The organism is Salinisphaera sp. G21_0 (assembly GCF_017744115.1).
In the GTDB taxonomy this organism is placed as follows: domain Bacteria; phylum Pseudomonadota; class Gammaproteobacteria; order Pseudomonadales; family Endozoicomonadaceae; genus Endozoicomonas.
Window position 1 is genome coordinate 57672 of sequence record NZ_JAGHQW010000003.1, and the last position, 57671, is coordinate 115342.

Sequence of the window (57671 nt, forward strand, 5' to 3'; positions counted from 1 at the left end):
CACTAAAGTGGGTGTGCTTGATACGGTGATGGTGTTAAGTGAATCCGATGCAGGCAAACAATACGCCAAAAAGTCTGAAGCCAAGTTCAAGCCTCAGTTAGTGGCTCTGCAGAAGCTGGAGAGTGAAGTTCGTAATATGCAGGAAAAACTGCAAAAAGATGGCCCGACTTTGAGCGCCGAGCAATTGAAAGTTCGCCAGCTGGAGTTGCAGCGCAAGTATGAAGATTTGCAACTGAAAGGACGCCAGTATCAGACTGACAAAGCAGAAGCGGATAATGCTGAGCGTGAAAAGCTACGGCCAAAACTGCAGACTGCCATCGATACCGTTATTAGTGAATTAAAGCTGGATCTGGTCATTGATCGTCAGATGGCCATCTATGGCAGCCCTGGTATTGATATCACTCGCAAGGTCATCGAAAGCCTCAACCAGATGAAATAATGAATCATGACTGATGTTTATACTTTGTCCCAACTGGCAGAACAGTGTGGTGCCCGACTGCAGGGAAATGGGGATAAGCAGGTCTCAGGTCTGAATACCCTTCAGGATGCCCGGGGGCATGAGTTAAGCTTTCTGGCCAATCCGGCCTATGCCCGATATCTGGAAACCACTCAGGCCGGTGCGGTTATTCTCTGCCCGGATTCCGCCAATGGGTTTGCCGGAAATGCCCTGGTTCTTGATAACCCATACCTGGGTTATGCCCGGCTCTCCTCCCTGTTCGATACTGACCGTGGTGGCAATGCAGGTATCCACCCAAGTGCCGTGGTTGATGAGACAGCGATTGTTGATGCGACCGCTGCCATTGGTGCCAACGTTGTTATTGAGGCAGGCGTTCAGATTGCCGCCGGTGTTCGCATTGATGCCGGTACTGTGGTGGGGCACGACTCCGTGCTTGGTGCCGATGTCCACCTGCATCGCAATGTTACGGTCTGCCATGGTGTCACCATCGGTGATCGAACCATCATCCACTCCGGAGCGGTGATCGGTGGTGATGGTTTCGGTAATGCACACGCAGATGGCCGCTGGTACAAAATCGCCCAGATCGGTGGTGTGGTGATCGGCAGTGATGTCGAAATTGGCAACAACACCTGTATTGACCGTGGTGCCCTGGGTAATACGGAAATACACAGTGGTGTCCGTCTCGATAACCTGATTCAGATTGCTCATAATGTGGTAATCGGCGAGAACACAGCTATTGCCGCGGGTGTCGGTATTTCCGGAAGTACAAAGATTGGTAAAAACTGTACTATTGCCGGAGCCGCCGGTTTTGCCGGTCATCTGACCATTGCTGATGGGACGTTTATCAGTGGCATGGCCATGATTACGCGCTCAATTACCAGGGCTGGTTCCTACTCTTCCGGTACTGGTTTTATGGAGAGTCGTGAGTGGCGGAAAAACGTGGTTCGTTTCCGGCAACTGGATGATCTGGCCAGGCGGGTTAAACAGCTGGAGAAACAGTGAGACTGATATAAGTCCACTGAAACCTGGCTGCTACCAGGGTAAGAATTTTTACGGTAAAGGAAAGGCTGGTTGTCCAGCCTTTTTCTGTTTTAGAGTTTAAGGTGAATGAGACGAATTGAGGTCATTAAGGAGATCCTGCCCCATCGGTATCCTTTTCTGCTGGTGGACCGGGTTCTTCATGTGGATACAGAAAATGGCACCATCGAATGTCTTAAAAATGTGTCCAGTAATGAGCCGCATTTTAATGGTCATTTCCCACAGCATCCGGTGATGCCAGGGGTGTTGATTATTGAAGCGATGGCTCAGTCGGCAGGTATTCTCGGTTACCACATTCGCAAGACGGATGGCGACACGATCTATTTTTTTGCCGGAGCGGATAAGGTCCGTTTTCGCAAACCGGTGGTTCCCGGTGATCAGCTGATTCTCCGGGCAACACTGTTGGCACTGAAACGGGATATCTGGAAATTTGCCTGTGAGGCGGTGGTTGATGGTAATATTGTCTGCAATGCAGAAGTTACGTGTGCAAGAAAGGAAATAAAATCTTGAGCGACACACTCTCCGTTACTGATTCTGAAGCTGCCGGGGCGGTTGAAACCATTAGCCCGTTGCAAGCCGATATTCATCCAACCGCCAAAGTGCATCCGTCGGCCATTGTCGAACCGGGTGCCCGTATTGGTGTAGATGTTGAAGTTGGGCCATGGACTTATATTGGGCCGGGTGTTGAAGTGGGTATGGGTAGCCGTATTCACTCTCATGTAGTGATCAAGGGCCCGACGGTGATCGGGAAAAATAACCGTATTTTTCAGTTTTCCAGTGTTGGTGAAGAGTGTCAGGATAAAAAATACGCTGGTGAACCCACTCGCCTGGTGATTGGCGATAACAATATTATCCGTGAAGGTTGTACCATCCATCGTGGCACCATTCAGGATCAATGGCTGACTGCTATTGGCAGTAACAATTTGCTGATGGCCTATGTGCATGTGGCCCATGACTGTGTTATAGGCGACAACTGTGTTATTGCCAACAATGTGGCACTTGCCGGTCATGTGATGGTTGGTGATAGCGCCATCCTGGGTGGTTACACGACGGTGCATCAGTTCTGCAAGATTGGTGCTTTCAGTATGAGCGCTGCCCATACGGCACTGTTCAAGGATGTGCCGGCATTTATCATGTCCAGCGGTAATCCGGCTGAAGCCCATGGTATGAACTTTGAAGGCATGCGTCGCCGGGGATATGCGCCTGAACTGATCAGCAAACTGAGACAGTGCTACAAGATCATTTACCGTCAGGGGCTGAGAACGGCTGAAGCGATTGATCGTCTCGAGAGTATGGAGCCGTTACCGGAAATTCAACTGCTGATTGACTCTCTGAAATCATCAAGCCGTGGTATTACCCGGTGATGCAGTCGGCTGTTTCTTCCCCGGGGTTATCATTACGTGTGGCATTGGTTGCAGGAGAAGCCTCAGGGGATATTCTCGGGGCCGGGCTGATCCGGGAAATCAAACGACATTACCCAGATGCTTACTGCTATGGTATTGGCGGTCCCCTGATGCAGTCAGAGGGTTTTGACAGCTTGTTCCCCATGGAGCGGTTATCGGTGATGGGGCTGGTTGAGGTCCTGGGTCGTTTGCGAGAACTGCTGGGTATTCGCAAACAGTTGCGGGAGCGGCTGATTGCCGACCAGCCCGATGTATTTATTGGTATTGATGCCCCTGATTTTAATCTGGCCCTTGAGCGCAGGCTGAAAGCTGCCGGTATTCCAACCGTGCATTATGTCAGCCCCCAGGTGTGGGCCTGGCGTGAAGGCCGTCTGAAAAAAATCCGGCACTCCGTAGACCATATGCTGGCACTGCTCCCGTTTGAAGCGGACTATTACAGGGATCATGGTGTACCTGTGACCTTCGTTGGCCACCCCCTGGCTGACCAGATTTCCATGCATCCGGATCAGGACGCAGCCAGACATACCCTGGGTGTCAGTCGTGGCGGTGGGCCGGTAATCGGGCTCTTGCCAGGCAGCCGAAAACCAGAGATAGCCAAACTTGGTCAACTATTTCTCGAGACCGCCCGCCTGCTCAGAAAAGATTTCCCGGATGCCCGCTTTTTAATTCCCTGTGCCAATGAGCGACGAAAAAAGCAACTTCTACCCATTGTCAGTGAGTTTCCAGACCTGGACGTAACGGTCTATGATGGTCAGGCGCAATCGGTTATGGCCGCCTCGGATGCGATTCTGATCGCCTCGGGAACCGCTGTTCTTGAAGCTGCACTGCATAAAAAGCCGCTGGTTGTCAGTTATAAAATGGCACCGCTCAGTTTTGCCATAGTCAGCCGTATGGTTAAGGTCAAATATGTCTCACTGCCCAATCTTCTGGCGGACAAAGCGCTGGTGCCTGAAGTGTTACAGGACGATGCTACTCCTGAAAATCTCCGGGTTTTGATCAGGAAGGCCATTGAGGATCAGGCGTACAGAGGGGCTCTGGAACAGTCTTTTAAGGAGATTCACCATCAACTGAAGCAGGATGCCAGCAGGCTGGCCTATGAAGCGGTGATATCAGTTATTCAGCAGACCAGGCGGCGGGTAGAGAGTCAATGAAGCAAAATCAATTTGGCTGGTGTGACATCAGTGACACAGGAATCATTGTTGCCGGTGTTGACGAAGTGGGCAGAGGTCCGCTGTGTGGCCCGGTGATTGCTGCTGCTGTCATCCTGGATCCTGCCCGCCCGATTGAAGGTTTGAATGATTCCAAAAAACTGTCGGAGAAAAAGCGGGATGCACTTTTTGACGTTATTTGTCATAACGCCCTGGCTTGGTCACTGGGCAGGGCTGAAGTAGCAGAAATTGATCAGCTGAATATTCTCCATGCCACCATGCTGGCAATGCAGCGTGCCGTTGAGGGATTATCGGTCAGGCCCGAACTGGCTTATATCGATGGTAACCGCTGTCCAACGCTTTCCTGTCGTGCTGAAGCCATTGTAAAAGGCGATAGCCGTGTTCCTGAGATTGCTGCCGCTTCCATTATTGCCAAGGTGACCCGCGACCGGGAAATGTTGATTATGGACAGGGAGTGGCCGGGTTATGGCATCGCAGGGCATAAAGGTTATCCTACTAAAGTCCACCTTGAAGCATTAAGAAAGTTGGGGCCAGCTCCCGTCCATCGTCGTTCCTTCAAGCCGGTTCGTGAGCTCCTGGCTGACGTGGTCAGTTGAAATAAAAAGCAACCGGCGCAACAAGCCCTGCCAGGCTTGGCCTGTGCAGGTCTTTGGGGCGCAATAATACAGTCATTTCAATGTGGGCGTTGTCAGGTCAGATTTACAGTGTCTGTGAGGAGCTGGTACTTTTACGAGAGACATTGCGTAGCGCAGGAGGGCAGTTAACCGGCATGCCTGCTGTGACCAAATGGTGATAATTCTGAAGGAACTTTTGCTTAATAACTCACTCTAATAACAAGCTCACTAACACTGAGTATTTCAAGCCTTTCTGAAAACAAGAAAGAATCTGGAACTTTGTTGTGTCAGCAACAGAAAATTTGAGTTTATAAGAATGAATTTCAATATGAATGGTATGAATCCATATAAGCCTTTTCCGCCCGTGACCACGCAGCCACAACCTGAGAAATATCGTATATCAGATTATACCCTTAATTGTAACGCCACTGTTAAAAGAGATGCTGTCACGACTGTTGGCCTTATCGCGGGGAGTACCGGTTTAGCCTCTCTTATTGGTGGTGCTCTTTCCAGCTGGAAAACAGCTGCAGTTATCGGTACCGGCCTACCTGTTTGTGCTGCTGCTACTTGTGGTACTGCTGTCGTCTGTATCTGCATAGATGACTGCCCGTGCTTTAAGCCGCTTCCGGAGCGACAGGTCGAGCACGCCAAGGCGGGTTACCTGACCGTTGAGGAGCAGTAGTACATAACTCCTGGTGCAGAAAAGCGTTAATATTCGTATACCTCGCTCAACCTGCAGCGGAGTACCGCACTTCGACTCCGCTTCAGGCTCCGATTATGAACTGCCTTTTAGCCACAAATCCTCGCCTGAACAACTCCAATTGTGTTCTAAACTACCTGACAACTTTCAGTTTTAAATCAGTATTTCTTGATAGGTGTCATTTCTGATACCGGGTGTTTTTTTCTGCAAAGAATAGTTCAGCAGTCTGTAATCCAAAAAGAACCTTATGGATAATGGAGTAGCGGGATCTATGAACATTCAAAATAGTGGCAACAATGTACGATTGGAATCAGAGCGTAACTTGTTGGCCAAAAAGGCAAAATTGAAGCAACCGTTAAAGCCAGTGGATATGTGCGATGAAGTACAATCCAGGCTGCATTTAACGTCACCCCGGATTCCGCTGTCTGACAATGCGAGAACTGTATGCTTACAGGTTTCACCAGACCTGAGGTCTTCCCATTCCTTTGATTTTCGTTTTGTCGCTAATAATAATCAGGTTCGACATCTTTTATCTGCTCAAACCCATGAGCAAGACGTAGTCATTCTTTCGCATCCGGATGATCTTTCGCAGGGGAACCTGCTCAGCCGCTTGAGTATTGCCGGGACCGGTCATCACTCTTTGAAACCGGGCAAGCTATTTGAAAATAACGAGCCTTTGACCCTGGTTATCGATATCCGAACGCTCACCAGTGAAGAGCTGCCAAAACTTAATGATTTGCTGGATCCGGATAATCCTTGTCTGTTTGACAAAGTCACTCAGAAAAAACGTGCTCTGGGTAAACATGTTTCGCTGCTGGTATTGGCCAGTCATGGGCAGTTGGCAATGGCGGGGAAAAGTGACGAAGCACCGGGTGCGGATTTCTGGCGACGAATTAATCGACCGGGCAATACCTGGCAGTTTGACGCAGACAATGGCAATGACCAGACAATGGATATCGGTGATGTGCCACCGGTATTGGCTGAACTCCCCCCGGACAGTGCTATGGATGATGGCAATACCGTTATTATCCACTGTCATTTGCACAGTAATTGGCGACAGCTGTTTTTTGGTGGACCCGCGGTGGATAAGCAGGGGCGTATCCGGCATCTGTCTGGCAAATTTGAGCAATTGCAAGTCGGGCAACGGGTGATTCTCAAAGGAGCCGACTGGAATAATCTGGCATTTGAACAGACCATTCGCCAACTGCTGGCGCAAAAGCGTTATGAGAGCAACGGGGCTGTCTGTACTCTGCCAGAAGATATTCAGTTTTACCGGATGCCGGTGGGAGATGACGAGCTGCTATCGCTGTTTCAAACCATGGCTAACTGGGGGGATGCAAGACTTGCCTGTAACGAGCCACAAAACCTGTTGATCATTAACCATAGCAATATTACGGAATGGTTGGGGCCAATCAGTATCGGGCAGGAGGGTTTTGCGTTTCCTAACACCAGCTTGCTGGACCAGGTTAAGGCCGGTGACGTGGTGACCGTCACTTCACCTCTCAGTGAAGCGCTCTGGTTTCTTTTGCTGGGTGCACTGCAGAATATCCACCAGACCACAGGGGTAAAACCGAAGCTTCAGGTCGATCATTCACAGCGGCAACCGCAATCACTTGGGCTGACAGAAAAAGCCGGGCAACCGGAACTGGCCAGCTACATTGGCTGTAAAGATAATACCGGGGGGCACGCTCCCGTTAACACAGTGACTTATCAGCACAGTGCCCAGGCAAATCACTGGATTAATGGTCATCAGGGAACGCCCCTGGTGATACAGATCAATAACCAGACCGGCTTCAGCCAGTTGTTTGACAATATCTTTATCACCTCGGAGCAAAAGGCGCATTTTGGCCGCTGTCAGAGCGGCTTGCAGGCAGCTTTGAGCACGGGAAAGCCCGTTGTATTCCGCGGGCTGGAGAGCAATCCAAAGCTTCAGCAGCTGCTTGAGCCCCTGGTATATGGACAACCTCTGCTGGTTAACGGCACATTACAGGCTTACCCGAAAGCTTGTATTACCGTACTCTGGCCCGGGCTTGCACAAAGCCCATCCCCGGTATGGAGCGCAATGATCGCCGCCGCAGAGTCATGTCCACCGGTAGATATCTGGAATATCACCGCCGAACATCATGGTATGTCCCGGAGTGAACTCCCGGAACAGGTGCTCAGGCAACTCTGCGAAGCTTTTAAAACCGTACCTGCCACCCTTTGTCATCCATTGCCTGAAATCACAGAAGGGATGTTGAATAACCTGATATTGGCTGCCCGGCGGGCACAGCAGGTTGACCATGCACCACAGCTGCAACCCTGCCATTGGCGCAAAGCCATCAATAGCGTATTCAGTCATGGCACCCGGCAGAATCCGTCAGTTCGTGATTTTATGAAGGTGGCTTGCAGGCAGTTATTACCGGATGCAGCGCAAACTGCCTGGGTGGATCCTGAGCGGTTGAATGCTGTCATTAGCAGCGCCCAGCCGTTAGACAGGAGTTTTGTCAGGCTCAATGTGTGGCAACTGGCCAGGGCTTTTGGCCCGACTGTATTTGCCAATACTGTTTTTGAACAACCACAACTGTTCTATGAAAGTCCATTTCGAGCCTACATGTCCGACGAATGTATGGATTGCCTCTGCGCCTTGATTGTCGCACAAACGCCCCGGATGCTGCGAAGTTCGGTGGCTTTTCAGCTGCAGGTTGATCCACTGCTGGCAGAGCAGTACCAACAGTTAACAATCAGGCCACAAAATCAGATCAGGCGGTTGGAAGATGCGCTGGCTTCTGGCTGGCAGTTACGTCCATATTCAGTACAGACCCGATCGGATGCCATTCATACTCTGGCGACGGATTGTTATCGTATTAGCCAGGAGAGAGTAGCCAGAAAAAATGAACCGGAGCGCATTGCGCGGCTGGAGCACCTGCTGGCGCAATCACTTGAATGGCAAGGTTGCGCTCAGGCTCCGCTTCAGGCGCTGGCCCATGATCTTTATTACGGCTCGGTTAACCAGAAGGATCGGGAACTTCGTCGTTTATCCAGGCTCTATGACCGGCTTGAGGATTCTCCCGTCATTTTCCTGCAGGGAGAAACCGGGACTGGCAAAAGTTATTTTGCCGCCAAAACTGCCGAGGCGTCTGGATTGGCTTCGCTGATTTCTCTTGGCCCCTGCGACAGCGAACAGACCCTGATGAAACGCTGGCAATGGCGGGAAAATACCGGCACCGGTGGTGATCGTTATATGGCATTACAAGAGAGGGCATTACTGGAATGGGCCAATACTCAACCTGCCGCTGACGGTCATTATGTCACAGTGGTTCTGGATGAGGCCAATCTGGCCAATACCGGATTGCAGGCTTCACTGAATGGTTTATGGGAGCCGACACCGTGCATCTATGTTAACGGTCACCCGGTTAAGGTGACTGCTCAGCACAGAGTGATTTTGACCGGGAACCCGGTCCATTACGCCGGACGCCAATTAGACCCCGTGCTGAAGGAGAAACTGCCCGGGGCATACTACCTTCCCTTAAATCGGGCTTATCTCAGGGACCGGGTGGTTGAACCTGCTCTGCTAAGGCAGTTACAACGGTATTTGCCAGAACCGCAAACAGACGACATTGTACGAAGCGCCAGTGACCGTATGATGGTGCTTTGGCAATACTATCCGGAATTGCTGCCGGAACATGAGTTTACTCCCAGGGATTTGACCGATATCTGCAGCTGGGTGGGTTGGTATCTGGATCGTGCATTATCCAATGGGCACAGACAGGGCAGCGTTACCCGTGAACGGGTGGATGGGTTGATCTTGCAGAGTTTTCAGGATGTACTGGGCTCAGAAATTCCCGGGGTGAGTCAGGATGCCAGGACAGCACTGGAACTCTGGTTTTCTGCCCATGACCGGGTAGACAACACGTTGAGAGACCTGGTACATACTCAGGTCCTGGAGGGTATACGAAACACTTTTATCCGGGCGACGTTACAAACCCGGCCGGAGTTTGATACCTCCGGATCAGCGGTCAGTGAATTGGTGCAACGGCTTGGTCAGGATTTAAGCCGATGTCAGCAAGCGCATCATCACGTCAGCAAACATCATGGTCGTCAGGCTACCCTGATTGAAGGCCCTGCCGGGCGGGGTAAGGATGTCACCCTGAACCTGTTGATTGAAAGCTTCAAACAGCAGGTTGCACAGCGGGGAGAATCCATGCCGGAGGTATTTTATTGCAATGCCGGGGATTGTCCCTGGGACAGAGTGTGCGAAGCCATCCAGCGGGCGAAAGTCAACGGTGGCATCGTAGTCATTTCTGAATTGAATCTGATTGATAGCCAGCACCTGGAAGGGGAACTCAATGATATTCTGGCCGGTGACGCTCATCCGGGGTTCCACCTGTTTGCCACCACCAATCCTCCCCGGTACAGTGGACGAAAACCGTTATCACCGGCGTTGAAAGGACGTTTCCGCCATTTGCCTATCCGACAATATAATCCGGCGGAACTGCAGGCCATTGTTGAAAAAGTGTTGCCACAAACGCCAAAGGGCAAGTCCGCTGCTGAATTGTTGACACAGTGGCACTGTCAACTGAGGGCCTGTTTGCAACAGCAAGGCCTGCCCTTGCAGCCCACCGGCCTGGATTTACAAAATCTGGCCAGGGCCGTCATTAAAGAAGGAGACTTTACCGAAAATACGCTCCGTCAACACATCAATCATCACTATCACCTTTATTTTATAGCGGTCAGAGCAACCCTGGAGAAATTGCCGGAATTATCGGCTGTGCCCATTGGCCAGTGGGGGATTGATCCTATACTTTGCAATTGGTTTCACCACACGAAGCTTGGCTCTGATCGCCCCTGGTTGATACGTCGCAGCAATCTCAACCATATTGATGAACAGCACCATGAAATACAAATCAAGGCTGACCTGGGTGATGCAGAGGCCCGAACGGAAATCATCAAGCGTGTGGCTCAGGCCCAATGGCTGGCTTCGGATCTCTCCCCGAAACCGAAAGATGCGGATGATACTCTGACCCAGACTCTTTATCGATACTGGCAGCACTGTTGGTTTGATCACAGGTTTAATCACACTGGGGTGGAGGCAAATACAGTCTTTACCCTGACGGATGCCCAAAAGCAAACACTGAAAATATCCACTAACCAGCCATACTTCCGGGAAGCTGACAAACAGATAAGTGCATGGGATGCCAACAAGGTTTTTTTGTGGCCTGCCTTTTGGCAGAAAATCTCACGGATAGTCTCAAACCCCGTCAGACACTATTCCTGCAGTGGCAATAGGCAGGGTACTCGAAAAAGGTCAGATTTTCACAGTTCCGGCGCAGAAGCGATAGACCAGAAACGGGCAAAAAAAGAGGAAGTTATTGATGGACAATATCCTGGTGCTGTTTCAGTAAAAAGTGGCGATACATACAACTCTCCGGGAAAGCCACTCTCTGACCATTCAGCTGCTCAATCTGCACCACGGGAAAATGGCGAAACAGAGGCTTCCACTATTTCCGCAAACTATACCCTGCCTCTTGATAAACAGGCAGAGTTACCCGCCAAAACGATTCTGCATTTGGATGTTGATACCGCTTATGAACACAGAGAGTTACCTCAGTTGGTGGAGAGAAAGATTTTTTCCTCTCGTGAAAGCCCCAGGATGTATCGCCTGGAGGTCTTTGATGTGGCTTTGAATAATAAGGGTAATGTTGAACTACGAAGTTTCAGCCCCGGGGCGCTCGGTTTTGAGGTGGTGCTTCCCTCCGCTCTGCCTGATGGAGAAGTAACCCTGGGCAGTGGGCAGAGCCTGGGTGTTCATTGCCTGTGGGTAGACAAGGATAAGTATTTTTACCTGCCAGGTCTGAACCCGGATGAAACTATCCAGGCTTGGCGAATAAAACCGTCTCTGGATTACCGGTTGATAAAAGACAGGTATACAGGCCTTCACATGGTGCGTTTTCCAAATGTCGGGGATGATCAGGAAATAACAGTTAACTACGTTGTAGAAAAAAGAGTGACAAAAAGTTCGTGTAAAAAACTATCGGTCGAAACGTTGGATTTATTGCAGCAATCTGGCGATGCGAGGTTAGACTGCACTGTTTCTGATCCCATGAAGTTACAATTAACTGAATTCTTTAACGGCTTTGCAGCAGCTGATATGCCAGAGAATCAAAAGAAACAGATTCATTGTATTCAGTCGGCAAAGACCCTGAAAGATCGTATTGCTGCAATAGCAGAGTATTGCGAAAATTTTAAAGGCTCAGAGAAATATGAAGGTGGTGAAGGTTTTTTTCGCTTTCTGCTGTGGCGTCAACAGGGCAGTTGTCAACACAGAACGCCCATATTTGTGGCGCTCTGCCGCTATTTTGGAATTCCTGCTCGCGCAGTAAGAGCTAAATACCACCTGTATCCGGAGTATTCACTGGATGGCGGCATGAGCTGGAAGCCAGAGGATCTCGGAGGCGCTCCTGTAAAACATGTAAAACGAATCGAACCTGACTTTCAGCCTTTCAGGCAGGGAGGTGGTTCCAGCACCGAGTCAAAGAAGATTAAGGCGTTTCTGGAAAGTACTGATCCAGAGCAACAGCAGCGCCTTGCCAAAGCTTATAATTGGAGTATCAAAGATCTGCACAAAGCCCTTGAGGCAGGCTGTGCATTACCAAGTAAAGTGCCAAGTACCAGCGAGGTGGTAAGAAGGCTTTGGGAAAAAAAAGACTTAACCGGTTTTTCTCTGGGCGTCTCAATCCTGGAAAAGAAAGAGACACTGAACGTTGATGAATCTGGGTTGATTGGCAGGGTGTTTTGTAGGAATTCCTGTACCTACTATAAACCGATGTCTGAGGCGGTGAGTCAAATATTGTCCAGCAGTAGTGAAGATCAGGTGAGCGGGCTGCTCAAGGCGCTCTACTCAAAAGCGATTGTTCACAACCGTTATAATGATCATGATCATTGGTTGGGTTCAATTGTGGATATACTGACAGAGAGTAATTCAGCCCACCCCCCAGTCATTCAGTTTGCCGTTGAAGCATTCAAGGCGGGTTGGCTAAGACCCCCGCAAAGATGCTATACCGATATTATTCCAGCTCGTAAGTATCATGACCTGATGGTACGTCTGGAAACTGTAAAGGAATTGAAGGCTCAGGCCGTCAATTACTTGGGACAGTGGTATAAAGCATTGCTGACTCCGGGAATGAATAGCCAGAAGTGGCTGAGTTATTACGATTGGGAACTGAAAGGAGACAATCATTTTTTTGTAACCCAAAGCTTTAATGGGGTTTCGCCATTCCTGGTAGAAAAAATCGACTGTTCGTCTTTACAGTTGTCCTGGACGGACAACCCTGAGGGCATTCCGGACATTGAGCGAATGTTGGTGAGAAAGCCCGCTTTTCCACAGTTTAACGCCAGTAAGACTGGCATTCGCCCGGTTATTATACTGGGTAAGCCTGATTGGGCCTACACAGTTATCGCGGATGAAGTTGAAGCCCATTATCCATCAGAACCATGGCAGGTTATGGAAACAAACTTCAGGCATAGTCTGACATATACTCAATATTTCGCTGAAGTTCGTAAAGTACCCAGAAGAGATACCAATAAAACTCACAGGTCTGCCCGTCTTCCAGCGAAGCGAGAAGGCAGTCGAAATCAAAAAGAGTCTGAAGAGTATAATAAAAAAACCAAGGAAATCTGGACAAGGTACAAGCCAATTATAAATTCCCTCCATGTGCCGGGTAATGGCAATTCAAGTGTCCCTAACGCTATGGTTAAACAGGCTATTTACCAGGCATTCACTTATTACCTGTATCATATGACAAAAACCAGGGGCGGTCGTTTAACTTATTGTTTTCTTGAGGCTTCTGTCGGACGCAGGTATTCCAACAGATATGGTGCCCATGAAGTATCCTCACCGGAAGAGCTGTATGCCATGATGACGAAAACACAGAATAATTCTGCTCTTGAAAAATCTGTTAAGGCCCGTTATTTGAGTCAGGCACACAACACGGACAATGCGCTGGTGCTTAAATCTGAGGAATTAACCACCATTGCCAGGGAATTCCTGAATACGGTGAATTTTAAGTCGATTTATGAGTTACTACTAAATAGAGACTGTCGGACTTAAGCATCCGTAGCGAGGATTGCGAGAAATTGAGGTTAAAGAATTCCCTGTTTTTTTGAATGTACTTTTTTGATGTTGGAATTTAACACTTGTTTTTTAATTGGCATTAAATATTGCATTAAATATTAATTTGTTAGGTGCATCCCTTCATTGTTATCATTACCCGATTGCCATTCAGGACCTCCTTCTCCCATGACTGCACGATTTATCCACTTACGGGTGCATACCGAGTTTTCCCTCAGCGACGGTTTGGTGCGAATAAAACCGTTGATCAGCTCGATTTCCGGTTCTGGCACACCGGCGGTGGCGGTGACCGACCAGTCCAACCTCTGTGCGCTGGTGAAGTTTTATTCCGGGGCCATGGGGGCGGGTATCAAACCTGTTTGTGGTGCTGACCTCTGGGTGGAAAATCCGACGGACAAGTATGCACCGTCTCGTCTGGTGCTGCTGTGTATGGATGAGCAGGGTTATCACAACCTGACCGAGCTGATCTCCCGGGCGTTTATGGAAAATCAACACCATGAAAAAGCACTGGTTAAACGGGAGTGGATCATGGCTCAGTCAGAGGGCCTGATTGCGCTCTCCGGTGCCAGGGAAGGTGAGATTGGCCGGGCACTGTTATCGGGCAAAAAGCCACTGGCGGGTGAGATATTGCAGGAGTGGATGGAGGCGTTTCCTGATCGCTTCTACCTGGAGCTGCACCGCACCAACCGGGCAGGGGATGAAGAGTGCGTTCATGGTTCCGTGGCTCTGGCGGCAGAATTCAACTGTCCGGTGGTGGCCACCAATGATGTGATGTTTATGACCCGGGATGATTTCGAAGCCCATGAGTCCAGGGTCTGCATCGGCGAAAGTGTGGTTCTGGATGATCCCCGCCGGGAACATCGCTACAGCGAAGAGCAGTACCTGAAGTCTGAAGATGAGATGGTCGAGCTGTTTGCGGATATTCCCGAGGCCCTGGCCAACTCCGTGGCCATTGCCCAGCGCTGTTCCATTAATGTCAAACTGGGTGAGTACTTTCTGCCGGAATATCCCGTGCCAGAAGGGAAAACCATGGATCAGTTTTTCCGTGAATTTTCCCATGACGGCCTGACGGAGCGTCTGGCGTTTCTGTTTGATACCTCGGCACCGGACTTTCCGGAAACCGAAAAAATCTACCGGGAGCGACTGGACTTTGAGCTGAACACCATTTTGCAGATGGGATTCCCCGGGTACTTCCTGATCGTAATGGACTTTATCCAGTGGTCTAAAAATAACGGTATTCCTGTGGGGCCGGGGCGTGGTTCCGGTGCCGGGTCCCTGGTGGCCTATGCCCAGAAAATCACCGATCTGGACCCGATCAAATACGACCTGCTGTTTGAGCGATTCCTGAACCCTGAGCGGGTGTCGATGCCCGACTTTGACGTTGACTTCTGTATGGAAGGGCGGGACCGGGTGATTGATTATGTGGCCCGAACCTATGGACGCAATGCGGTTTCCCAGATCATCACCTTCGGTACCATGGCTGCCAAAGCGGTGGTGCGGGATGTGGCCCGGGTTCAGGGTAAGTCTTATGGTCTGGCGGATCGTCTTTCCAAAATGATCCCCTTTGAAATCGGCATGACCCTCAGTAAGGCCTTTGAACAGGAAGAAGCCATTCGGGAGTTTCTGGAGTCCGATGAAGAGGCGGCGGAAATCTGGGAGATGGCGCTGAAGCTGGAAGGGATCACCCGAAATGTCGGCAAGCACGCCGGTGGTGTGGTGATTGCCCCCACCAAGTTGACGGACTTTGCTCCGCTCTACTGTGATGAGCACGGTAAAGGGGTGGTCACCCAGTATGACAAGAATGATGTGGAATACGCTGGTCTGGTGAAGTTCGACTTTCTGGGCCTGAGAACGCTGACCATTATTGACTGGGCCCTGAAACTGATTAACCCCCGCCGGGCGCAGCGGGGTGAAGAGCCTCTGGCCATTGAAGCCATCGATCTTGAAGATAAAAGCTCCTACGACATGCTGAAGCGGGCGGAAACGACGGCAGTCTTCCAGCTGGAATCCCGTGGGATGAAAGATCTGATCAAGCGTCTCCAGCCCGATTGCTTTGAAGATATTATCGCTTTGGTGGCCCTGTTCCGTCCTGGTCCGCTGCAGTCCGGGATGGTGGACAACTTTATTAACCGTAAGCATGGCCGGGAGGAACTCTCGTTCCCGGATGCCCAGTATCAGCACGAGTGGCTTCAGCCTATTTTGCAGCCCACTTACGGCATTATTCTGTATCAGGAACAGGTGATGCAGATTGCCCAGGTGTTGGCCGGTTATACCCTGGGTGGTGCGGATATGCTGCGCCGGGCCATGGGTAAGAAAAAGCCGGAAGAAATGGCCAAGCAGCGGGCAGTCTTTGAAGAGGGCGCTATCAGCCAGGGGATTGATGGTGAGCTGGCCATGAAGATCTTTGACCTGGTGGAGAAGTTCGCGGGTTACGGCTTTAACAAATCCCACTCGGCGGCCTACGCCCTGGTTTCCTATCAAACATTGTGGTTGAAGGCGCACTATCCATCGGAGTTTATGGCGGCGGTCATGAGTTCCGATATGCAGAATACCGATAAGGTGGTGACCTTTATCGAGGAGTGCCGGGATATGGGGCTGACTGTGTTGCCACCCAGCGTGAACAGCGGCGAATATATGTTCGGCGTGAATGACGATGGCCATATTGTCTATGGACTGGGGGCCATCAAGGGCGTGGGTGAAGGCCCTATTGAGGCGATTGTCCGGGCTCGTAAAGAGGGTGGTCCATTCAAGGACCTGTTTGACTTCTGTGAGCGGGTGGATGCCAAAAGCATCAACAAACGGGTGCTGGAGGCATTGATCAAATCCGGGGCGCTGGATCTGCTTGGGCCGGTCCCACAAAAGCCGCAACAGTTGAATTTCAACCGGGCCGTGCTGGAAGCGAGCCAGCTTGAGGCGATCAAAGCGGCAGATCAGGCGGCCAAGAGCCTGGATTCCGGCCATATGGATATGTTTGGTGCCCTGGTCCCCGCCGGAGAAGAGGCTGTTTACGACACTTATCTGAAAACCAGCGAATGGACGGATAAGGTTCGTCTGGGTGGCGAGAAGGATACCCTTGGGCTTTATCTGACCGGTCACCCTATTGATGAATACGAAAGTGAAATCCGGCACTTTATCCGCAACCGTATCAAAGACCTGCAGCCCGCCCGGGGCGATAGCCAGAATATTGCCGGGCTGGTGGTGGATATGCGGGTGATGAAAAACAAGAAGGGGGACAAAATGGCGTTTGTTACCCTGGATGATCGCACCGGACGGATTGAAGTGTCGGTGTTTGCCGATGTGTTTGGCGAGTATCAACACCTGCTGCATAAAGATGCCGTGCTGGTGGTGGAAGGGGAGGTCACCTTTGATGATTACTCTGGCAGCCTGAAGGTCCGCTCGAAAAAAGTGATGAAAGTGGTGGATGCCCGCAGCCATTATGCCCGTCGCCTGGTTCTTGAGGTTTCCCATGAGCAGATTGATGGTCATTTCGAACGAAAACTGTCGTCCATGTTGGGCGGGCAGCCGGGGCGGCTTCCGGTCAGGATTGATTACCATCGTGACGATGCCCGTGCCAGCCTGATGCTCGGCGAGCAATGGCTGGTGAGCCCCAGTGATGAATTAGTGCTGGAACTCAGGCAGTGGCTTGGCAAAAATGCTGCTAACGTTGAGTATGCCTGAGAAAGTGCTGGTGGATTTGAGGTATGAAATGATCACTTTGAGTCTTGTGCAGCTTTCCTGTTTCGGGAATAAGTCAAACTGGATGGAATAATAAAATCATCTTTCATGGAACTTTCATTGGAATATGAGGTCTGACTTTTCGACCAGGTGAAATTATCTATTTCCCGGTCGCAGACTGCACCGGGCTTCAGGGCTGCCTGAAAGCAAATGGTCATGTACTTAGTGAATTTTTTATGAGAGGAACCTTTTTATGACTCCTGTTAACACTTGGCTAGCAGGGTTGCCGAGACAAGCAATGCAAGAGGCTGTAACAACAGCCGGTCAGGGAAAGTTTGGCCATCTGGACACTACCGTTGTTACTGGCGCTCCTGCCACGATACGTCAGGTGCCTGGTTTTACTTATGATGGCAATATGGCTGAATCACGAAAAAGGCCATTGAGCGACATCTCAGTTACTGAACTGGCAGAAGGGAAACGGGTGAAAACAGGGCCATCCGTCATTGGCAGCAATAATAGTGTCAACATTGCCACGATACCGCCTTATAACTCCCCATTCACATCAGGGGTGTCAGGCAAATATTCATCTGGCCTGACGGGTTCCGTCGTAACTGCCCAAAAAAGGCCAGGGGACTCTATGGGCGATCCGCTACTACTGGCCAGTAAAATTGCCAAAATACTGGCAGAGGAGACTGAGGTTCTGCCAGCCAATAATGAGCAGCTATGCCTCGATACCATTAAAGCGCAGACAGTTGCGGCTGATCTGATATTTCGGAAAATGATAAAGCCGAACATCGAGAATCCTGAATCAACGCCTGTCCCACCGGTGGCATACTTCCGGCGCGCAGATGGGACATTGGACAAGGTGGATTTCACTGAATCCGGCAATACCCTGAAAGAGGTTACCGGAATTACTGTTTTCGAAAACTATTTCTTCAGTGATTATCACCTGAATTGGGGTAGAGGCTGTACCGGGTTGTATGACCCTAATTTAATCTATGCGGGTCAACTTGATAATGGCATGTTTTTCCTCCATGCATTGAAGCCTGAAATGTGTGATCAGCTATTTACACTGGATACCGCTAACCAACAAATCCATTACCTGGGTAATGATGACTTCACACCCGAGTCCGTGAAGCTTGAGGATCATTTTGCCCTCTATTTCGGAACCTCCTATGGCGAGGCAATGGCCGCTTTTGAGCTGGCTTGCAAAGATACCGACATAGCCAAACGCATCAGGCCGCTGCTGGGATGGTCTGACGCTATCGGCATAATGAAAGGGCATCAACCGAGAGTCCTGGGTTTACAGGCAGAAGCCATGGAAATGTCACAGGTAGTTCCCGACCCAGACTGGGAGATGATGGTGGATTGGGATGAATGAATCTTTATCCTGATCCGACGCTGGTAAACAGTCAGCCTGCCTGTCCCGTTGTTCGTGGTCCTGGTCATTTGGGGCAGGCTGGTTTGCCAATGATTTTTTGAACACCAAAAGTGCACAGAATTTACCGGTAGGCCAGCGTTGCATTGGCCGGGACCTGAATGCTCCAATGTTCATGGGGATGATTACACCGGCAGCCTGAAAGTCTGGATAAAAGGAAAATCACCTGTCCTAGAACTTACATTGGGATATGAGGTCTGAGTATATGACCAGATAAAATCTAAATTCTTTTTCTTGCTCACAGGCTGTACCAGTTTTCAAAGTTGACTGAAAAGAAAATGGTCATGTGCTTAGTGAAATTCTTATGAGAGGTGCTTTTTTATGACTCCTGTTACCGCTTGCGAAACAGCTCAAGCAGCGTCAAAGCTTAAATCAGTAACAGCCGATCAGGGAACGTTTAACTACTTGACCACTACCGTTGTTCCCGTGGCTTCTGCCACGATACCACAGCTTGATAACTCCCGGTCCGGATCAGAGTTGTTAAGTAAATATTCACCCAGCCTGGTGGAGTCCGATACCATCATAGCAGCAACAGGTTCGCCTTCACGGGTTTTTCGGAATATGGAAGAACTTAAAATCCAGAACCCCAAATTCATTACTTGCAATATGGTGAAATACTTTCTGTGTGCGGATGGAACACTGGGCCAGGCCAATTTCACCGAATGCGCAGATTTCATCAGGGAGGTTACAGGTGTTTGTGATCTCAATAATTTTTATGAAGGTGAATATCATCAAGATTCAGGAAGAAGGTTTAGAGAGTTGTATTACCCTGACTCAATACATGCAGGTCAACTTGATGATGGTATGTTTTTCCTCAAGATGCTGAGGCCTGACTATTGTGATCAGCTTTTTCAACTGGATGCTCATCACCAAAAAATCGAGTATCGAGGTCCTGATGACATGAGAGTCGGCATTAATACCCACCCTTATTCTCTCTATTGCGGAAAGACCTATGAACAAGCATTGGCAGTTTTTGAACTGGCTTGTAAAGGCTCCGACATAGCGACTTTCATCAGGCCGCTGCTGGGATTTGGGGCTGACGCTTTTGGCACGCTTCTCGAAGCGCAAAAACCGGAAGACCTGGGCTTACAAGCTGAAGTCCCGGAAAGACAGGCTGAAGTCCCAGACTCATACCTGGAGTGGATGGTGAAGGCTGATGAATGTTTAATTTGATACAACTCATAGCAATTCCGCCGTCTGAATATGATCGCGAGCAAGCCATTTTGGACAGCTGGGTAAGGCGGAATGACGAGTAATAGCAGGTCTGTTCTCCACCATTTTTTCTGTCCCGTTGCCCGCAGTAACTTCTGATCATTCGGGGCAGGCTTTTGCGCCAAGGTTTGATGTGGACGCCAAAAGTGCTCACAATTTTCCGGCAGGCTAACGTTGTATTGGCCGGGATCTGAATGTCCTCATGTTCACGCGGCGGAGTTCCTTCCTGCAAATATTGTCCCTTGTTAATTTCACCTTTTCAACAGGTGTTATTTTCTCTTATATGGTTTTTCTACTGCCCTTGAGGGCAACAATACCGTTGATTTGTTTACAGGCGATTACGCTTTTTAACTCGACTTTCTGGCGGTGTTTACGTATTTTGAACCCTATTTACTATCTGGCCATGATAAGTGGACTTCATGAACCCGAATTACCTGGACTTTGAACAGCCAATTGCTGAACTGGAAGCCAAGATAGAAGAGCTTCGACTGGTCAGCAGCGATGCAGAGCTGAATATTACTGAAGAGATTGCCACACTGCAGGATAAGTGTCGCAGTCTGACGGATTCCATTTTCAGCAACCTCTCCTCATGGCAGGTGGCCCAGCTGGCCAGACACCCCAGAAGGCCCTATACGCTGGACTATATTCGCCATATTTTTACCGAGTTTGATGAACTCCATGGCGATCGCCATTTTGCCGATGACCCTTCCATTGTGGGTGGCATGGCCCGACTGGATGGTCGGGCGGTGATGGTGATTGGTCATCAGAAGGGGCGTGAGATCGAAGAAAAAGTACGCCGGAATTTCGGGATGCCCAAACCGGAAGGTTACCGTAAAGCCTGTCGCCTGATGGAAATGGCAGAGCGTTTCAATATGCCCATCCTGACCTTTATTGATACGCCGGGCGCATACCCCGGTATTGGTGCCGAGGAACGTGGGCAGAGTGAGGCGATTGCCTACAACCTGGCGGTTATGTCCCGCTTGAAAGTGCCTGTGATTTCCACGGTGATCGGTGAAGGTGGTTCCGGTGGCGCATTGGCCATTGGGGTTTGTGATCATCTGGTGATGATGGGGTATTCAACCTACTCTGTTATCTCCCCTGAGGGTTGCGCCTCCATTCTCTGGAAAAAAGCCGAGTACGCTTCCACTGCTGCTGAAGCCATGGGGGTAACCGCTGGTCGTTTGCAAGAGCTGGGTCTGGTGGATACCCTGGTGGCAGAGCCATTGGGTGGTGCGCACCGGGATCCTGAAGCAGCGGCTGCCAGTTTGAAAGCAACGCTGGTGGATCAGTTGAACATCCTCTCGGCACTGGACAGCAATACCCTGCTGGAAAATCGTTACCAGAAAATCAGGGATTTTGGGGCGCTTTGATTGCGAAAACGATGGCAAAAACCAGTGCAGAGATCACTTCCTGTCACCCACTCAGCTCTGAGTGGGTGCTTGATCAACTATCTTCAAGCCTGCAGTTACCGGTTTCTGAATGCCCTTTAACGGTGGCATTCAGTGGCGGTGTTGACTCCACTGTTTTACTCCATTTGCTGGCCTGCCTGCGTGACCGGGGAGATATCGCTGAAGTGTGTGCTGTTCATGTTCATCATGGTTTGAGCCGCTACGCTGATCAGTGGGCTGAGCACTGTCAGTCGGTATGTGAACAGTGGCAGATACCCCTGACCATCGCCAGAGTTTCTCTGGAAAATGGCGGCTATGGTCTGGAGCAGGCGGCCAGGGATGCGCGATACCAGGTATTTAGCAATGCCGTGGAAGAGGGTGGCTGTCTGTTGCAGGGGCATCATCGTGATGATCAGGCAGAGACGGTTCTGCTCAGGTTATTCCGCGGGACCGGTGTTGATGGTGTTCGGGGGATTCCTGAAAAAAGGTCCCTGGGTAATGGACTGTTGTTACGGCCCTTACTGAATGTGGCCCGATCATCCATTGAAGATTACGCCCGGGCAAATAACCTCCGATTTATTGAAGATGACAGTAATACAGATGAACGCTTCTCCCGCAACTTTCTCCGTCAGCGACTGATGCCCATGGTGGAAGAGCGCTGGCCGGGTGCGTCGGAACGATTGGTTGAATTTGCCCGGGAAGTGGGGCAGATGAATCAGACCGTTCAGCAACAAACTGCCGAACAGTTGGCCGCTTGTATTGATTATCGCCCGCAATGGCTGCCTGGCCAGCAACCGCTGATTAACCTGACAACTCTGCAATCCCTTGATGTCAGCTCCCGGCGACGTGTGGTTCGCCAATGGTTGAAACTGCAGGGAATACAACCCCCTTCAAGAGAAACCCTTGAACAGACCTTTGATGAAGTGATTGAGGCTCGAATCGACGCCGAGCCTTTGCTGAAAGTTTCAACTCGCTTTACCCTGACTCGCTACCAACAAATGCTGGTGGTGTTGGATGAAGAAGTGAACCTGCTGGCATTTGAACCCATGATCTGGGACTGGCAGAAAGAGCCAATAGTGGTGTTGGGAGACCGGTCGCTGATCTGCAGTGCCGAACAGGAGCACAATGGTAGCGCCATACGACTGCCACAAAAAACCTTACTGTTGAAACGCCGTTGCCATATATCCGGCGATGAAAAGTTTGCCATTGCCGGTCGGCGAGGTCGCAAAACCCTGAAAAAATGGCTGCAGGACTATAACGTGCCACCGTGGCTGAGAGAATATCTGCCCCTGGTTTTTGATGGTGATCAAATGGTGGCGGCTCCCGGTCTTTGGGTATGTGATGGTTATTATGCCAACGAGGGTGATGGTTTAGCTCTCCATTGGTAAGAGCCTCCCGGGAGCCTGTCGGGTTCGTCACCCTCTGGTATGAAAGATTTGCCACGGAGACACAGAGGTAAAACTTTATCTTGTCTCCGTGCCTCTGTGTCTCCGTGGCAATTTTTCTTTCACGACATGGACACAGGGAGCACGAAGGAAAAGAAAATCTCTTCTTTGTGCTCTTTGTGTCCTTCGTGGTTCCATCCAAAGCCATTGATAATGCTTAATGTCCACCCTAAGAATGGGTATTAGCCCTTTTCTGCGATCATGCAGGCAGGCGTTGGTATTTCAGAGGTACACAGTAGTAAAATTGTCCTTCTCCATCTGCAATTTCAATTCCTGCCATTTCACCTCGGTCGAAATGAGTTTGTATTTTTTATACTTATCAATCAGTATGTCGAAAGAATTATATTCCCAATAGTCATTACCAATATGGAGGTTTGCCGACCAACATCCATAATCATCTAAAATCGTAAAGATCGTTTTCTCTTTTTCCACCGCCACTTTAATTCTGGCGTCCGTTTTACCGTTCAAAGACACTCCAGGATGCATACCAATAGAACCAGAACCTTCTTTGGTTGCTTGAATATCGATGACGACCTCCAATAACTTTTCAAAATCCATACATCCGACAACAGAATGGTTAACAAGATCGCTTTCAAATTTAATAAATACAGATGGGTGATATTTTTTCTCCAGATGAGCCGCCCAGGCTTCCGGATTCAGATTGATGGTCTTTTTTTGAGGAGCATGCATTTGAATGGCAAAGTTCGAGCGACCAGTATGCTCTTCAGGACCATTGGATTCCTGGCTTGAAAGCTGGGGCAGACTTTTATGAACAGAAACGACGTGGCCGCCTAATGATGCCGCGCTTTTCTTTTCTTGAGCTAATCCGTCATGAGCTAATCCGGCAGTTGTATTGCCAATGGAACCGGGCTGGTCAATATTGTTAGTATTAGTAGTTATATTCATTGATAAACTCCTTTTCGTTGCTCGCGTTTATATAAATCTATGTAAATAAAAGCTTTTTAGCTTTTTAGCTTTTTAGCTTTTTAGCTTTTTAGCTTTTGATTTCCAATTTATAATTAATTATAAAAATTAAGATTTTGTTTTTAGACAAGCAAATTAACTGAAAGTTTAATTTTTATTCTGATTCCTTTTCTTTTAAATCCGATCTTTGGGTGTGTGATGGCTATTATGCCAGCGAGAGCGATGGTTTAACTCTCCACTGGTAATAGCCATCCGCCTTTATTTTATGGGTTAATGTCGTTTGAGTTACCGTTTTCTAATGTTTCCAATGCCCGCAAACGTTCTCTATGGTCTGTGAAATAGCGCCTGTTTTCAGCAACCCGGGACACCCTCTCAGCTTCGTATGGATTTTGTAATTCGTTGAAATCAATCACGGGGTTCCGGTCATTGAGAACATTTTGAGGGACTGGCAAAACGTCAGAGTCCTGATAGTGACGCCATAAATCCTTTCGGCGAATCGTGGTAAAACTCTGTTTCTTTGCTTTGTAATTTTCCAGACAGTTGCTAGTGTCAATATCCTCTTGTTGCTTGAAACTATCGATCATTTTTTTGGTTACTGTGGCCAGTTGGCGCTGGTGACTGTGGGATAATTTATCCCAGAGCCCGGGCATCTGGGCGGCAAAAGCACGAAATTCAATGAGTATCTCTTGTATCAGCTCTTTACTTCCGGGCTCAGAGTAGCTGGCATTTACCACTTGTTGTAAACAGGTCAAACGCTTCTTCAATGCGCTCTTACCGATACTGCCTGCCCACTTTTTTTGACTGAACGCTTTATGTTCATCCACGAGATCTGAGAGTATGGCTTTTTTCAAGGTATCCCGGTGTTCAGTGATATTGTTTTGCACCAGCTGAATTTTTTTCTGCAGGGACAGACTTTTTAGTAAGCCGTAGACGTTACTTGGGTCAAGGACGTAATCAGAGCGATCGCTTTCGTCAGGTTGTTTGGATAGATTGGTAAACATGTGTTTCGTCGGCGAAAGAATGGAGGTCAGTGTACCAATCTGATGTTTTTTGGGTCCGTACGTTCCGACAATGGGCAGGCTATTTCTTGGTAGCGGTAGATCTTCGTAGTTATAAACGACGGTAAATCTTTTTTCAGGCCACTTATTCTGCAATTTTTTTGCCTGTTTTTTTGCTGCTTTTACCAGCTTGTCCCCGGATGATCTGTTCATAGTGCGGATGTAGTTCTCTACTACCGTTTTCTTCGCACGTCCGCTGAGGTTTGCAGCAAGATCTTTTTCTGGGTAAAACAGGTCTTCCCTGACCGGGTTTGGCCCCACGATGTAGCTTCTGACTCCGCTGTTGGCAGACCGGAATAAATCACAGGGCTTCAGGGTGCGTACACAGGTGGGGTTATTATCCAGAAAAATAATGGTTTTGTCTTTGAAGTGATCAACTAACGTGACGTTGCTATCCGCTGGTACTTCGGGCGCGGGCAATGGTGAAGTGTCGGTTTCGACAGCCGGATGGGGTGGATGCCCTTCCGTTTCCCCGGATTGCGGCTCATGGTACAGGCTTATCCCGTTGTTGAGCGAGCTGTTCCAGGTGGCAAAAGTCAGTCCAAGCCGATCGGCCAGAGTTTTCCATTGATTCCATTCTGGCAAAGAAGTGTCGGCGTTGGTAACTAACAGAAAGTCTGCATCAGGATTGTACTGGTAACCTTCGGCAAGCTGAACTTCAAATACTCTTCGGTGTACCACTTCTGACAGCCGGGGATCTGTCGGGCAATCCAAACGTCCCAGTTCGAGTTCTGCGAATAGTGTCACTTTTGAGTAAAGGGGTTGTGCAGGATTGTTGAATGCGATCGAACCTGAAAGTCCGCCCTGGCCATAGGGAGGCAGGTCATCGATCGATTTCGTGAGCCCCTGATTGCCGCTGAAGGCTGCTCCATCTCTGCTGTAAAAAGTAACGTCTTCGCTTCTTGTCTGGTCATTATTGGTATCTGCTTTAAAGTTCAATTTGAGCAATCTCTGTTGGCTGCCCTGCAAACCAAGGGCTTTCGGAGAAATATTGTTCACTTTTACGCACAGCAAAGCTTCTTCAGTGCGGCTGATTGATCTGTTCCCTTCTATCGCATCGATATTCGCTGGAAATCTTACGGGAAAGCTTATTTTCTGTGAGGCTACTTTTGAGAACTGTCGCTCAATCCGTCCGACAGTGGCGCTAAAGTTGGCGATACCCGTTTCATTCAGGGGCTCACCGGTGGGTATGGTTGGAGGCCTGTTAATGGTAAATTCCAGGCTTTCCTGCGGGTGAACTGTCTTGCCAGACGGTATCTCGAAAGGGAGATTGAAAACAGAACCGGGGTTGATGCTGACCCATTTATTACCCACGAGGCTCATTCTGATTGGTTGTGTATTTGGTGTTGGCATGTAACCAGTATTAGTGACGGAGAGATCAACAGAGACCGCTTTGCCGGGTTCGAAAAAACCATCGTCGCCGGGGTTATTTAGCCGCAGTCTGTAGTCAGTAACGGACAGGTCATAAGGCCCGGGATACTGATTATGGCCCACAGCGATATGAAAACTGCCAGGGTTTCCGCGACGTCCATCAGGGGCGTTTCGCCCGTCTTGTCCCGGGGGACCGCAGTGGCCACGATGTCCTCCCGGAGTAACATGTAATGTACGGGTGCTTCGGGTCTGCCCGCTTGAGGTGGTGTAGCTACTGGTATCGGTATACCAGCATGAATCCCCGCCTTCTCCTCCGTCTCCTCCCGGGCCTCCGTTTCCACCTCTTCCCCCCATTCCCCTGGCACCACCCCGAACGTCAGGGATGTTGGTTAGCATGAGCAGATCGGTTTGCGAAGGTGCTAATGTAAGGGTTACTTCGCCGCCATTGCCACCATCGCCACCTCGTGCGCCATCGCCACCCTTGCCTCCGGGGCCGCCTTGACCTCCGTTTTCACCCAGCCGATATCGGGTGGCGTTTCTTCCCTTGCGCCCGGTTAGCCCTTTGCCCCCATCACCGCCGTTGCCACCATCGCCCGCATCACCGCCCCGGGCTTCAAGAATGATTGATACTTTTCTATTGGACAGATCGAACGTATGTGACGCCTGGTTCCCTTGCGCAAAAACTATGCCATTGTAGGTTGATAATGCAACATTCAATGCGGGGGCATTTTGGCCGCATTTTCCCCGGGTGCCGTGCTGCCCCGGATGACCGCCGAATTCACCGTTTGCACCGCAGGCTCCATTTTGGCCCGTGGCTCCGTGGGTGGCGTAACGTATTATATTCGTGTCTTCAAATTGTGGGGGATACATAAATCAACCTCAGCGAAATTATGAGTGTTTGTGCTATTGCTGCTTTGACCATAAACTGTCGGTTTTTTATCCCCGGCGCTGATAAATGAGTGTTAGTGGTTCGGATATCAGAGTGAGTGATCGCCCCGGTAATTGGCACGAGTCATTCTGTAAGGCATTGGTTGCGCGGGTATTGTATTGATGTAATAACGGTTTTACGTTTACAGCCGGTTTTGGTATCCTGATATCCCATCTTGAGACTCTCTTTTCACCCCGCTTTAATTATTTTCACAGCAGGTAAGCATGACGCGTTATATTTTCGTCACCGGCGGTGTTGTTTCCTCGTTAGGCAAAGGCATCGCATCGGCATCTCTCGCCGCCATTCTTGAGGCACGTGGTCTCAAGGTGACGATGCTCAAGTTGGACCCTTATATCAACGTCGATCCGGGTACCATGAGCCCTTTCCAGCATGGCGAGGTTTTCGTTACCGAAGATGGTGCCGAGACTGACCTGGACCTGGGGCATTACGAGCGTTTTATCCGTACCACCATGAAGCAGGGTAACAACTTTACCTCTGGCCGGATTTACCAGGATGTTCTGCGTAAAGAGCGTCGTGGCGACTATCTGGGTGGTACGGTACAGGTTATTCCCCACATCACCGATGAGATCAAGCGCCGGGTGGTTAATGGTGCGGGCGATGCGGACATCGCCCTGGTGGAAGTGGGTGGTACTGTTGGTGATATCGAATCCCAGCCATTTCTGGAAGCCATTCGCCAGCTCAAGGTGGAGCTGGGATCTCAACGTGCCATGCTGATGCACCTGACCCTGGTGCCTTACATCAAAACCGCCGGTGAGACCAAAACCAAACCAACCCAGCACTCCGTTAAGGAGCTGCGCTCGATTGGTCTTCAGCCGGATATTCTGGTATGTCGCAGCGAACAGTACATTGATGCCTCGGCCCGCCGCAAGATTGCACTGTTTACCAACGTAGAAGAGCGTGCGGTTATCTCCCTGGAAGATGCGGACAGCATTTACAAAATTCCGCGGATGTTGCACGAGCAGGGTCTGGATCAGATCATTGTGGATCGCTTCAACCTGGGCTGTCAGCCAGCGGATCTCTCTGAGTGGGACGATGTGGTGGATCGTGAGTTTAACTACTCCGAAGAGATCACCATCGCCATGGTGGGCAAGTACATGGAACTGCTGGATGCCTATAAGTCGCTGATTGAGGCGATCAAGCATGCCGGTCTGAAAACCCGTACCAAGGTTAATATTCGTTATATTGACTCTGAAACCATCGAGCAGGATGGTCTTTCTGCCCTGGAAGGGGTGTCTGCTATTCTGGTGCCCGGTGGCTTTGGTCACCGTGGTGTGGAAGGCAAGATCCAGACCGTGCGCTATGCCCGTGAGAACAAGATTCCTTTCCTGGGTATCTGTCTTGGCATGCAGGTGGCGGTCATTGAGTATGCTCGCCATGTTGCCGGTCTGGCAGGGGCAAACAGTACGGAATTTGATCGTCAGGCGGACCATCCGGTGGTTGGTCTTATTACTGAGTGGATCGACGCTGACGGTATGGTTGAAAAGCGCGACGAAGGTTCTGATCTGGGCGGCACCATGCGTCTGGGTGCCCAGAACTGTAACCTGGTTGCCGGTACACTCTCCCGTGAAGCCTATGGTCAGGATGTTATTACCGAGCGCCACCGTCATCGTTATGAAGTGAATAACCATTACGTTGAGGCACTGGAAGACGCTGGTCTTGTTATTGCCGGTCGCTCAGAAGACAACAGTCTGGTGGAGATCGTTGAGGTTGCCGATCATCCATGGTTTGTCGCCTGTCAATTCCATCCGGAATTTACCTCAACGCCCCGGGATGGCCATGGCCTGTTTTCTGCCTTTATTCATGCAGCGCAGGCTTTTAAGCACGCTTCTCACTGAAGCCAATCGTTGATACCTGCTTTTGCAGGTTTTTTTCTGGAACGCCTGAAGGAACGTTTGTGAAAAGCAAAATTGTTGATGTCAATGGCATTCAGGTCGCTAATGACCTGCCGTTTGTCCTGTTTGCCGGGATGAACGTGCTGGAATCAAGAGACCTGGCCATGAAAGTGGCGGAAGAGTATGTACGGGTTACCGAAAAACTCGGTATTCCATATATCTTCAAGGCTTCCTTTGATAAGGCTAACCGTTCGTCAATCGCTTCCTACCGTGGTCCGGGCATTGATGAGGGGTTAAAGATTTTTCAGGAGCTGAAAGCGACCTTTGGCTTTCCGGTGATTACTGATGTCCATGAACCTCATCAGTGCCAGTCTGTGGCGGAAGTGGTGGATGTGATTCAGTTGCCAGCGTTTCTGGCCCGCCAGACGGACCTGGTAGAAGCCATGGCCAAAACCGGTGCGGTCATTAACATCAAGAAGCCGCAGTTTCTCGGCCCCGGCCAGATGGGGAATATTACCGATAAATTCCGTGAAGCCGGCAATGACCGTTTGATCCTCTGTGAGCGTGGTGTGAACTTTGGCTATGACAACCTGGTGGTCGATATGCTTGGCTTTCATACCATGAAGCAGGTGAGCGGCGGTGCTCCGGTTATCTTCGATGTGACTCATTCGCTGCAGTGCCGTGATCCAATGGGGTCCGCGTCCGGTGGCCGCCGCCACCAGGTGACTGAACTGGCCCGTGCCGGTATGGCGGTTGGCCTGGCAGGACTGTTCCTCGAGGCTCATCCTGATCCTGATAATGCCCGCTGTGATGGCCCTTCAGCACTCCGTCTGTCTATGCTTGAGTCCTTCCTGACTCAGATGAAAGCACTGGATGAGCTGGTTAAATCATTTGAAGCACTGAATACTCACTAAGTTCTGCTGTTTTACTCAGTTCCTCCTGTTTTTGTTCAGAAGCGGGAGGTTATTTGATGAAAAAGGAGCTTTTTCTGTTACGTGAGGTGCTAATGAGATGGCTGTTTTTAACTATCAGTAAATCGAACTGTACATATCAACCTTAACCTTTTTCTTTCACCACCTATAATAGGGCTTGTTTCAGATTAGTCATTTTTAGTGAACTATTGTTTTTAAAATTGGTCATGTATTTAGAAATAAAATAAATCTGGAGCACATTTATGAACGGTGCGAGCAACTTCAATATATTTACAGATGGTTCTCAACGTAAATTTAGCCTCTTGAGTGATTTCCTGGATGATAACTATCCAAATCCTTTATTCGCCGGGCGTACAATTCAGAATGTCAAAGTCGAAGATAAACCGGCATTGTATCCTGAGAGCCAATCAACACAGCCTGGTTTATTTGCTGATAGTCAATTATCCAGTTTCAAAATCAGTACTGTTAAAACAGATCCTGACAGGCATTGCCCTCTGGAATTTAATGAAATTGCAGTTTCTCTTGCAACAAATACTGATAATGCGGACAAACCTCAAAGCGGGCCATTGAACCACTGCCTGGCGGGTACTGATAAGATGCCCCTGGAACAGGCAGCAATAAAGTCACTTCCTGCTATCGAAAGCAGATTCGAAGGTATCAGTCAAAACAACCGGCCGTCAGTTGATGATACTGAATCATCATCGAGTAATATTGTCGAACCTAACAATAAGAAGGCTGTCAAGAAGAGAAAACGCAAGGTGGCATGCCTGACAGGAGTCAGTAAGAAACGACGCTTGGCTAATGAGCGAGAACGGAACCGTATGGAAATAGTCAGGGGGGCAATGGGTGACTTAAAAGGAGTGCTCTGTGGAAGTTATTTCCCTGAAGAGACACGTAATGTGAAAATAAAGGATATTGAAATATTAAGGGGAGCCATTAATTATATTAAAATCCTGAATGATATGCTGGCAAATAGTTCCCCGGAGCAATCTCAATTACATTCCGCGTAGTGGATAAAATGACTTTTTGGGTGTTAACGAACATGATAGCCTGGTGATTGATACTCCCGGATCTCATAACACATTGTCTGAGTCTATTATGACTCAGACGAAAGCACTGGTAGAACATCTGATCGTATTCGTCGGTCTGGCTGTTCACTCTTGCTGGCTTATGATAAAGGCTTTTCAAATGGCTAAATTCCCATCAGTTCAATCAGTGGCTTTCTACATTCAGGCCCATAAAATACTGCGCCAACAGGCACCCTGTTTTCGGTTTCTTCCTTTACCAGTGCAATAATTTCAGCGCTGGCTAACCCGCCACAAAGTTCAATCATCTGGACACCGTTTTTCTCAACCAGTTCTCTGGCGATATCTGCGGCGGTTTCCCTGTGGTTCATATCAACGGATACACAATAAAAGTGGGCTTTTTCAGTAACATTCTCCTGGATGGATGAGGACTGTAATCCGGGCATGGCATAGATAAATGCAAACTTCATGTGAACTCCTTTTAAGTCTGTGTCAGGCAGGCTGGATTTGTCGAAAAGTAAGAGATGGAATTCTGGCAGAGGATAAAGGAAGTGCAAGAAAGAATATCAGGGCCCGTTGACGCGTCGTTACGAGTTCCGCGAAACGTCAACAGCCCCATGGATGGTCAGATAAAGCACGTTCTTAGGTTGGACATTAAGCTTATCCCTCCATTTTCATTGGGGTTTTGGATGGAACCACGAAGGACACGAAGAGCACAAAGAAGAGCTATTCTTTTCCTTCGTGCTCTTCGTGTCCTTCGTGGTTCCATCTTTAACTTGCAGAGGAGTAGGCGCTTAATGTCTATCCTAAGAAAGCACGTTAGCCAAAGTTGCCGGCAATATAGTCACGGGTCTTCTGGTTGTCGGCATTATGGAAAATCTTCTCGGTAGGGCCGAACTCCATCAACTCCCCAAGGTACATAAAGCCTGTGTAATCAGAGATACGCATCGCCTGTTGCATATTATGGGTGACAATCACAATGGTGTACTTTTCCCGCAGCTCGGAAATCAGCTCCTCAATGGCTGCCGTGGCCAGAGGGTCCAGTGCGGATGTCGGCTCATCCATCAGAATGACTTCGGGCTTCAGGGCAATAGTACGGGCAATGCACAGGCGCTGCTGCTGTCCGCCAGACAGGCTGCTGGCATCGGCATCCAGTTTGTCCTTTACCTCTTTCCACAGGTGAGCACGTTTCAGTGCCTTTTTGGCCCGTACTGCCATTTGTGGAGCTGACAGACCACCCTGCATTTTCAGGCCAAAAGTGATGTTGTCATAGATGGACATGGGGAAGGGCGTTGGCTTCTGGAACACCATGCCGACTTTGGAGCGCAATGCGTTTAAGTCCACATGGCTCTTGAGAATATCTTCACCGTCCAGTAATACCTCACCCTGGGCATGCTGAGTGCCGTACAGGTCATAGATACGGTTCATGGTTCGCAGCAGTGTGGATTTACCACAGCCGGATGGGCCGATCAAGGCGGTAACCCGGTTGTTATAAATGGGCATGTTGATATTTTTCAACGCGGGCTCAGCGCCTTTGTTATAGAAAAAATTCAGACCCTTAACTTCCATCCGTGGCATCGGGTTAGCACTTTCCAGTCCGGTTATGGCAACGTCAGATACTGTCTGGACACTGTCGATATGCTCAGGACGTTCTTCCATAAAAACATGCACGTTTTTATTCATGGTCATTTGGCAGCCTTTCTTGCTTTCAGCCAGCGAGGTAACACGGTGGCCAGAATATTGATAATCAGAATAAAAGTGGTAATCAGCAGGGCACCGGCCCAGGCCAGCTCATTCCATGACTCATAAGGGCTCATGGCGTACTGATAAATGGTCACCGGCAGGTTGGCCATGGGCTGGCTCATGTCCGTGGTCATATAATTGCTGTTCAGTGCGGTAAACAACAGCGGGGCAGTTTCACCGGTAATACGGGCCATGGCCAGCAGTACGCCAGTGATAATGCCGGGGCCGGCAGCGCGATAGCATAGTTTGGTAATGACCTGCCAGCGGGGTGCGCCGAGGCCGCTGCCTGCCTCTTTCAGGGTAGTTGGCACCAGTCGCAGCATCTCTTCAGTGGTACTGACAATAATGGGTAGTGCCAGAATTGCCAGGGCGGTTGCCCCTGCCCAGCCAGAGAATGAACCGGTGGTCACCACCACCATGTTATAAACGAACAGACCGATCAGGATCGAGGGTGCGCTCATCAGCATGCCGTTCAGAAAGCGCAGCATCTCTGCGGCCTTTGATGACTTGTTGCTTTCGGATAACCAGGTGCCAGCCAGAATGCCCAGGGGGGTGGCAATAACAATGCCCAGGGTGGTCAGCATCAAGCTGCCGACAATGGCGTTTTTCAGGCCGCCATGGCTACCGGGCCCCGGGGTCAATTCGGTAAAAATATGCAGTCCCATGCCGGCAATGCCCTTGCCCACCAGACTGGACAGTACGCTGGACAATACGACCAGGCCAAACAGTGCTGACAGTATGCAGAAACCGATAAACGCCCGGTTTTTGAGTTTTCTTAATGACATCACCAACTCCTTAACGCTTTCTCAACAGGATGCGCGCTGCACCCATAACCACAAAGGTCAGGATAAACAGCACCAGCCCCAGGCTGATCAATGAGGCAATATGCAGCTCATTGGTGGCCTCATTGAACTGTTGGGCAATGGTTGAGGAGATAGAGCTTGCTGGCATAAAGAGTGATGTCTCAATTCGATTGGCACCGCCAATAACAAAAGCAACCGCCATGGTTTCACCCAGGGCACGGCCAAGACCGAGAATACCCGCACCGACAGCAGCATTCTTGATGGTAGGCAACAGTACACGTGTGATGACCTCATAGGGTGTCGCGCCAATGCCGTATGCTGCCTCACGAACAACATTCGGCACGGTTTTCAGGGCATCGCGGGTCAGGGCGGTGATAATGGGCAGGATCATAAACGACAGAATGATACCCGCCGTCAGCAGGCCGATGCCGATGGGAGGACCATCAAACCAGGGGCCAATCAGGGGGATATTAACCAGGTTCTCCAGCGCCCAGAACTGGAAACCTTCAGAGAACCAGGGGGCGAAGACAAACAGGCCCCACATGCCATAGATAATGCTGGGTACTGCAGCCAGGAGTTCAATGGCCATACCCACGGGCCTGCTGATCCACTGTGGTGCCAGTTCAGCCAGGAAGATGGCGGTTCCAAGCCCAACGGGAATGGCGATAACAATAGCGATCAGCGAGGAAACCAGGGTACCGTAAATAGCGGCTGCGGCACCGAATTCACCACCGACAGGATCCCAAGTGTTATTGAAGATAAAGCCGGGGCCAAATTTGGCCAGCGCCTGCCAGCCACCGTCAATCAGGGAGAGAATGATGCCGATCAGCACCAGGAAGATTAATACGGCACTGGCAAAGCTGAGTCGATGGAAAATCGAATCGCCGTTGATTGTGCCAGGTCGTAATGTGAGAGCACTGGAGGTGGAATGCATAATTGTCGGGAGGGCAATGAGCCGTCAAGCTCATTGCCCTGAAATCCTTCCTACTTTTTTAAATAAACGTCACAGGTTTACTGGATGATGGCTGTGCCTTTGTGGGTCAGCTGCTCTTTCCAGGTGTTTTCAACCAGTTCAATGACGCTGTCTGGCATGGGGATGAAATCCAGCTTTTCCGCCATCTCGTCACCGTTCTCATAGCTCCAGTCAAAGAACTTGACGATCTCTCTGGCCCGTCCGGCATCCACCTGATCTTTGTGCATCAGGATGAACGTGGCAGCAGTCATTGGCCAGGAATCAGCGCCGGGCTGGTTATTCAACAGCAGGCGGAAGCCGGGAGCGTTTTTCCAGTCAGCGTTCATTGCGGCTGCCTGGAAAGTTTCCATTGTTGGTTGCAGAAACTTGCCTTCGGCACTGGCCAGCTGAGTGTGGCTCAGGTTGTTCTGCTTGGCAAAAGCATACTCGACGTAACCAATGGCACCACGGGTACGGCGGACAAAATTGGCCACACCGGCATTGCCGTTAGCGCCAATGGTGGTAGCCGCTTTGGGCCAAGAAATATCGGTGTTGGTGCCGACGTCGTTTTTCCAGGTTTCATTGACCTGACTCAGGTAGTCAGTGAAGTTATAGGTGGTTCCGGAGCCGTCTGAACGGTGTACCACGTAAATGGATTGTCCCGGAATCTTCAAATCCGGATTGATACTGGTAATGCGCTCGTCATTCCACTTTTTGATCTTGCCCATGTAGATATCAGCAACAATGTCACCGGTGAGTTTCAGGGCACCTGGTTCAATGCCCGGAATGTTGACCACCGGAACAATGGCACCCATCACCATCGGGAACTGAATCATGCCTTCATCATTCAGTTTCTGTTGATCCATTGGTGCGTCGGTAGCGCCAAAATCAACGGTCTTGGCCGTGATCTGACGAATACCGCCACCGGAACCGATGGCCTGATAGTTAATTCTTACGCCGGTTTCCTGGTTGTACTCTTCTGCCCACTTGGCATAGACAGGGTGCGGAAAACTGGCACCAGCACCGTTGATCGACTGTGCACTGGCTACTCCGGAAAGAGTGGCGGCGGCTAAAACTGAGGATACAACAACAGACTTTAAGAACGTCATGGTTCTTTTCCCCCGAAAACGCTTTGAGTGTGTTTGTGTTCGATGGGGGCGAGAATAGAGGGGAAATGTTACAGAAATATTACTTGTATATTGCAGAAGTATGACAGTCTGTTCACACGTTGAGGTTATGTTACCAGCGCTTTCCCAATCCATTAGCCATTGGCAGAAAAAAGCACACAGCAAAAATCCCGGGAGGCTTTTCACAAACATCAAAATAGTAAGTTTTCATAGTTAAAATCAAGCAGCAAAAACTCAATTAAACATTGAACGAAATAACTCCTGATAGTGTCTGAATAACAACAAGCGAGGATATTAAAATGACGCCAAACTGTACAACTAATAATCGACCGGTAATGTCAGGCAATACGGACGCAACGACTCAATCACCTGATAATTTGGCCCGGTGCCATGGCAAGGATCATTTACTACCCAATCTCATGCACGTAGCTGCTTCAGTATTTGTTGGAACGTGGACTGTCTTTGTAAACAGGGTTGTTATTGCAAAACTGAATGAACCTGGCCATGATTTTTTGGAGGATCATTTGACCTTTGCTGAGTTTCAGGAATACAGAGAATTAACTCCGCATAGCTCGCTTTTCTTATCACAGTTAGCAGTAACGTCAACAGCCATTTATCTTGCCTCCGGTGGCCTGTGCAAATTGTGTGGCGGATGTAAATCTATACTATATATGATGGGGCATGCACTTATTTTTCAGCGCCTGATGCCACAGCAAACCAACCTGCAGGAGACTGTGATTAAGCCTAAGCAGCTTCCTTAGGCTGAATTTGTGACCTGGTCAGGGGTAGAAATGGTGGTAGCGACGCTCATTGGTAGTCTCATTAACTTTTGGGCAATGGTGGAGTAGATAAAGTTGGCTGGCATAAATTCAGTGATGCCTCAATACGGTTGGTGCCGCCAATAATAAAAGCAGCTGCCATGGTTTCACCCGGGGCACGGCCAAGACCGGGAATGCCTGCACCTGCCTTAAAAAAATTGAACGAAATACCTTCTGATAGTGTCCACAAAAAAAATTAACAAATGAGGATTTTAACATGATGTCAAACAGTGCAACTAATAATACTGGACCAGTGCTGCCAGGTAATATGGATGCAACCACTCGATCACCTGATAATTTAACCCGGCGAAATGGCAAACATCTTTTGCAATCCACGCTCACGCATGCAGCTTATGCAATAGCTTTTGGATCGTATACTACCCTGGTAAACCAATTCGTGGTTTCAACACTGAATCAACCTCGCGATGATTTTTTGGCCTATCATTGTTTCAATAATTTGTCCAGTGCTGAGAGAAACGAGTACACAGATCTAACTCCGTATGCTCCGGCTTATTTGTCACAGGTGGCAGTTGCGTCAACATCCTTTTTTCTTGCCACCGGTGGCCTGTGCACATTGTATGAGGGATGTAAATCTATATATGACCGGGCATGCACCTGTTTTTCAGGGCCTGATGTCGCAGCAAATCAACCTGCAGAAGACTATCCATAAGTTAATGATGAAGTCTAAGTCGCTTCCCTTGTCTGAATTCCTGACCAGATAGCAGCCATAATGCTTTACAGGTGTTATGGTTTTCGGACGACTCTGGTCATCTCTTATCCGGGATGACCATTCGCCATTCCAGCGCTTTCCCATTCCATTTGCCCGTGGCAGGTAAAATAAACCGAAGCTAACCTGAAAAACCAAACCGGGAAAATTTCCATCGACATCAAAATATTAACCATTGATAGTAAAAATAATTAAAAAAAAGTTGATTAGAATTGAACGAAATACCTCCTGATATTGTCTTAAAAATGTCAACCAGTGAGGATATTAAGAATGACTCCAACAACTCGTTTAGCCGGTTTTAACGCTGGATCATCAATGCCAGGCAATCCCGAATCCGAGGCTGTAACTAATCCACCTGATAATTCAACCCAGCGAGAACGCAATGATTTTTATTCATCAACGATCTTTCGTGCCTTATATTCAATTGCTGTTGGGACGTGTACTACCTTTGTAAAAAATCGGGTCGTTTCACCACTGAATGATCCTGGTAAAGTCTTTTTGAGGGAGCATTGTTTTAATAATATGTCCCTTGCTGAGTCTGATGAGTACGGAGAACTAACTCCGTTTACCCCGCTCTTTTTGACAGAGATAGCAGTAACATCAACAGCTTTTTTTGTTGCCAGCGGTAGCTTGTGCAAGATGTATAACGGATGTAAATCAATCTATGACCGGCTATGCCACACTCCGGCATATGAACGGCTATGCCATATTCCGACACATGATGCCATCGCAATGCAACCTGAACCTAAACCTGAACCTGAACCTGAAGAAGTCTAGGATTTTTCATTTGTGAGGTGAAGCGGCTCTATTTACGGAACTGCTTCCCAAATCACCATAGCTAAATGATAAGAGGTAAGCAGCGATTCCCGCAAATAGGCAAAATTATTGATATTTAAGGGAATGTCTAAACACAATGCGCAGTCTTTTTTTGGTTTAATCGCTATTAATCAAAAGATTTGATCAATTTTTTGGGGGAGTCGCTGGGCAGTAAGTAATGTGGAAATTCAGTTGGAGTATCCTTAGGGGCTCCGAAATCAATCCCTTCCTTTTTATGCATAAGCCTCCTTTGATTTAGCATATTGACTGTTTCTAGTTGTCTTTGGGACAAGGTAACCTTCTGTGGCTTGTCAAAGTGTATTTTCAGATTTTTAGCATCACGCTGACTGGCCGGCAGCGCGATTTTTTGTTGCTTGACGTGTTCTAGTGCTGAATCTATATTCGGGTGTTCCAACCGTGGCCCTCTGAGGCTAACTAATTTCTCCTCCTGCTGGTACATTCTCCTCTTGACCGCTTCAATGACGTCAGTTCCTTCTTTATTAGTGACGGCGCTGATACCCTGATTGCAACAAAAATATTTTTCCTGTTCTATGGTTTTCGGATGCATATACGTTGGCATCGTTATTCTTAATGATTTCATTCGTAATTTATTTTCTTCAATTTTATTGTCTTCATTGTCTTTATCGTCTTTTATTTTGTCCGTTCCCATGACCTTTGGGCTGAGATGCTTTTTTAATTCCTCCCTGAAAAATTTATAGTGAGGAGCATACTCATTTTTTGTCTCTGAGAGATAAGAATCCAGCTGATATTGAGTGACCGGAAGCTTGATGTTGGTTTCTACTTTGATATAAAAAAGAGTCAATAACTGTTCTAAGCCATTGATCGTTACCTGGGCGTTAATAGCACCGGTTCCTGGTTGATAAAACACTTTGTCAACGTTGATTTTACCCGAAATGCCAAGCTGGTTGGCAAGCTCACTGCCCTTAATGATGTCAACAGTATGAATATCCAGTTTTTCTGAATCGTTATGAATGTAAATCATACTGTCAGTTTCAAAGCAGTGCTGACTTATGGGAGGGATTATGCTATCAGGGCCACTAACAGGCATCGTTTTTTCGAAAAATTGATCATCTGCATCGCTATCATCCGCAATAGCCACACATAATGAATCCTTGATTAATGATGTGGACGCGTGATCAGTGGATTTGCCCGGTGAGGCATTAAACCAGAATGAAAAGTATCGTCGCGGATCATCATCATTATCGGGAATACGGCATTCTAATTCGTCAGAATCTCCTGTTGATGGAGGAGGCATTGTCGTGGTTTTATCGGGATGAGTATCCTTGTCAGAAGGAAGAGATACTAAGATATAACCGTCAACACTACGAACTGATATATTGTATGAAGAAATTTTTTCTGGTTGAAGGCTGCTTTCTTCAGACGACAAAAGTAAGCTTGGAAATAAAGCCTTGGCGACAGTAACCGGGATGCTCAGAAAACTGGCAAAAATACAGTTATCTTGAAGATAGCCAGTGTATTTTGAATCCATTAAATTTGATACTGTATTAGACATTGGGTGCTCTATAATAACTTTCGTTTATAAATAAGAATTTTTTAATTTGATTCGGTTCTTCCTGTTTTTGCGTCCAATCCTTTTTCACAGGATGTGATTCTTACTTTTATTCGACCAATAATTTGGAATATGGTTCCATTTTATTTCCGATTTTTCTTATTTACTCATTTTTCAAGGCCATTGTGCTATCTTATTGTTGGTTTTTTTCAGAAAACCATTCCTTGCATATCATCATCTGGCATTCAACAGGAGGCCTGATATGGACAATACCACCGCTGAACTGGAAGTTGATGCCGATCACTGTCTAGAGATTGGCCAGGTGATTGCACCCGGAGATACTCACCTCGAATTGACCATAAAGGGGGATACTGAGCAACAGGCAAACGACCAGATGGCAACGATGGAAGCCCTGGCCAACAGTATTTCTGACCACTGTCAGGTAAAGAAAACGGTGAATCTCCATCAGGGCAGTGCCACTATTGATGCCATGTTTGATTTTGACTGCACAGCAGAAAAACTGATTTTTGAATTGTATCTCAGGTAGTAATTTTACTTATTATTGTTATGGCTGTTTGATGATTATTTGATCATTGATGCCTGGTTTAAACGATGGTTAACAGGCGATTAACAGTCGTTAACAGTAACGATCAGAAATCCACGAAGCTCAATGTTGGCGCGGTGTCCAGCGAAATTGTAAGGCTTTGACACAGGATTTTCCGGTGGTATAGTTGCCGCTCCCGTAACAATGCCACTGCTCTTTTACGGTATTGCTTACCTCTCACTTGAAATTTCCGAATTCTTCACCCGGAGTATCTCATGACCGCTATCAAGGAAATCAAGGCTCGCGAAGTCCTCGATTCTCGTGGTAATCCCACTGTTGAAGCTGACGTCATTCTTGAGTCTGGTGCCTTTGGTACTGCCTGTGCTCCCAGCGGCGCTTCCACGGGTTCCCGCGAAGCTCTGGAGCTGCGTGATGGTGACAAGTCCCGCTACCTGGGCAAGGGCGTTCTGCAAGCCGTTGCCAATGTTAACGGTCCTATCCGTGAAGCACTGCTTGGTTTTGATGCCAATGACCAGCGTGGCCTGGATCAGAAGATGATCGATCTGGACGGCACTGACAACAAAGCCAAACTGGGCGCTAACGCCATCCTGGCGGTGTCTCTGGCCGCTGCCAAAGCCGCTGCCGTTGATAAAGGCATGCCTCTGTACGCGCACATTGCTGAGCTGAACGGTACTGCTGGCCAGTTCACCATGCCAGTGCCAATGATGAACATCCTGAACGGCGGTGAGCACGCTGACAACAACGTTGACATTCAGGAATTCATGATCCAGCCGGTTGGTGCCAAAAACTTTGCTGAAGCGCTGCGCATGGGTGCTGAAGTATTCCACGCTCTGAAGAAAGTACTGTCTGACAAAGGTCTGAACACTGCCGTGGGCGACGAAGGTGGTTTTGCACCAAACCTGGCTTCCAATGCAGACGCTCTGGCGGTCATCAAAGAAGCCGTTGCTGCGGCCGGTTACACTCTGGGCACCGACATCACTCTGGCTATGGACTGTGCAGCTTCCGAGTTCTACGAAGATGGCAAGTACAACCTGAAAGGCGAAGGCAAAGTCTTCACTTCCAATGAGTTCTCTGACTACCTGAAAGGTCTGACCGAAGAATACCCGATTATCTCCATTGAAGATGGTCTGGATGAATCTGACTGGGATGGCTTCAAGTACCAGACTGAACTGCTGGGCGACAAGATCCAGATCGTTGGTGACGACCTGTTTGTAACCAACACCAGGATCCTGAAAGAAGGTATCGATAAGGGCATCGCCAACTCTATCCTGATCAAGTTCAACCAGATCGGCTCTCTGAGCGAAACTCTGGATGCGATCAAGATGGCCAAAGACGCTGGCTACACTGCCGTTATCTCTCACCGTTCCGGTGAAACCGAAGACGCTACCATCGCTGACCTGGCGGTAGGTACCTGTGCTGGCCAGATCAAGACCGGTTCTCTGTGCCGTTCTGACCGTGTAGCCAAGTACAACCAGCTGATCCGTATCGAAGAGCAGCTGGAAGGCAAAGCGCCTTACCGTGGTGTTGCTGAATTCAAGCGTGCCTGATTGGCAGTCACTGCTGATGGAAAGGGGAGGCTTTAAGCCTCCCTTTTTTGTTTGCCCGGCGAAGCGGGCAAACCCGTCAGGCGCAAAGAAGCCTGAGCCGCCCCGACCGGGGGAAAGTCAATCCGTCGATCGCCCTTTACCTGTGAACTTTTGGAGCAGACTTTCGGGCCTTTTTGCCAGGGGGTGGCGACAGTTTATTTAAAGAGCACTGGGGATGTGGCGCTAAATCTTCCTTATAAAGGTGCCAGACCTGCACCAGTTGAGCGTCGTTACTGATCGTCATTAAATGTCCCCCGTGGGCACTGAATGTTACCAGGTCAAGCTTGTAATGTTGGTGCAGCGTCGATTTGTGTAACCAGTTGCCGTCTGCCGTAAGGCCATAGATTATGATGGCGTCATCATTTCTGGCTTCGATGACAATATGGGAGCCATCGTGGTTAAATTTGGCGGAGTAAACTCCGCCTGCTGTCGTAAAATTGAGGCTGGTTATCCAGTTGCCACCGGCCGTACAAGTGTGGATTCTGGCGTTGCATACAGGTAGGGATATTGGTGAGTAATTGCGGGAAAATGTCAGGATATGCCGACTGTCAGCGCTGAACGTGGCTGAGGTAATATACATATCATCATGGACGATAATCTGTTGTTTTGACCAGCGCCTGGTGTTTGCATCATACCGGTAGATCTTTGCTGTATGATCGTTACTGGCCGTGACTAAATAGTGGCTATCGGGACTGAATCTAGTAGAAGAAATTTGTCGTTTATGCTTAATCGTGGTTTTATGTTGCCAGTTGTCGCGGGTATCAAAGCTCAGGATTCTGGCAGCATATTCGTAGCTCTCCGTTACTGCATGGCGGCTGTCAGGGCTGAATGAAATGTAGGTGATTTCCTGGGAGTGGTTAATACAGGTTTTTTTTACCCAACCGTTATCGGTGTTGCTGAAAATCGTTGCGGTACGATCAGGTTGGTTATTTTTGTCGCTAATGGTGATTATATGTTTGCTATCAGGGCTGAATTCAGCGGCACTGACCTTGCCATTATGGTTCAGGGTGGTCAGCTCCAGCCAGTTGCCGTTGCTGTCACGGCCATGGATTTTCGCCGTGTGATCGTCACTGGTGGTGACTATAAAGCGGCTGTCAGGGCTGAATATTGTTGAAAAAATCCTCCCTTTGTGTCCCATTGTTGTTGTTACTGCCCAGCGGCCAGTCTGGTCTATTGAGCATATTATGGCCCTGCGACCACTCCTGGCCATCACTGCATGGCGGCTGTCGGGACTGAAAGTTGCCGAGCTGATAAATCTATCAGAAATGATGATGAGTTTTTCTGTCCAGCTGCCGTCGGCATTGCAGCTGGTGATTTTTGCGGTTGAAGCCGTGTAGCTCAATATATGCCGGTTATCAGTGCTGAAGGTAATCCGCCGCACTCTGTCTTCATGGGCAATGGCTATCTCTGTGGGCCTTGTGGTGATTTCCGTTCTGCCGTAATCCGCACCGCAGCGCGCGTAACTGTTGGTCGCCAGAAAGCGTCCATCGCCGCTGAGTGTGGCTGATGCAGCCGTAAAGGGGATGCAATCGATGGATATTGCCAATTCCGGCTGGAAAGTACGACAGTTAACCATCAACTGGTTCACTGTGTAAAACAGGATTTGCGGGAAATATTTCCCTTTTTGTGGTTCCCGTGGCGGTATGTCGTTGTCTGTCACTTCCCCGGCTGACTGGCCGCAAATAGTGCTGATCAGCGTTTCATTGCCGGTGAATTGCCCCAGCCAGGCTTTCAGTTCCTGGTTGCTGATGTTTTTGGCAATCTGGATGAATTGCTGCTGTTGCCGTGGCTCGAACTGTTTAAACCAGATCCTGGCGGGCAGATGCTCTGCACGGACGATAGCCAGCAAAGACGAACAGGTCTGTGCCATGGCCTTGATATCACGATCCCCTAAAAAACCCAGTATGTGCCTTATGGGTTGCTCTGGAAGATCCAGCAATAGCAACGGCCTTGGGCTGGAAACGGCGGTGATTCGGTTATTGGTTCTGTGTTCCACGGGCAGGATGGGGGTGGCAGTCGGGGGTATATAGCTGTTGGTACTGCCAATGGGATCGCCAGTCGGCATATTCCGAACTCCCGGGTTTTTAGCCTGCGGGTGATAGGTAGCCAGTACCAGATTGAACTCAACAGGTAATACAACTTGGGTGTCTTTCGTTCATAAATACCCAGGATAGTAAGAGCGATTATTTGAGTTGCTTATTTTGATGTCTGGCTTTTTTCTAATGACCTTCATTAATGTGAAACAGTTCAAATAACTGGTCATATGTTAAACCACGGGTACTCCTGTTAAACTTCACCGTTAAGTCTCTATTACTGCCCCAGCTTTTTGCATCCTGTTTCTGGTGCTGCCCCTGCTGCTGGATAGTGACGGTTTAAAGCGGAACTGATGATGAAAAAACTGGCAATAGCCCTGTTGACACTGCTGCTGGTTTACCTGCAAACCAGGCTCTGGATTGGTGAAGGCAGTGTGGCTGAAATGTTGACACAACAAGATAACCTTGAGCGTTTCAGGCTGGAGAATGAACGTTTGTACCAGCGTAATCGTCTGCTGGCCAAAGAGGTTGTGGAGCTGCAGCAGGGGCTGGAAACGGTTGAAGAGAGAGCGCGTCAGGAGCTGGGTATGATCCGCAGTGATGAAACGTTCTTTTTGACTTACGATTAAATCCTGTATTGGTCAGGAGCCGTTTCTGAGCGGGCTTCTGGATGTTCAAACTAAGGGTGACAGAGTGAGTAGCGTAGAAACCATGAATACGGTTCGGTACTGGGCGGTTGTTCCGGCAGCAGGCGTTGGCCGCCGAATGAATATCGATATTCCCAAGCAGTATCTTGAAATCAAGGGCAAGCCCCTGGTGGTGCATACTCTGGAGCGGTTGCTGGATTTTCCCGGTCTGGAAAAGATCGTGGTGGTGCTTGATCATAATGATGAGTATCACCAATCCATTGAATTACTCCGCAACCCAAGAATTCTCCTGGCCCAGGGGGGGGATGAGCGTTACCACTCGGTACTTAATGGTTTGAAAGTGCTATTGGATATAGGTTCCCCTGATGACTGGGTACTGGTTCATGATGTGGCCCGCCCCTGCATTCGCCGTTCTGATATGGAGTGGCTGGTTAATCAGCTCCATAACCACCCTGTGGGAGGTCTGCTGGGTTGCCCGGTTACCGATACCATCAAGCGGGCCGGGGGCAATGATGTTGTATCTGAAACAGTAGACCGTCAGGGACTCTGGCATGCCATGACACCGCAGATGTTCCGTCTCGAAATGCTGCACGATGCAATGGCAAAAGCGATAGCGGATAAGATGCCGGTAACGGATGAAGCCAGTGCCATTGAATACGCTGGCAAACAGCCCGTGATGGTGGAAGGACATGCCGATAATATTAAGGTGACCCGGGGAACTGATCTGGCTCTGGCCACTCTATATATAGAACAGCAGTCGAAACTTATTGAGGTCACTTGATGCGTATTGGTCATGGGTTTGATGTTCACCGCTTTGGTGAAGGTGATTATATTGTTCTGGGCGGAGTGAAAATCCCTCACACCCATGGGCTGGTGGCGCACTCTGATGGCGATGTGCTGCTTCATGCCCTTTGCGACGCACTTCTGGGAGCGGCAGGTCTGGGTGATATTGGCAAGCATTTTCCGGATACTGATGAACGCTATGCTGGCATTGATAGTCGCAAGTTACTGCGTCATGTTATTGCCCTGCTTGAGCAGCACAACCTGGTTCCCGTCAATATGGACAGTACCATCATTGCCCAGTCTCCTAAAATGGCACCGCACATTGATCAGATGCGGCAGAATATCAGCGAAAACATGGGGATTGACCCATCTCTGGTGAATGTCAAAGCGACCACCACTGAAAAGCTGGGCTATACCGGTAGAAAAGAGGGTATCGCAGTTCACGCCGTTGTTCTGTTGACAGATTTGGGATCATGATTCAAAGGGTGGAGTCTTCTGGACAAGAAGGCCCACCACCCATGGTTATTTTTCGGTATTTCCTTTCAAAAACTGCGTCAAACGCGGTATTGTTTATTGTTAATTTTTGCTTTGTTGAGTGCGCATCATGGATGCAGATGTACCGATGCCTGCCGATTACTCCGTTGATTGGTATTATGCCTTTGGTGGTCCTTTAGGTGGTTGTCTTTTCAAGTCCTGTCATGAAGATTTTCTGGTTGATGAGCTGTTGCCTTTTGAGCCGGAAGGTGAAGGTGAACACCTTTTTCTGCTGATTGAAAAAAAAGGTGAGAATACCGACTGGGTTGCAAGGCTTCTGGCGAGACATGCAGGAGTCAGAAGACAGTCGGTAAGTTATGCCGGGAGAAAAGATCGCCATGGAACTACACGTCAATGGTTTTGTGTTTCCCTGCCTGGTATGGCTGATCCCGACTGGAGTGGGCTGGAGAGTGATACCATACGGATCATTCGACAGGCTCGCCACCGGAAAAAACTGAAAACCGGTGCCCTGAAGGCAAATGACTTCTGTATCACATTGCGGAGTGTTGATGCTGATCCTGCACTGGTTAATGCCCGGTTAGAGCAGATATCTCGTGAAGGGGTGCCTAATTACTTCGGTGAACAGCGCTTTGGTCATGAGGGGCGTAATATTGACAAAGCCGTCGATATGCTGGCTGGAAAATTCAGGGTTCAGCGTAATAAACGATCGGTCTATCTGTCTGCAGCCCGATCCTGGCTGTTTAACCGGGTTCTGTCGCAAAAGGTTATTGCCGGGGTCTGGAACCAGTATCTTTGTGGAGATGCATTAGGATTTCCAGATAGTAATAGCCTGATTTTTGCAGCGCCGGACGAAGCCATGATGACCCGCCTGGGGAATGGTGAGCTGAGTCCGACTTCGCCGCTGTGGGGCAGGGGGGCATCGAAAGTGACCGACCAGGTGTTGACTTTTGAACAGTCGGTCACTGTCGGATATCCTCAGTTTTGTGATGGACTTGAGAAGGCCGGTTTGCTGCAGGAGCGCAGAGTTAACCGCCTGATACCTCAGCAGTTCACCTGGGTGTGGGAAAACAGTCCGGAAGGAAGTTCACTGGTATTGCGCTTCCGGCTGCCAAAGGGCTGTTTTGCGACTTCTGTGCTCAGGGAGTTGTTTGATTGTTATGAAAAAGAACCATGAAGCATGGTCGTGAAATGAGTCATGCAGTTCACGACAGTGGGCTTAAGAAAAGTTTGGATTAATTCAGGATTGAGGGACTATGACCATATTGCTATCCAATGATGATGGCGTTACCGCCAGGGGATTGGCCCTTTCGTTTGCCGCCATGAAATCGCATGGTCAGTGCTGGGTAGTGGCTCCGGATAATGACTGTTCTGGCAAGGGCCATTCCCTCACTCTGGACCGGCCGCTGCGTATGAAAGAGCACGACAATGGGTTCTTCAGCGTGAACGGGACACCGGCAGATTGTGTCAACCTCGCCGTCAGTGGGCTGTTTGGCCGCCTTCCGGAACGCGTAGTTTCCGGTATTAACAGTTGCGCAAACCTGGGCGATGATGTGCTCTACTCGGGGACTGTGGCTGCGGCTATGGAAGGACGCATGCTGGCAAAAACCGCAATCGCTATTTCATCCTGTGGTCAAGGGGATCACCACCTGGAAGTGAGCGCCAGGGTGTTGCACGATTTGATGTTGCGCCTTGAGGATCAGGTTCTGCCAGAAGGCACGATACTCAATGTCAATGTCCCGGCCTGTGACTATGAAGAGATCCGTGGAATGAAAATTACCCGGCTCGGCCATCGTCACCCGTCAAAGCCTCCGGTAAAAATCACCGATCCCCGTGGCAATACGGTGTGGTGGATCGGCGGTGTTGGTAAGCCCCAGGTTGCTGAGGAAGGGACTGATTTTCATGCAGTGGCTTCTGGCTATGTATCCATTACCCCATTGCAATACGATAAGACCAGCCATGCAACGTTATCACTGATGGAGGATTGGCTTGGAGCCTGTGTATGAGGGATCTTGAAATTGATGGTATCGGTATGACGTCACGCCGCACCAGAGAGCGGCTGATCCAGCGCCTGATGGATCAGGGTATTCAGTCCGGCAAGGTTCTGGATGCCATTCGCACCATTCCCCGTCATCTTTTTCTCGATGAGGCGCTGTCGCATCGTGCTTACGAAGACACAGCACTGCCGATTGGTCATAATCAGACGCTGTCCCAGCCATATATTGTGGCCAAAATGACAGAAGAACTGTTGGCCCGGGGTGAACTGAACAAGGTACTGGAAATTGGCACCGGATCCGGTTATCAGACGGCTGTGCTTGCTTCGCTGGTGGCTAAGGTCTACTCCGTGGAACGCATCAGGCCATTGCAGGAGAAGGCACAGCAGAGACTCTCCAGGCTCTCTATGAATAATGTTCGTCTTCGTCATACCGATGGTGGTATGGGCTGGCCGGAAGAAAGTCCATTTGATGGGATTATCGTCACGGCGGCACCGGGAGAAATTCCGGCAGCGCTGTTGAGCCAGCTGTCTCCGGAAGGTGGCAGGCTGGTCATTCCGGTTGGAGGAAACAACTTTCAGGATCTTGTGTTGGTGACCAGAAACGGTGATGAGTATCAGCGCAAGGTGTTGGAAGCTGTCCGGTTTGTACCATTGCTGGCCGGTGTTATACGCTGATACCTGATAAAAAAGACGTTGCCTTTTTTTACAACGTACCCACACAAAAAGCAGTCAGTCAGGGATGGCTGATGGCATTTTACTTAACTTCTGTTCCAAAGGTCAGAACATGTCGAATCATTCTTCTTACTTTGCCCTCATCGCCAGGGGAATGGCTATGGGGGCCGCCGATGTTGTGCCGGGCGTATCCGGTGGAACCATCGCATTTATTACCGGCATTTATGACCGGCTGCTGAATGCCTTGAAAAGTGTTAACCCATCGTTACTGAAGGTACTTGGTGAGGAAGGGGTTGCCGGTGTGTGGCAGAGAATAGACGGCACATTTCTGGTGTGTGTGTTTGGTGGTGTGCTGACCAGTATTCTGTCCTTTGCCCATGTGATTACCTGGTTTCTGGCGACGTATCCGGAGATGCTCTGGGCATTCTTTTTTGGTCTGATTCTGGTGTCCGGATTGCATATGATTCGTCAGGTTGATCAGTGGAATGTGGCGACTATCATAACCCTGATCGCTGGTATTGTGATTGCTTATGCTGTAGGTGTATTAACCCCGACCAGTCTTGAACCAGAGCCCGTGACGCTGTTTTTTGCCGGTAGCATTGCAATCTGCGCGATGATTCTGCCAGGTATTTCCGGTAGCTTTATGTTACTGATGATGGGGCTGTATGGTCCGGTCATTGATGCCGTGAAGAGTTTGGATTTCAGTGTGCTGACCGTTTTTGGCCTGGGTTGTATCGGCGGTTTGCTCAGCTTTTCTCATGTGTTGTCATGGCTGCTAAACAAGCACCGCGATCTGGCGATTTCACTATTGACCGGCCTGATGCTTGGAGCCCTGGGCAAAGTCTGGCCATGGAAGGAGACGCTGGAAACACGGATTAACAGTTCCGGTGAGTTGGTCCCGCTGATTCAGGCGAATGTTTCGCCGATGAATTATCAGGGAATTACCGGGCAGCCTGCTTATCTGGTTGAATCTATTGGGCTGATGATTTTTGCCATTGCTTTGGTGGCGATGATTGAGTGGATGGGTAGTAAAAAGCACTAAATCATCGTGCCAATATAGGTGAAAATACTAACATTGGTATAATATTTTAAACCATAAATTACATTTTATATTCGATTATTGAATATATGATTTTTGTGGGTATGCAGGGTAGTGGAGTTGATAAAGTGTTGGATTTCATGAAAATCACTCTGATTAATTTGAGTGATTGCTCAATAAAAATACTTTTTCTAACAGCCTGCCTGCTAACTGCAAGTTGCAGCCATGATCCGGCCAGGGTTACGGTCACTGACCTGAGATCACCACCGAAGGTGACTTCAGGTCAGCATATTGTCCAAAGAGGAGAAACTCTTTATTCAATAGCCTGGCTCTATAGCAGAGACTTCAGAGAGTTGGCCCGAAAGAATAGCATTCGAAGTCCTTATACTATCTATCCGGGGCAGAAAATAGACTTATCTATCCATCGGTCCGGGGTTGCCACTCCGTCGGTAACTCCAGTCAGGCAGCCAAAGAAAACAGTTGCCAAAAGCCGCGCTCCGGTTAAAAAATATACAGCAAAGAGTTCGACGCCAAAAAGTACCGCTTCCGGCAGCAGTGGCTGGCAATGGCCTGCGAACGGAAAAATTATTTCCGCCTATTCGCTCAAAATGCCCGTTAACAAGGGGATTGATATTGGCGGCAAATTAGGAGAGCCTGTAAAGGCAGCAGCCAGTGGTGAGGTAGTGTACGCAGGAAGCGACCTGTCCGGCTATGGCAGGCTGATCATTTTGAAACATAATAGTAGCTATCTGAGCGCCTATGCGCACAACAGGGATCTATTGGTGAATGAGGGAGACTCAGTTAAAGCGGGCCAGAAGATAGCCGAAATAGGTTCTACAGGAACGACGGAGCCTAAGCTGCACTTCGAAATTCGGCGTGATGGTAAACCGGTCGACCCGATGGGGTACCTTCCAGGGCGCTGATAACGAAGGTCAGTGGCTGTTGTAGTAGAGGGATCTCACGGGTGTCGGCGCAACTTCAGGTTGCCCGACATAGAGTGGGACTTTCGGATAGGACTAACTCTTATGGCATCGAAGAGGGATGACGCAGAGCTAAGCAGTTATGCTGACGATGTAATCCAGGGACAGGATGAATTGAGCCCGGACGAAAATGCCGGTGACCTCATTGAAGTGGTTGGCGAGAACGATGATATCGATAAGCCACGGCCTGCGGCTGTGTCTCCGGTGAGTACCGGTCGTCGAAAAGAAGACGATGGATTTTACAAATCCATCGATGCAACCCAGCTGTACCTGAATGAGATTGGCTTTTCACCTCTCCTCACCCCTGAGGAAGAGGTTCACTACGCCCGTCTTGCCCGAAAAGGGGTAGAAGCGGGCAGACGTCGGATGATTGAAAGTAATCTCCGGCTGGTTGTTAAAATCTCCAGGCGCTATGTCAACCGTGGCCTGACACTGCTTGATCTGATTGAAGAGGGTAACCTTGGTCTGATTCGTGCGGTTGAAAAATTTGATCCGGAACGTGGATTCCGTTTTTCAACCTACGCGACCTGGTGGATACGACAGACGATTGAGCGGGCGATCATGAATCAGACCCGCACCATACGGCTGCCCATTCATGTGGTTAAAGAACTGAACGTCTATCTCAGGGCTGCCAGGGAATTAACCCAGAAGCTGGATCATGATCCCAGCCCGGAAGAAATTGCCGAGTTGCTGGATAAGCCGGTGGCTGATGTAAAACGGATGCTCGGTCTTAATGAGCGAGTGACATCGGTTGATACACCACTGGGACCTGACTCTGATAAATCCATTCTGGATACGATCTCTGATGAGAAAGGTGCCGACCCGGCCGAACTGTTACAGGATCTGGATCTTAATGACAGTCTTGACCGCTGGTTAGGTGAGTTATCAGAAAAACAGCGAGAGGTGGTGGCCCGCCGGTTTGGTCTCAGGGGGTATGAAACCAGCACGCTTGAGGAAGTCGGTAAGGAGATTGGCCTGACCCGTGAACGGGTAAGACAGATTCAGGTAGAGGCTTTAAAGCGGCTTCGATCTATTCTTGAAAAGCAGGGGTTGTCAGGAGAGTCCCTGTTTAACTGATGGCCTGACATTGAACTTCCGTTAATAAAAAAGCCATGAGTAACCCTCATGGCTTTTTTGCTATTGAACTCAGCGTTCCAGCTGGTCCAGCTTGCCCTTCACGCCATCCCACTCTGCTGCATCAGGGAGAGGGTCTTTCTTCTCGGTAATGTTATCCCAGACATCCGCGAGCACGGCGTTCAGTTCGATGAAATCCTGCTGGTCATCGGGAACCTCATCTTCGGAGAAAATAGCGTTTGCCGGACACTCTGGCTCACAAAGAGCGCAGTCAATACATTCATCCGGGTGAATAACCAGGAAGTTTGGTCCTTCATAGAAGCAGTCCACAGGACAGACTTCCACGCAATCGGTGTATTTGCACTTGATGCAGTTTTCACCCACTACGAAAGCCATGGTGGTTAAACTCCATTTGATCTGACTAAAAAAAAGTACTGCCCGGTTTTGCTGTTAAAATCGTGATAACAACTCAGTTAACGAAAGCATGTCATAATGTGACCTGAAACATTATGTCAGGTTCTCTTAACAGAACCTGAGGCAATACAAAAACGTCGGGCAAGTCTACCAGAGTTGTAAACCCGCTGGATAGCCGGGATTACCATAAACTTATACCGGTCAGGGTATAAGCACCATTAAATTATTTTCCCAGCCCCTTGAGCGTATAAAGAAGCTCCATGGCCTGGCGGGGTGTCAGGTTATCCACGTCTGTTTTATCCAGGGCTGCAACCGCCGGGTGTGGCTCAGGGCTGGCAAACAGATCAGCCTGAGGTGTGAAAATAGCCTTTCCCAATGGTTTTGCAACAGGTTGTGGAGCGGGTTCCTGCTGCTCCAGCATGGCCAGTTTCTGCCGTGCCTGGTTAATGACATGTCGGGGTACACCGGCCAGTTGTGCCACCTGCAGGCCATAGCTCTGGCTGGCAGGACCTTCCTGAACCGCATGAAGAAAGACAATGCGATCGTCATGTTCAGTCGCATTGAGATGCACGTTCACTACCGTATTGCACTCTTCGGGCAGCTGGGTCAACTCAAAGTAGTGGGTGGCAAACAGGGTGAATGCCCGTACTGAATCCGCCAGATATTGAGCGCAGGCCCAGGCCAGGGACAGCCCGTCGAAGGTGCTGGTTCCGCGGCCGATTTCATCCATCAGCACCAGACTTTGCTCGGTAGCATTATGAAGAATATTGGCGGTTTCCGTCATTTCCACCATAAAGGTTGAACGACCACTGGCCAGGTCATCCGAAGAGCCAATGCGGGTGAAAATCCGATCCACCAGACCAATACGCGCACGGGATGCCGGTACAAAGCTGCCAATATGAGCCAGCAGCACAATCAACGCCGTCTGTCGCATATAGGTGGATTTACCGCCCATATTGGGACCGGTGATAATCAGCATACGACGCTGAACATTGAAGGTGACATTGTTTGCCACAAACGGTTCGTCCAAAACCTGCTCAACAACCGGATGGCGGCCTTCAACAATGTCAATACCAGGGCTCTGCAGGATTTCAGGACGGCAGAAGTTCAGTGTCTCGGCCCGTTCAGCCAGGTTGCTGAGCACATCCAGCTCTGACAGGGCCATGGAGCACTCCTGGAGCGGTCCCAGCTGTGCCACCAGTTTGTCCAGAAGCTCATCGTACAGTGCTTTTTCCCGGGCCAGGGCACGGCTTTTGCTGGACAGCGCCTTGTCTTCAAACTCTTTCAGCTCCGGGGTAATAAAGCGTTCAGTATTTTTCAGGGTCTGGCGGCGAATATAGTCTACCGGGGCGTCTTCGGATTCTCGGCGGCTCAATTCGATATAGTAACCGTGTACCCGGTTATAACCGACTTTCAGGCTGGGCAGGCCCGTACGCTCACGCTCCCGTAATTCCATTTGAATCAGATAGTCACCCGCATTCTCACTGATGGAGCGCAGCTCATCCAACTCGGCGTCATAACCTTCGCCGATCACGCCACCATCACGGATCACCACAGGTGGGTTCTCAATGATGGCCCGGGTTAATAATGCTTCGAGTTCAGGGTGTTCACTGATGCTTTTTGCCAGTTGATGTACTGTCTGGCTATCAATCGTTGCCAGCTGCTGCTGAAGTTCTGGCAGTTGCTGCAGGGCATCTCTTAACCGCGCCAGATCCCGTGGTCGGGCAGACTTCAGGGCAACCCTGGCAAGAATACGTTCAATGTCGCCAATATGTTTGAGAATGGGATAAAGGGACTCAAAATGGCAGCCATCTTTCAGGGCGGTGATTGCTGACTGGCGGGCCTGCAGTTTGTCAATATTGCGCAGTGGCCGGTTGATCCATCGTCCGAGCAGGCGGCTGCCCATGGCCGTGGCTGTGCGATCCAGCACTGCAGCCACTGTGTGCTCCCGGCCGCCATTCATATTGGTGGTCAGTTCCAGGTTTCTCCGGCTGGCGGCATCCAGCACCACGCTCTCTTCGCGGTTTTCCTGTGCCAGGGCGCGAATATGGGGCAGGGCGGTTCGCTGTGTTTCCCGGGCGTACTGCAGCAGACAGCCAGCCGCCTCAATAGCCAGTGTTAAGTGGCTGCAGCCAAAGCCATCAAGACTTTGCGTCTGGAACTGTCGGGTTAATTGCTCAACAGCACTCTCATGGTCAAAGTCCCATGGGGGGCGTTTGCTGGAACCGGGGCGACGCAGTAATATCTCAGGCCAGTTGCGGTCATCATTCAGTAATACTTCGGCAGGGCTCAGGCGCTCAACTTCAGAAAGCAGTGCCTCTTCACTGGTCACCTCAAGCACATTGAACCGGCCACTGCTGATATCGAGAAATGCCAGCCCATAGCGGTTTTCCCGCTGGTTAACCGCCATCAGCAGATTATCCTGACGCTCATCCAGCAAAGCCTCATCACTAACGGTACCGGGGGTCAGAATACGAACCACCTTACGCTCAACCGGCCCTTTGCTGATGGCCGGATCACCAATCTGCTCGGCAATGGCAACAGACTGACGCAACCGGATCAACCTGGCCAGATAACCCTCCACCGCATGGTATGGAATACCCGCCATGGGGATAGGTTCGCCACCGGATTGCCCTCGTTTGGTCAGGGTAATGTCCAGCAGGTGTGCAGCCTTTTTGGCGTCGTCATAAAACAGCTCGTAGAAATCACCCATCCGGTAAAACACCAGGTGATCCCTGTGCTGCTGTTTGATGCGCAGATACTGCTGCATCATCGGAGTGTGGTTGGAGAGGTCGGTATTTTCCATTAAATTCAATAGCTTAAGTGGTGTTGGTTGATTCCTGGGGCATCATCGGGGCATTTTTATCCAGGCAATGCCCGTTGGACTCCAGAGCGGTCCAGATGTGAATAACCTCATTCCGGCTCTCTGTTTTCATCTGGCAACCATAGGGTTTAACCAGCATCGAATAGTCCGTGAGCCCCATCTGATCGGTAATAAATGCAATGTTAACATGCGGATAGTTTGCCAGCAGGCAAAAGTATCACTGGTTTGACAAATTGTTTTGTATGACCGAACCAGTTATGCAATACCGTTGCGCGCCAGTTTATTCCTCGCCAAAATCGGCGGCATATCAAATGTGCAAGATTTTTTGTTGAATAACCTGGGGTAAATTCTATATTTACTTTAAGTTAATGTGCAGTAGAATAATGCAATGTTCAAGGTGGTTTTCTCAAAGCAGGCCGTTAAAGTTCTGAGGAAAGCTTCAGAGCTTGACCGATTGAGGATTCAAAAGGCTATCAACAAGCTTCCAGACGGTGATGTAAAGAAGCTGACGGGTGAAGCATAGGCTGCGGGTTGGAGGCTGGCGCGTTGTTTACGAGATTGAGCATGACAGGCTGATCATTGAGGTGATCAAAATTGCGCCGCGAGGCAAGATTTACAAGCATTAAACATGGGGGCAATGCCCCCAAAGGTTTTGGTGATGGTCGATATACTGAAGCATGAAGGGAAACCGGCTTTTGTGGTTATGCCTTATGACGAATATCAGGCAATGCTTGAGAAGCTGGAGGACCTGGAGGATTCTGATGCTGTTCATGAATTTCGGGCTGCGTTACGCCGGGGTGAGGAAGAGTTGATACCTGCTGAAGTAGTGAACAGGTTGTTGACTGAAAACACTGTGAAGGTGTGGCGAGAGTACAGAAGCATGAGTCAAAAGTCCCTCGCTGAAAAAACCGGTATTTCCGAAGCCATGATCAGCCAGATTGAGAGTGGCAAGAAGCAGGGTTCCTTGAAAACAATTACTAAAATTGCACAAGCCCTGAATCTTACCGTTGATGACATTATTGATTAACCCATTTTACGCGCCAAAAGTCACCGGCCAGAGCGCCGGTTTTTTTATTGTCTGAATTTGCCTCACCGTAAAGGTCCATGGACTTCTTTTTGCTGCCGTTGCTTATCACCGAACACCCATCGTCAATGTATTTCTGCTTATTGGCCAACTGCTTATTGAGGGGACATTAAGTCAAAACGGTAAGTGTACTTTTTTTCCTCTATCTCACTGTATTGCGTCGTATTAAATCCATAGCGGCCAGCAAGGTGTGCCACTGTATCATCATGGTTTCGATGAATGCTGATCAGAAAGCTGGCTTGATAATCGCCTGTTTCTGCGAGAATTCCATCAATGATTTTGTTGGCGGTATGGGAACCCATGCCAGCAAGAATGACCAGCTCATCTTTACAGTTGTGTATTTTAACGGTGGCTGCATCCACGCAGGTAGCCGTCAGGTTAGTGGGCAGCTGAAGAGATTGAAGCCGGGCAATGACATGTTTGGAGCAATCAATACAGTGGACTTCTCTGGATACGTTGTTAATGGCCAGGGCCATTCCGGCTTTACCGTGGTCACAGCCGATATCCCAGATGATGTTGAAATCAGAAGCCAGCTGGACCAGTCTGTTCAAACGACGGGACAGTTTGGGGATGGTGAGTGCTGGCTCCGGGGCGAGGATGGAATACTCAGCGAAAGGTTTAGTGTGCTTTTCTTCTGGCCCGGAGCTGTCAGTAATATACCCGTTGCTTTTGTTATGGATTGCAAGGGGTTGCAAGAGCTGTGAGGAGCCAGTTGCACAATGCTCGCTTATATCATCGAGTATGTTCTGAGAAGCGTTCCCTGCCTGGGGTGTTGTTGCCTCTAACATAGTGTTTGTGACGTTATCGCAGCATGGACATTTAACTGATTGTTCTGGAGGCAAAAAGTTCAATTTTCCGTCTGCTTATATTCACTCCCATGATTTTCGTTTGGAACTTAGTACGAGAATGGAGGTCAAACCTGACTAAATGGCTGTAAAGCGCTCAAACAGTCAGCAAAGCAGTTAACCAAATGCAATCGAATATTTTCGATAGATTAACCAGCAATTAATCCTGAATCCTGTTTAGCAAGGGGTAGAGTGAAAATAAAACAGCATTTCCGTCTACAAATGCTCGACTCTATTTAAATGGCTATGCTGTCAGCGATTTATGCGATAGCAAATGGTGAACTACTTAACTCAATTCAGCATACAGGAGTTTGGTTATGTTCGTTAGTGCGATGAATTCAGGTCAGTTGATACACCCTGTACTCCCATCAGACACTGTTTCCAAGGGTGGTTTTTTTAGATATGTCAAAGAGGGTTATCTCAAATATGACCCAGTGGAGGGAACTACAACAAAATGTCTCCCTACCGCATTCGGCATTGGGGTTTCTGCTGCTGGCGGAGCTGTTGCCTTTGCCAAGTTGGCTGAACGTCTGGATAGAGTTCCTGACACAGTCAGACCAGGTACAGGTCTGTCTGATCGTGTGATTGAAGTGATAGAATCAGCAATTAAAGAAAACCCATTAGCTTGCGGTGCAGTTGCTGGAGCAGCAGTTGCTATTGTGTGGTTTTATTCTTTGTACAGCAGTCTGAAGCCTATAACGAAGGCATCCATAGAGGCTGCTCGGGACGGGGTGAGGCATGAGCTACAGAGGGCCATTCAAGAAACTGAGGTTCATCAGGACCAGATAGCTAAATATAATAAAAGTTTATCGGAGCTCAAGGCTCTCCTGCCGGCGGAGGCCGCAGCATACAAGCAGCAATCACAGGAGCAATATAATAAGCGCATGGACCGCTACTGGGATAAGGCTAATTTTTCGGCGGGAAAGTTGAAAGGTTTTGTGGATGGCATTATGTCGTCTCGCCTCGACAATCCGGGTGATGCACCCCGTGAATATGATGAGCGTGATCTGTACAGGGTTGGTGTGGAGTTAACAAGTTTTGTCCGCAACCTTGATATGGACCAGGGATATTTAATGTTTTCCCAGGTGCGACTGCTGAAGGCAGTCAAACCGGTGTTAAGTGATAAAGAATATGACGAATTTAACCGCATTCTCTGGAGCTTTCCTGAAAGGCCCTGTCTTTACGTCGAGCAGGGCCCGTTAGCCAGAGAGTATTCTGAAACTTTGAAATATAGTGCGTCAGAACAAAAACAGTTAGGCGTATTGCGGGCCAGGATCAATCAAGTACTGAGCCAATACCCGGACTTAAAGCCTGATGCTGCGGGTAACATTCCCAAGCCACCGTTTGAGGAGTTCCTGAAAAATATGCCATTTTGATTCG

General features: G+C 49.2%; 45 protein-coding genes (1 of these 45 only partly in view). 32 read left to right on the top strand and 13 right to left on the bottom strand.

The genetic code is table 11. The features are described 5' to 3' along the window. The 13 genes from J7439_RS02170 to tilS form a co-directional block, all read left to right on the top strand. Positions 1 to 439: the 3' portion of an OmpH/Skp family outer membrane protein gene (locus J7439_RS02170; RefSeq protein ID WP_209200049.1), read on the top strand. Its footprint begins 71 nt before the window's first position; only the last 439 of its 510 coding nucleotides appear in the window; its start codon lies beyond the left edge, outside the window; its stop codon occupies positions 437 to 439. A 6-nt stretch (positions 440 to 445) separates the two neighbouring features. Further along, on the top strand, positions 446 to 1459 hold the full coding sequence (gene lpxD, locus J7439_RS02175; RefSeq protein WP_209200050.1) for a UDP-3-O-(3-hydroxymyristoyl)glucosamine N-acyltransferase: 1014 nt from the start codon (positions 446 to 448) through the stop codon (positions 1457 to 1459). A gap of 105 nt (positions 1460 to 1564) precedes the next feature. Next, complete coding sequence (gene fabZ / locus J7439_RS02180) at positions 1565 to 2005, top strand: 3-hydroxyacyl-ACP dehydratase FabZ (protein ID WP_209200051.1); 441 nt, start codon at positions 1565 to 1567, stop codon at positions 2003 to 2005. A gap of 71 nt (positions 2006 to 2076) precedes the next feature. Beyond that, a complete protein-coding gene (gene lpxA, locus J7439_RS02185) occupies positions 2077 to 2859 on the top strand; it encodes an acyl-ACP--UDP-N-acetylglucosamine O-acyltransferase (protein ID WP_209200173.1) in 783 nt (260 codons plus the stop codon). Beyond that, positions 2859 to 4049: a lipid-A-disaccharide synthase gene (gene lpxB / locus J7439_RS02190; protein WP_209200052.1), complete on the top strand. Its 1191-nt coding sequence runs from the start codon at positions 2859 to 2861 to the stop codon at positions 4047 to 4049. The genes lpxA and lpxB overlap by 1 nt, the downstream gene beginning before the upstream one ends. Then, positions 4046 to 4663: a ribonuclease HII gene (gene rnhB / locus J7439_RS02195; RefSeq protein WP_286198143.1), complete on the top strand. Its 618-nt coding sequence runs from the start codon at positions 4046 to 4048 to the stop codon at positions 4661 to 4663. The genes lpxB and rnhB overlap by 4 nt, the downstream gene beginning before the upstream one ends. Positions 4664 to 5009: 346 nt before the next feature. Further along, on the top strand, positions 5010 to 5363 hold the full coding sequence (locus tag J7439_RS02200) for a hypothetical protein (protein WP_209200053.1): 354 nt from the start codon (positions 5010 to 5012) through the stop codon (positions 5361 to 5363). A gap of 289 nt (positions 5364 to 5652) precedes the next feature. Further along, the gene (locus J7439_RS02205; protein WP_209200054.1) at positions 5653 to 13470 is read left to right on the top strand and encodes an AAA family ATPase; all 7818 of its coding nucleotides are present in this window, start codon (positions 5653 to 5655) and stop codon (positions 13468 to 13470) included. Positions 13471 to 13659: 189 nt separating this feature from the next. Then, a complete protein-coding gene (gene dnaE, locus J7439_RS02210; protein WP_209200055.1) occupies positions 13660 to 17169 on the top strand; it encodes a DNA polymerase III subunit alpha in 3510 nt (1169 codons plus the stop codon). Between the two features lie 295 nt (positions 17170 to 17464). Then, positions 17465 to 18547 carry a hypothetical protein gene (locus J7439_RS02215; protein ID WP_209200056.1) on the top strand — a complete coding sequence of 361 codons (1083 nt, stop codon included), beginning with the start codon at positions 17465 to 17467 and terminating at the stop codon, positions 18545 to 18547. Positions 18548 to 18925: 378 nt separating this feature from the next. After that, positions 18926 to 19777: a hypothetical protein gene (locus tag J7439_RS02220; RefSeq protein ID WP_209200057.1), complete on the top strand. Its 852-nt coding sequence runs from the start codon at positions 18926 to 18928 to the stop codon at positions 19775 to 19777. A gap of 458 nt (positions 19778 to 20235) precedes the next feature. Continuing rightward, positions 20236 to 21186, top strand: coding sequence for an acetyl-CoA carboxylase carboxyl transferase subunit alpha (gene accA / locus J7439_RS02225; RefSeq protein WP_209200058.1), 951 nt, complete (start codon positions 20236 to 20238; stop codon positions 21184 to 21186). Then, positions 21183 to 22592 (top strand): tRNA lysidine(34) synthetase TilS, encoded by a 1410-nt coding sequence (gene tilS / locus J7439_RS02230; protein WP_209200059.1) that lies wholly within the window; start codon positions 21183 to 21185, stop codon positions 22590 to 22592. Before accA ends, tilS begins: the two co-directional genes overlap by 4 nt. 279 nt (positions 22593 to 22871) lie before the next feature. Here the strand turns inward: tilS and J7439_RS02235 are convergent, their stop codons facing one another. Beyond that, positions 22872 to 23555: a hypothetical protein gene (locus J7439_RS02235; protein ID WP_209200060.1), complete on the bottom strand. Its 684-nt coding sequence runs from the start codon at positions 23553 to 23555 to the stop codon at positions 22872 to 22874. Positions 23556 to 23836: 281 nt separating this feature from the next. Continuing rightward, positions 23837 to 26872, bottom strand: a complete 3036-nt coding sequence (locus J7439_RS26250; protein ID WP_286198144.1) for a collagen-like triple helix repeat-containing protein — start codon at positions 26870 to 26872, stop codon at positions 23837 to 23839. Between the two features lie 282 nt (positions 26873 to 27154). On the opposite strand from J7439_RS26250, the gene pyrG reads away from it, so the two are divergent. From pyrG to J7439_RS02255, 3 genes are all read left to right on the top strand, one after another. Next, positions 27155 to 28786, top strand: coding sequence for a CTP synthase (gene pyrG, locus J7439_RS02245; protein WP_209200061.1), 1632 nt, complete (start codon positions 27155 to 27157; stop codon positions 28784 to 28786). Positions 28787 to 28845: 59 nt separating this feature from the next. Beyond that, positions 28846 to 29697, top strand: coding sequence for a 3-deoxy-8-phosphooctulonate synthase (kdsA, locus tag J7439_RS02250; RefSeq protein ID WP_209200062.1), 852 nt, complete (start codon positions 28846 to 28848; stop codon positions 29695 to 29697). 260 nt (positions 29698 to 29957) lie between these two features. Then, positions 29958 to 30725 (top strand): helix-loop-helix domain-containing protein, encoded by a 768-nt coding sequence (locus tag J7439_RS02255; protein WP_209200063.1) that lies wholly within the window; start codon positions 29958 to 29960, stop codon positions 30723 to 30725. A 182-nt stretch (positions 30726 to 30907) separates the two neighbouring features. Here the strand turns inward: J7439_RS02255 and J7439_RS02260 are convergent, their stop codons facing one another. The 5 genes from J7439_RS02260 to pstS form a co-directional block, all read right to left on the bottom strand. Beyond that, positions 30908 to 31210, bottom strand: coding sequence for a DUF6506 family protein (locus tag J7439_RS02260; RefSeq protein ID WP_209200064.1), 303 nt, complete (start codon positions 31208 to 31210; stop codon positions 30908 to 30910). A 349-nt stretch (positions 31211 to 31559) separates the two neighbouring features. Continuing rightward, a complete protein-coding gene (gene pstB, locus J7439_RS02265) occupies positions 31560 to 32318 on the bottom strand; it encodes a phosphate ABC transporter ATP-binding protein PstB (protein WP_353620097.1) in 759 nt (252 codons plus the stop codon). A gap of 107 nt (positions 32319 to 32425) precedes the next feature. Further along, entirely contained in the window at positions 32426 to 33268 is an 843-nt protein-coding gene (pstA, locus tag J7439_RS02270) for a phosphate ABC transporter permease PstA (protein ID WP_209200065.1), read from the bottom strand. A 10-nt stretch (positions 33269 to 33278) separates the two neighbouring features. After that, complete coding sequence (pstC, locus tag J7439_RS02275; RefSeq protein ID WP_209200066.1) at positions 33279 to 34220, bottom strand: phosphate ABC transporter permease subunit PstC; 942 nt, start codon at positions 34218 to 34220, stop codon at positions 33279 to 33281. A 77-nt stretch (positions 34221 to 34297) separates the two neighbouring features. Then, positions 34298 to 35347: a phosphate ABC transporter substrate-binding protein PstS gene (gene pstS, locus J7439_RS02280; protein WP_209200067.1), complete on the bottom strand. Its 1050-nt coding sequence runs from the start codon at positions 35345 to 35347 to the stop codon at positions 34298 to 34300. A gap of 317 nt (positions 35348 to 35664) precedes the next feature. On the opposite strand from pstS, the gene J7439_RS02285 reads away from it, so the two are divergent. From J7439_RS02285 to J7439_RS02295, 3 genes are all read left to right on the top strand, one after another. After that, positions 35665 to 36126, top strand: coding sequence for a hypothetical protein (locus J7439_RS02285; protein WP_209200068.1), 462 nt, complete (start codon positions 35665 to 35667; stop codon positions 36124 to 36126). Positions 36127 to 36400: 274 nt separating this feature from the next. Then, positions 36401 to 36853, top strand: coding sequence for a hypothetical protein (locus J7439_RS02290; protein ID WP_209200069.1), 453 nt, complete (start codon positions 36401 to 36403; stop codon positions 36851 to 36853). Positions 36854 to 37180: 327 nt separating this feature from the next. Beyond that, on the top strand, positions 37181 to 37687 hold the full coding sequence (locus J7439_RS02295; RefSeq protein WP_209200070.1) for a hypothetical protein: 507 nt from the start codon (positions 37181 to 37183) through the stop codon (positions 37685 to 37687). Positions 37688 to 37853: 166 nt separating this feature from the next. Here the strand turns inward: J7439_RS02295 and J7439_RS02300 are convergent, their stop codons facing one another. Next, complete coding sequence (locus tag J7439_RS02300) at positions 37854 to 39260, bottom strand: hypothetical protein (RefSeq protein WP_209200071.1); 1407 nt, start codon at positions 39258 to 39260, stop codon at positions 37854 to 37856. A gap of 259 nt (positions 39261 to 39519) precedes the next feature. Here J7439_RS02300 and J7439_RS02305 point away from each other — a divergent pair, with 259 nt between their 5' ends. Both J7439_RS02305 and eno read left to right on the top strand, forming a co-directional pair. Then, complete coding sequence (locus J7439_RS02305; protein ID WP_209200072.1) at positions 39520 to 39804, top strand: DUF406 family protein; 285 nt, start codon at positions 39520 to 39522, stop codon at positions 39802 to 39804. Positions 39805 to 40076: 272 nt separating this feature from the next. After that, positions 40077 to 41369 (top strand): phosphopyruvate hydratase, encoded by a 1293-nt coding sequence (eno, locus tag J7439_RS02310; protein WP_209200073.1) that lies wholly within the window; start codon positions 40077 to 40079, stop codon positions 41367 to 41369. A gap of 136 nt (positions 41370 to 41505) precedes the next feature. Here eno and J7439_RS02315 read toward each other — a convergent pair whose 3' ends face one another. Further along, on the bottom strand, positions 41506 to 43473 hold the full coding sequence (locus tag J7439_RS02315) for a WD40 repeat domain-containing protein (protein WP_209200074.1): 1968 nt from the start codon (positions 43471 to 43473) through the stop codon (positions 41506 to 41508). A gap of 324 nt (positions 43474 to 43797) precedes the next feature. On the opposite strand from J7439_RS02315, the gene J7439_RS02320 reads away from it, so the two are divergent. The 9 genes from J7439_RS02320 (at position 43798) to rpoS (ending at position 51127) form a co-directional block, all read left to right on the top strand. Then, entirely contained in the window at positions 43798 to 44070 is a 273-nt protein-coding gene (locus J7439_RS02320) for a septum formation initiator family protein (protein WP_353622983.1), read from the top strand. 82 nt (positions 44071 to 44152) lie between these two features. After that, positions 44153 to 44869: a 2-C-methyl-D-erythritol 4-phosphate cytidylyltransferase gene (gene ispD, locus J7439_RS02325; RefSeq protein ID WP_209275785.1), complete on the top strand. Its 717-nt coding sequence runs from the start codon at positions 44153 to 44155 to the stop codon at positions 44867 to 44869. Continuing rightward, complete coding sequence (ispF, locus tag J7439_RS02330) at positions 44869 to 45348, top strand: 2-C-methyl-D-erythritol 2,4-cyclodiphosphate synthase (RefSeq protein WP_286198145.1); 480 nt, start codon at positions 44869 to 44871, stop codon at positions 45346 to 45348. The genes ispD and ispF overlap by 1 nt, the downstream gene beginning before the upstream one ends. Positions 45349 to 45475: 127 nt before the next feature. After that, a complete protein-coding gene (truD, locus tag J7439_RS02335) occupies positions 45476 to 46540 on the top strand; it encodes a tRNA pseudouridine(13) synthase TruD (protein ID WP_209200078.1) in 1065 nt (354 codons plus the stop codon). Positions 46541 to 46619: 79 nt separating this feature from the next. After that, complete coding sequence (surE, locus tag J7439_RS02340) at positions 46620 to 47369, top strand: 5'/3'-nucleotidase SurE (protein ID WP_209200079.1); 750 nt, start codon at positions 46620 to 46622, stop codon at positions 47367 to 47369. Beyond that, positions 47366 to 48034 carry a protein-L-isoaspartate(D-aspartate) O-methyltransferase gene (locus tag J7439_RS02345; RefSeq protein ID WP_209275713.1) on the top strand — a complete coding sequence of 223 codons (669 nt, stop codon included), beginning with the start codon at positions 47366 to 47368 and terminating at the stop codon, positions 48032 to 48034. The genes surE and J7439_RS02345 overlap by 4 nt, the downstream gene beginning before the upstream one ends. 109 nt (positions 48035 to 48143) lie before the next feature. Beyond that, on the top strand, positions 48144 to 49073 hold the full coding sequence (locus J7439_RS02350; protein ID WP_209200080.1) for a polyprenyl-phosphate transporter: 930 nt from the start codon (positions 48144 to 48146) through the stop codon (positions 49071 to 49073). A 137-nt stretch (positions 49074 to 49210) separates the two neighbouring features. After that, positions 49211 to 49993, top strand: coding sequence for a peptidoglycan DD-metalloendopeptidase family protein (locus J7439_RS02355; RefSeq protein ID WP_286196426.1), 783 nt, complete (start codon positions 49211 to 49213; stop codon positions 49991 to 49993). Between the two features lie 102 nt (positions 49994 to 50095). After that, a complete protein-coding gene (rpoS, locus tag J7439_RS02360) occupies positions 50096 to 51127 on the top strand; it encodes an RNA polymerase sigma factor RpoS (RefSeq protein WP_286196419.1) in 1032 nt (343 codons plus the stop codon). 69 nt (positions 51128 to 51196) lie between these two features. Here the strand turns inward: rpoS and fdxA are convergent, their stop codons facing one another. The 3 genes from fdxA to J7439_RS02375 all read right to left on the bottom strand — a co-directional run bounded on the left by fdxA (position 51197) and on the right by J7439_RS02375 (position 54501). Further along, a complete protein-coding gene (gene fdxA / locus J7439_RS02365) occupies positions 51197 to 51520 on the bottom strand; it encodes a ferredoxin FdxA (RefSeq protein WP_209200082.1) in 324 nt (107 codons plus the stop codon). Between the two features lie 241 nt (positions 51521 to 51761). Further along, positions 51762 to 54344 carry a DNA mismatch repair protein MutS gene (gene mutS / locus J7439_RS02370; protein ID WP_286198146.1) on the bottom strand — a complete coding sequence of 861 codons (2583 nt, stop codon included), beginning with the start codon at positions 54342 to 54344 and terminating at the stop codon, positions 51762 to 51764. A 13-nt stretch (positions 54345 to 54357) separates the two neighbouring features. Beyond that, on the bottom strand, positions 54358 to 54501 hold the full coding sequence (locus J7439_RS02375; RefSeq protein WP_209200084.1) for a hypothetical protein: 144 nt from the start codon (positions 54499 to 54501) through the stop codon (positions 54358 to 54360). Positions 54502 to 55020: 519 nt separating this feature from the next. On the opposite strand from J7439_RS02375, the gene J7439_RS02380 reads away from it, so the two are divergent. Further along, on the top strand, positions 55021 to 55389 hold the full coding sequence (locus tag J7439_RS02380; protein WP_209200085.1) for a helix-turn-helix domain-containing protein: 369 nt from the start codon (positions 55021 to 55023) through the stop codon (positions 55387 to 55389). A 152-nt stretch (positions 55390 to 55541) separates the two neighbouring features. Here J7439_RS02380 and J7439_RS02385 read toward each other — a convergent pair whose 3' ends face one another. Further along, entirely contained in the window at positions 55542 to 56141 is a 600-nt protein-coding gene (locus tag J7439_RS02385; protein ID WP_209200086.1) for an SAM-dependent methyltransferase, read from the bottom strand. 467 nt (positions 56142 to 56608) lie between these two features. On the opposite strand from J7439_RS02385, the gene J7439_RS02390 reads away from it, so the two are divergent. Beyond that, on the top strand, positions 56609 to 57667 hold the full coding sequence (locus tag J7439_RS02390) for a hypothetical protein (protein ID WP_209200087.1): 1059 nt from the start codon (positions 56609 to 56611) through the stop codon (positions 57665 to 57667). Positions 57668 to 57671: the final 4 nt, after the last annotated feature.

Bases quoted from the DNA above. Each gene is read 5' to 3' on its own strand.
- lpxD (WP_209200050.1), top strand. From the start codon at position 446: ATGACTGATGTTTATACTTTGTCCCAACTGGCAGAACAGTGTGGTGCC.
- fabZ (WP_209200051.1), top strand. From the start codon at position 1,565: ATGAGACGAATTGAGGTCATTAAGGAGATCCTGCCCCATCGGTATCCT.
- lpxB (WP_209200052.1), top strand. From the start codon at position 2,859: ATGCAGTCGGCTGTTTCTTCCCCGGGGTTATCATTACGTGTGGCATTG.
- rnhB (WP_286198143.1), top strand. From the start codon at position 4,046: ATGAAGCAAAATCAATTTGGCTGGTGTGACATCAGTGACACAGGAATC.
- J7439_RS02200 (WP_209200053.1), top strand. From the start codon at position 5,010: ATGAATGGTATGAATCCATATAAGCCTTTTCCGCCCGTGACCACGCAG.
- J7439_RS02205 (WP_209200054.1), top strand. From the start codon at position 5,653: ATGAACATTCAAAATAGTGGCAACAATGTACGATTGGAATCAGAGCGT.
- dnaE (WP_209200055.1), top strand. From the start codon at position 13,660: ATGACTGCACGATTTATCCACTTACGGGTGCATACCGAGTTTTCCCTC.
- J7439_RS02215 (WP_209200056.1), top strand. From the start codon at position 17,465: ATGCAAGAGGCTGTAACAACAGCCGGTCAGGGAAAGTTTGGCCATCTG.
- J7439_RS02220 (WP_209200057.1), top strand. From the start codon at position 18,926: ATGACTCCTGTTACCGCTTGCGAAACAGCTCAAGCAGCGTCAAAGCTT.
- accA (WP_209200058.1), top strand. From the start codon at position 20,236: ATGAACCCGAATTACCTGGACTTTGAACAGCCAATTGCTGAACTGGAA.
- J7439_RS02235 (WP_209200060.1), bottom strand. From the start codon at position 23,555: ATGAATATAACTACTAATACTAACAATATTGACCAGCCCGGTTCCATT.
- J7439_RS26250 (WP_286198144.1), bottom strand. From the start codon at position 26,872: ATGTATCCCCCACAATTTGAAGACACGAATATAATACGTTACGCCACC.
- pyrG (WP_209200061.1), top strand. From the start codon at position 27,155: ATGACGCGTTATATTTTCGTCACCGGCGGTGTTGTTTCCTCGTTAGGC.
- J7439_RS02255 (WP_209200063.1), top strand. From the start codon at position 29,958: ATGAACGGTGCGAGCAACTTCAATATATTTACAGATGGTTCTCAACGT.
- J7439_RS02260 (WP_209200064.1), bottom strand. From the start codon at position 31,210: ATGAAGTTTGCATTTATCTATGCCATGCCCGGATTACAGTCCTCATCC.
- pstB (WP_353620097.1), bottom strand. From the start codon at position 32,318: ATGCCACGGATGGAAGTTAAGGGTCTGAATTTTTTCTATAACAAAGGC.
- pstA (WP_209200065.1), bottom strand. From the start codon at position 33,268: ATGTCATTAAGAAAACTCAAAAACCGGGCGTTTATCGGTTTCTGCATA.
- pstC (WP_209200066.1), bottom strand. From the start codon at position 34,220: ATGCATTCCACCTCCAGTGCTCTCACATTACGACCTGGCACAATCAAC.
- pstS (WP_209200067.1), bottom strand. From the start codon at position 35,347: ATGACGTTCTTAAAGTCTGTTGTTGTATCCTCAGTTTTAGCCGCCGCC.
- J7439_RS02285 (WP_209200068.1), top strand. From the start codon at position 35,665: ATGACGCCAAACTGTACAACTAATAATCGACCGGTAATGTCAGGCAAT.
- J7439_RS02290 (WP_209200069.1), top strand. From the start codon at position 36,401: ATGATGTCAAACAGTGCAACTAATAATACTGGACCAGTGCTGCCAGGT.
- J7439_RS02295 (WP_209200070.1), top strand. From the start codon at position 37,181: ATGACTCCAACAACTCGTTTAGCCGGTTTTAACGCTGGATCATCAATG.
- J7439_RS02300 (WP_209200071.1), bottom strand. From the start codon at position 39,260: ATGTCTAATACAGTATCAAATTTAATGGATTCAAAATACACTGGCTAT.
- J7439_RS02305 (WP_209200072.1), top strand. From the start codon at position 39,520: ATGGACAATACCACCGCTGAACTGGAAGTTGATGCCGATCACTGTCTA.
- eno (WP_209200073.1), top strand. From the start codon at position 40,077: ATGACCGCTATCAAGGAAATCAAGGCTCGCGAAGTCCTCGATTCTCGT.
- J7439_RS02315 (WP_209200074.1), bottom strand. From the start codon at position 43,473: ATGCCGACTGGCGATCCCATTGGCAGTACCAACAGCTATATACCCCCG.
- J7439_RS02320 (WP_353622983.1), top strand. From the start codon at position 43,798: ATGAAAAAACTGGCAATAGCCCTGTTGACACTGCTGCTGGTTTACCTG.
- ispD (WP_209275785.1), top strand. From the start codon at position 44,153: ATGAATACGGTTCGGTACTGGGCGGTTGTTCCGGCAGCAGGCGTTGGC.
- ispF (WP_286198145.1), top strand. From the start codon at position 44,869: ATGCGTATTGGTCATGGGTTTGATGTTCACCGCTTTGGTGAAGGTGAT.
- truD (WP_209200078.1), top strand. From the start codon at position 45,476: ATGGATGCAGATGTACCGATGCCTGCCGATTACTCCGTTGATTGGTAT.
- surE (WP_209200079.1), top strand. From the start codon at position 46,620: ATGACCATATTGCTATCCAATGATGATGGCGTTACCGCCAGGGGATTG.
- J7439_RS02345 (WP_209275713.1), top strand. From the start codon at position 47,366: ATGAGGGATCTTGAAATTGATGGTATCGGTATGACGTCACGCCGCACC.
- J7439_RS02350 (WP_209200080.1), top strand. From the start codon at position 48,144: ATGTCGAATCATTCTTCTTACTTTGCCCTCATCGCCAGGGGAATGGCT.
- J7439_RS02355 (WP_286196426.1), top strand. From the start codon at position 49,211: ATGAAAATCACTCTGATTAATTTGAGTGATTGCTCAATAAAAATACTT.
- rpoS (WP_286196419.1), top strand. From the start codon at position 50,096: ATGGCATCGAAGAGGGATGACGCAGAGCTAAGCAGTTATGCTGACGAT.
- fdxA (WP_209200082.1), bottom strand. From the start codon at position 51,520: ATGGCTTTCGTAGTGGGTGAAAACTGCATCAAGTGCAAATACACCGAT.
- mutS (WP_286198146.1), bottom strand. From the start codon at position 54,344: ATGGAAAATACCGACCTCTCCAACCACACTCCGATGATGCAGCAGTAT.
- J7439_RS02375 (WP_209200084.1), bottom strand. From the start codon at position 54,501: ATGCTGGTTAAACCCTATGGTTGCCAGATGAAAACAGAGAGCCGGAAT.
- J7439_RS02380 (WP_209200085.1), top strand. From the start codon at position 55,021: ATGGTCGATATACTGAAGCATGAAGGGAAACCGGCTTTTGTGGTTATG.
- J7439_RS02390 (WP_209200087.1), top strand. From the start codon at position 56,609: ATGTTCGTTAGTGCGATGAATTCAGGTCAGTTGATACACCCTGTACTC.